Source organism: Salegentibacter sp. Hel_I_6, assembly GCF_000745315.1.
GTDB lineage: Bacteria > Bacteroidota > Bacteroidia > Flavobacteriales > Flavobacteriaceae > Salegentibacter.
In genome coordinates, this window is the sequence record NZ_JQNQ01000001.1 from 57,672 (window position 1) to 115,342 (window position 57,671).

The window sequence follows — 57,671 nt, forward strand, 5'->3', positions numbered from 1 at the left end:
CGAATGGAGAACTTAATTCTTTTTTTCCGTAACCCGCAATTGCTCCTTCTACCCATTGTGCATAGTGCCCTTCTTCTCCTCCTGAAACCCGGTCATACTTTTCAGCAACATTCACTTCATCGGTTTTTGAAGTTGGTAATAAACGTGGGTTTCTACCATAAGTGCCACACATCATTTTTCCTTTATCGCCAATAAATAATACTCCGTTACCACCATCGCCAAAAGTTTCATTTGGTCCAAGTTCTTCCGGTCTTTTTGGTTTTATTCCACCGTCCATCCAATACAAGGTTACATCTTCACTGGTTTTATCAGTCTTGGGAAAAGTCATTACTGCGTGACTTGAAGGTGGGCAACTCTCAGGAAAGTATCCTCTCTTAAATTCATCTACATAAACACTTCCAACGCTGCACTGAACATCTTTTGGATGACCAAGGCCAAGAACACGATAAGGTGCTTCTATTAAATGACAGCCCATATCTCCAAGTGCTCCCGTTCCATAATCCCACCAGCCTCGCCAGTTAAACGGAACCAAACCTTCAATATATTCTCTTTTAGGAGCGGTATTTAACCATAAATCCCAATCTAAACTTTCAGGAACAGCAGTTGTTTTACCTTCCGGCCAGGGAATTCCCTGCGGCCAAACCGGACGATCTGTCCACACATAAACGGTATGTACTTTCCCTATAAGATCGGCATCATACCATTCGCGCATTTTTCTAACCCCATCACCAGAAGCTCCCTGGTTTCCCATTTGGGTAACCACTTTGTATTTTTCTGCAGCTTCAGTTAATTGTCTGGCTTCATAAATATCGTGAGTAAGTGGTTTTTGCACATACACCGGTTTCCCTAGCTCCATAGCAGCAAGTGCCTGCACAGCGTGACCGTGATCTGGGGTTGAAATAGAAACTGCATCTATATTTTTAGCTTCCTTTTCTAACATTGCGCGGTAATCGGTATAAAACTTTGCCTTTGGAAATCTCGCTACCGAGTTTGCAGCTCTTTTCTTATCTACATCACATAAAAAGCCAATATCAGCTTTTCCTGATTGGTAAAAACTATTGAGATCGCTTTCGCCCTTTCCTCCTACGCCAATTCCTGCAATCACCAATTTATCACTAGGTGCTAAAAACCCGGGACCACCCATAACATGCCTGGGAATAATACTGATTCCGGCCGTGGCTAAAGCGGTAGTCTTTAAAAAATTTCTTCTGGAATTTGATTTTGAGGCTTCATTTTTCTTCATTTTTTCAGAATTTATTTTTAGTTTGTTAAGCTTAGTTGATCTTTTCTAAAATTTGAGTTAATAAATGTATTTACTTATTCCCGGAATTCCAATTTAAATATCAAGCTATTGTCTTTCATAATCTTACATGTAAATGTTTTTAAATTTAAATAATGTTAAGATTTTATAAAGGTTTGGGTATTAATGCCCCTATTATTTGGAAGCGCATTTTATAACTGTACCTTTGCACTCTTTAACGGGCAATATGTTAATAAAGCCCATTATAATTTTTGAAAAACAACATTATGAGTCAAGTAAAAGCAAATGACACGGTAAAGGTACATTACACAGGTAAACTAGCTGACGGGCAGGTTTTTGACAGCTCCGTAGAAAGAGGTGAGCCTATAGAATTTACTATGGGACAGGGACAGCTAATTCCTGGTTTTGAGAAAGGCCTTATCGATATGAAAGTGAACGAAAAGAAAACTATAAATATTCCAAAAGAAGAAGCTTACGGAGAGCCAAGAGAAGAACTTGTGCAAGAAGTACAAAAAAGCCAGCTTCCAGAAGAAATTAAGCCGGAAGTAGGAATGGGACTTGTTTCTAAAAGCCCTGACGGTCAGGAAATGAATCTTGTAGTTAAAGATGTAAAAGAAGAAACTATTGTGGTAGATGGAAATCACCCACTTGCAGGTAAAGATCTGGTATTTGATCTTGAAGTAGTAGAGATTAAGTAATTTCTTTTAACTTATATTAAAAGGCCCGAAGCTTCCTAGTTTCGGGCTTTTTTGTTTTATAATTGGAAAAACTTGATATAAGTAAACTACTTCAGAGCAAGCTCTCGAAGCATTATTACCCAAAAATATAATTTGATTTCGAGGCGTCCCTACTCGTTGGGACGGAGCATTTAATCTCGATTATCGAGTTAGGTTGGGTTAAGGTTTTGATAATAATTTTAGTTTGCCTTTAATGATTCCTATCTTAGAGATAAATCAAAAAATTAGTATTATGAAAAGAAATGGAACCGCAATTTGGAAAGGTAATCTTAAAGAAGGTAAAGGAACAATTAGCACCCAAAGTGGTGTTTTAGATAAAACGCAATATTCGTTTAAAACAAGGTTTGAGGATGGAATTGGCACTAATCCTGAAGAACTAATAGGCGCCGCACATTCCGGATGTTTTACGATGCAGCTTTCGGCGAACCTTACTGAAGAAGGTTTTGAGCCTGATGAGTTAGAAACCAAATCTGAAATCACTTTTGAAGATGGTGCCGTCAAAAAATCGCACTTAATTTTAAAAGCAAAAGTAAAAGGAATTGAGAAAGAGCAGTTTGAAAAAATAGCCAATGATGCTAAAGAGAATTGCCCAATTTCCAAATTACTGGATACCGAAATCACTTTAGAATCTCAATTGATTCAATAAGTTTTTGAGGATATTTTTATTCTAAAAAAATTAAGCCACCAATTCACTAATTAATGTTCATGAATTCGTGGCTTAATTTATTTTAATGAAGCTTTTAAAGCTGAAAATACTTGCTCTTTAAGAGCTGAGTTCATTCTGTTATTACTCACAAATTTCTGGGTCACTTCCAGTTCAACTCCCATATAATTTTCAGGAAACCTCTTCCGTAAATAAGTAGTAAATCCATCTGCTTTTCCCAAATAAGGATAATTAAACCTGATTTTTAAATCGGGATCTTGATCTTTTAAATTTCGTTTAAAATTTTTACAGAATTCTTTTTCTGCTATTCTTGATGGATCATAAAGCAATCCAATATCTGTATTTCTAATCTCTTCGTTTAAATTTGGAGTAAAAGTGTGCACCGAAAAATGTAGCACCTTCTCCCCTTTTCCTATTAAGCTAGAAATTTGCTTTTCTACCGAATCTCGATATGGAAAATAGTATTCGTTTAAAAGCCTGGTTTTCGAAGTTTCAGAAAGCTTTTTAGTGAATTCAGAAAATAGATTAGAATGACTTTTAGATCTATTTACTTCTACCAACAAACGCCCCGTTTCCTGAAAAAATGAAAAATCGGCTAAGACTTTCAGCTCATTAAACAGATCTAAGGCACCGGGATCATACCCGCGATGAGATTCCAGAATTTCCTTAGCATTAATAAATAAATCCTGATATTCCTGCGGAATAGTATTGAAAGCATGCTCGCAGGTTAGAATCAGTTTCACGGATTAAAGAATTTATTTTCTTCCAGGCAATCTGCTAACTCAAAATAGGTTTTTTTGATATTTTCTACTGAAAAATCATTCCCCACAGCTTTTAAAATTCGGGTAGAAAGGCTCCCATTATTCAATAAAAACCTGATACTCTCCTGGTGTTTTTCTGCAATATTCCTTTTTACTTTAGAAAATAAAATGCGCCAAATTTCCTTCACTTCAATCGTTTGTGAAAGTCCGAAAATCTTGAGGTAGTCCTTATTACTGATTTTAGTATTTTCAGCATCTTTAATTACCGCATCAAAAATCTCAAAAAGCTCATTTTCGTGCCATTTTTTCTGATCCTCTATAGAAATCAATTCTTCACTAACGAGCAGCTTTAAACATTCAATGATAAAAATAGCAATCGCTAAATCTGCTTTAGGACATTCCTGAACATCTATAACGCGAATTTCTATAGCATTCCTATCAAAACGAGCAATGGCACCACGGGAATTCAAAAAGTGATGATCCAGGATATTTTCAGTATCGTGAGGTTTTATTGCTTTATTGATCGGTTCAAAAATAGTTTTGTGATAATCGTCTTTAGAAAAAACCTGCTCCGGAATTACCTTTCCCGTCATTTGCGGAATTTCCTTTTGGTTGGTCTTATAAACCTGCATCCTGGCATCTTTAAAACCGGAATCTTTTCCTTCAAAAATAGGAGAACTGGCACTTAATGCCGGGATTATAGGTAAAAGTAAACGCACTGCGGCATGTAATTTTCCAAATTCTGCATCATCAAAAAACGGAAGGTTAATATGCATACTTTGCACATTGCTCCAACCGTGGCCGCTGCAATCAAAAATTCGGTTATAAAGTGCGTAAATCTTACTCGAACTGTGTTTCCATAATTGAGTTTCAGTTTCTGGATGCATTAAAGGATGTGCTGCCGAAGGTAAAAGCCTTGTATTTTTTCTTTTCAGCAAAAGGTTTACTTCCTTTATATTTTCAGCAAAAAGCAGATCTAAATTTTCTATATCTCCGGTTGGGCCATTCGTTTTAAGTTCTACTACATGCGCTACCAGCTCGTTGCTCCATTCAATTTCACCGTTTTCAATATCTGAAGTGATTTCACCATTTTTACTAATCAAAAGCTGATCTACGATAGGATTCACTTTGAAGCTGGAGGCATTGATAAGCATATATTCCAGTTCAATTCCAAAAACTTCAAAAAGATGATATGTCATAATTACTTCTTTTCTAATCTTTCTTTTAATGCCGAAATAATGTCGATATAAACCTGATCGCCATAGTACCCGTCTTCAACACCAAAATCGATGTTTGGATTATCATTTATTTCAATCACAAGCGGCTTTCCTCCTACTTCTTTGATATCTATACCGTAAAGTCCTTTTCCCATTAGTTTGGCCGATTTCAATGCGGCTTCCAATATTTTCTTCGGAACCTTTTCGATAGGTAAACAATCTGCATTTCCGTCCTGATCATCTTTTTCTTTAGCGTCCCAGTTATAGATTTGCCAATGCCCTTTGGCCATATAATATCTACAGGCATAGAAAGGTTTATTATCTAAAATCCCTATTCTCCAGTCATATTCAGAAGGAGAAAATTCCTGGGCAATCACAAGTTCAGATTTTTTAAGCATCATCGTTACTAACTCCTGATACTCAGCCGGCGTGGTTGCTTTCTTAACTCCAAAAGAAAAAGTAGAGTCCGGAGATTTTAGAACTACCGGAAGCCCGGTGATCTCCAAAACTTTGTCCTTATTTTCTTTATGGATAATTACTGTTTTTGGTGTTGGAATGTTCGCATTTTCAAGAGCCTCAGCCATATAAACCTTATTGCAACATTTTAAAATCGCATCGGGATAATCAATTATAGCAATACCTTCCTGCTGGGCTTTTCTGGCAAATGCATAAGCCTCATTATTTACCTCGGTACTTTGGCGAATAAATAAAGCATCAAAAGCAGATAATCTTGAGAGATCTTTAGGAGAAACCATTTCTACATAAAAGTTCATCTTTTCAGCGATCTCCACAAATTTCTTTAATGCCTTAGCATTACTCGGTGGCGCAGGATCATCGGCTTGTACTAAAATTGCCAAATCATATTCTGAAATATTAGCACGAGGGGTATCATAACGCTTTTTCGCAAAATATTGCGTGGCAAAATCGTGCATGCTGTCTTTATGATCTTCAGGAATTTCAGCTTCAGAAATTGCTTTAATACTCTTAATGTTCCACTTTGTGGAATAATTAAATTTCACCCTTAAAAAAGGAATTTGAAAATGCCTGTGAAACATGGCACTTAACTCTTTATACTTCTGCGCTACATTTTGCCCAAAATAGATGCTAAGTGTAAATTCCTGTGATTTGATGCCTTTTAAGCTGGTTTGTATGACATCATCAAATTCTTCGGAAACTATTTTTACCAGCTTTGGCTCTCTAAGATCTACAATATTTTTTACCGTAGGAATCGCTAAATGCCCACGGGCTTCTGCTAAGAGTGAAACGTAATAACCTTTAGATTGATAAGAATAATCTTTACAAAGATTGAAGATTCTGGCATTTTTGACCTTCGCAAATTCAGGATTGGTTAGATAGGATTGCGCCGACATAATCTCTACGTGATCCAGTTTTAACTTCCACTTTTCAGGGTGGTTTACTATAATGTATTTGTTCATTTAACTTTTGAAAATTCTACCAAATGTAGGAGAAAATTAAATATGTTTTTCTGAATTTAATTAAAATAATTCATTCAATTTATTTCTTAAAATTTAATTAGTAATTTGAGGGCTTAATTAAAATCCAAATTCAATTAATATGAAATTAAACCTTCTTAGCCTGGCGCTGGTTTTTACCGGAAACCTGGCTTTCGCTCAACAAAGTAGCGATGATGCTTTGCTTGAAAAAGCTAAAGAAATTCACGAAAATGTGATTACCATAGATACCCACGCCGATATTAATATTAATAATTTTACGGAAGACAGAAATTACACTATGGATCTGGACAACCAGGTTACCCTTCCAAAAATGGAAGCCGGCGGACTTGATGTTGCGTGGTTTATTGTTTATACCGGGCAGGATGAATTAAATGAAGAAGGTTTTAAAAACGCCTATGAAAATGCGATGAGTAAATTTGATGCCATTCATAAACTGGTAAAAGGTTTTGCTCCTGAAGAAATAGGTCTCGCTACAAACTCTGAAGAGGTACAAAAATTAACTTCCGAAGGAAAAAAGGTCGCGATGATTGGGGTTGAAAATGGCTATTCAATCGGAAAAGATATTGAAAACGTTGAAAAATTCTACGATCTGGGCGCTAGATATATGTCGCTTGCTCACCAGGGTCATAGCCAATTGAGCGACTCCAACACCGGTGAGGAAGACGACGAATGGTTACACAACGGACTTAGCAATTTAGGAAAGGAAGTAATCGCAGAAATGAATCGATTAGGAATGATGATAGATGTTTCGCATCCTTCAAAAGAGGCAATCAAACAAATGTTTGAGTTATCTAAAGCTCCGCTTATCGCTTCCCACTCTTCGGCTCGTGAATTATGTAATCACAGCCGAAATTTAGATGATGAACTTTTATTGTTATTTAAAGAACATGGCGGGGTTGTGCAAACCGTTGCCTTTAGCGCTTATGTGAATACTGAGAAAAATAAAGCTTTTGCAGAAGCTAGTTCTAAAGTTTATGAGAAAAAAGCCAGTGAAATGAATTTTGAAGAATTAGATAGGGATGCATTAGGCTTATTGAGTAATGAAAAAAGAAATGCCTATTATGCAGAAGTTCAAAAAATAAAAACAGCAGCAGCGCCTGAAATTGAAGCACTAAAAAAGGAAATTGAACCCGTAGGAGTTTCAGATTTTGTAGACCATATAGATTATATGGTAAATTTGATTGGAATTGAGCACGTAGGAATCAGTTCAGATTTTGACGGTGGTGGCGGTATCGATGGCTGGCAGGATGCCTCGGAAACCTTAAATATTACCAAAGAGTTAGTAAAACGCGGTTATACCGAAGAGGAAATAGCTAAACTTTGGGGAGAAAATTTGCTCAGGGTCATGGATGAAGTTGATGCCGTTGCCCAAGAGCTTCAGAAAGCATAATTGAATACTTGAAGATTTAAAAAAGCCTGTCCGGGAAATTCCGGACAGGCTTTTTAAATTCTAATATCTCTTAGGCTTATGCGTGTTGTAGGTCATGCTTGCCTTCTTTGATCTCCTCGATCATCTTGGCGTTAAAAGCCGGTAGATCGTCTGGATTTCTAGAAGTTACGAAGGCCTCATCAACAACTACTTCTTTATCTACCCAAAGTGCACCTGCATTTTCAAGGTCCTTTCTGATAGAGTTAAAAGACGTCATTGTTCGTCCTTCTACCACTTCAGCATTAATAAGTGTCCAGGCTGCATGGCAAATTGCACCTACAGGTTTTTTCTGTTTAAAGAAATCGCGGACAAATATCAGCGCATCTTCATCCCTTCTTAGTTGATCGGGGTTGATAACACCTCCAGGAAGTACCAAAGCATTGTAATCTTTTGCACTTACATCCTTTACCGTATAATCAACATTAATTTCTCCAGACCAGTCAGTTCCTTCCCAACCTTTAATCTTTCCTTTTTCCAGGCTTACAACATCAACTTTAAAACCTTCATTTTCCAGAGCCTCTTTCGGTGAAAATAATTCACTTTTTTCAAATCCGTTTGTGGCTAAAATTGCTATTCTCTTTTCCATAATTTTATCTTCATTTTTGGTTTATTCAAAGATAAAATATGCGCAGCCTATAGTGTGTTAGGGACTTTATAAAAGCAAACCCACTTAAAGTTAAACTTTATTAATTCTCTTAAAACTAATTAAAATTCAAGTTATTTCTTTTTCTTGGGCTTTTGATTCTTTCCGCGATTTTGCTCCCAATCCATGTTATTTTTAAGGGTATCAATAATTTCCTTTTCTTCTTCTAGCTGAGTACGTTTCTGCTGCAATTTTTCCAATTCCTGATAAATTGCAGGCTCACCATATTTGTTGGGCACTACTCTCTCGTTTTTCAAAAGAGCGTATTGCACGGTAAATTCGGCGCCAAAAAATAGGATAAGACAGGTATAATATACCCAAAGTAAAATAAGCACTACCGATGAAGCTCCTCCGTAGACCGAGGCAGGTTCACTTTTTCCAAAGTAAAAACTAATTAATGCTTCTCCGATAAGGAATAAAACAGTGGTAACGGCGGCTCCCAAATATGTTATTCTCCAACGCAATTTTATATCAGGTAGCAACTTAAAGATAGCGGCAAATAATGTAGTAATCACAAGAAATGAAATTCCCGAATTGGCAACTTCTACCATAAATTCAGTTACGTTGGGAGCATAATCACCGATTTTCTCTTTTAGAATCCTTATTAAGGCAGAAATAACCAGGGAGAGTAGTAATAAAAGACCTATAACCATCACCATCCCAAATGATATAAGCCGATCAAACAACATTCTAACGAAGTTGGTTTTTTTGGCAGCTACGTTCCAAATATTGTTCATAGCCATTTTAAGTTGGAAGAACACCCCGGTAGCACCAAATAGCAACATTCCTATACCAAAAATAATCGCCCAGGTAGATTCTGATGCCAAGGCTGCGCTGGCTATCATTTTTTCTATCGCTTCAGCAGGCTCCTGACCTATAAAATCACTAATTTCTGAAGTAAGCCTTCCCTGAACAGCTTTCTGTTCGAAGAAATATCCGGCAATTGTAACCACAATTATCAATAAAGAAGGTAAAGAAAACAATGCATAATAAGCTATAGTAGCACTTCGGGCATAGGGTTCATTCCTATTCCAGCTTATATACGCCTCTTTAAAGAGCGACCATGTGCTTTTAAAGAATTTCATGATATGTGATAATTCTCTTTAAAAAGTTCAATATGGTGTTTGGTATGCCCGGCGGTAATAAAACCTAAAGATCTGCAACTGGTTGAACTTCCACTAACAAAGCCTTTACTCATAAGCATTTCTTCTGAAAAGCTCTGATAAAGTGAAATACCAGCGCTTCTGACCGCTTTAAATTCCCTTTTAAAATCTTTAAGATTCCTGTTCTTTGCAGAACTGGAAGGAACATAAGCATTGTGATCAAAACCCGGTAATTTAATTCCGGGCTCTCTGGCCAGAGTAAGCGATCTATATTGGAAAATACGCTCAACATCGATAAGGTGCTGAATTACTTCCGCTATGGTCCATTTACCTTCCGCGTAACTATATGTTAGGTCTTCCGGTTTTATTTTATCCAGTAAACCAAGGAATTCTTCCTTGTTTTCCAGAAGTAAAATCCCCAGCTCTAAATTGCCGGGGATTTTTTGTAAATATCTGTCGTAGTAAGCATTGTACTCATCAGAATTTAAAATACTTGCTATCATATTATGCTGAATTTCTACTTGCATTAATATTACCATAAAGAGAACGAGTCACCATCTTTTCATAAACCTCCAGCAATTCTTCAGCGCTTTTCCCCTGTTGTTGCAATTCCTGAACTTTTCTAAGGGCGTGCTGCTGAATGGTCAACAGGGGTAGAACTATTCGTTCACGTGCCTGAATTGAAGCTCTTCCAGCTGGCTGATTTTCCATAAGTTCACTATAACCGGTTATTTTTAAAAGCATCGCATGGCTACGCTTATATTCAGCGTGAATTATTTTCCAAAATTCGCCAAATTCCTTATCCTGTTCCATATATGCGGTTAAGGCAAAGAAAGATTTAGTAAGGCTCATCATGGAATTCTCCAACAAGGTTTTAAAGAAAACCGAATTGTTGTAAAGCTGTTTAACTTTATCAAATTCACCCGCCTGTTCATATTTCTCCAGTGCCGTTCCCACACCAAAAAATCCAGGAACATTTTGTTTTAACTGGCTCCAACTTCCCACAAATGGAATTGCCCTAAGATCGTCTAAATTAAGCTCGGCCGATTTATTCCTTTTAGATGGGCGGCTACCAATATTGGTTTTAGCGTAATATTTTAGCGTACTCATCTTTTCTAAATACGGAATAAACTTTTCGTGCTGCTTAAAGTTTGTATATGTTTGGTAACTTATTTCGGCAAGTTTGGTCATAGTCTCACGATCTTGATCGGTCAGCTTATTTTTATCATCACTAAATATTTCGTTAGAAACCCCGGAACTAAGCAACTGCTCCAGGTTATATCTACAGGAGTCCTGAGTACCGAAATTGGAACTAATAGTTTGCCCCTGGACCGTTAATTGAATCTCTTCATTTTCAATACCGGAACCTAAGGATGCATAAAACTGATGTGTCTTTCCACCACCACGAGCTGGTGGTCCACCCCTACCATCAAAGAATATGACTTTAATGCCATATCTTCTGGAAACCTCCGTCAGCATTTCCTTTGCTTTATAAATACTCCAGTTGGCCATTAGATATCCTCCATCTTTAGTACCATCACTAAAACCTAGCATAATGGTTTGTTTATCCCCTCTGCTTTTTAAATGTTCCCGGTAGACAGGATTTTTATACAAAGTCTCCATAACATCCGGTGAAACTTTTAAATCGGGTACGGTTTCAAAAAGAGGAATTATATCCGCCGTTGGTTTTTTCCACCCGCATAACCTTAAAAATGCGAAAGGCTCTAAAATACTTTGCGGTACTTCACTGTGACTTATTATATATCTATTTGCTCCATTTTCTCCATTTTTCTCCTGAATTTCCTTCATAGCGTAGATGGAGGAAAGTGTTGATTTAACGATTCCATCTTCAAAACTTTCAGGATCTATATTCCCCTGAACTTTTGTGAGTGCTTCTATTTGTTGCTTATCGGAAAGCGAAGCATAATTCTCTGGGAATAAATCCGGATGTTTTTTAATGATCTCTTTAAGGACCTCATCGTGTTTTCCTGAATCCTGACGGATATCAAGAGTAGCGAAATGGTAACCAAAAATATTGACTTTATTGATTAGATCATCAATATCTTCTACATAAAGGCCCTGGTGCTTTGCTTCAACTATATCTTTGATCTTATGCAGCTTGGACTTAAATTCTTCAAGTGTCATTTTAATCTTGCCAGACCTAGAAATTGCACTTTGATACAGCGCTGTTTCCATTTCAGCGATAATTGAATCCACTTCGCTAAAGGTCACCCTTCTTTTAAGCCTTCTAATATCCCGATAATAATTCATCAAAATGGTACTACGAAGCCTTTGGGCTACCTTTAGGGTAATTTCAGTAGTCACAAATGGATTCCCATCACGGTCACCACCCGGCCAAAAGCCTAAATTTATAACCTGATTACCGATATCTTCCCCATCAAAGATATTCTGCTGTATATAATTATAGATTTTACTTACACTTTGGTAAAATACATTCTCAAAATACCATATTAGGCTAACAGCCTCATCATAAGGTGTGGGTTTTTCTTTTTTGAAAAACGGTGTTTTTCCAAGTTGGGCCAGTAATTTTTTAATAAGACTAATATCATTCTTTTGAATGGCCTTATCTAAATCGGTGATAATTCCTAAAACGGCTCCTGGATAGAATTGTGTTGGGTGAGCGGTTAAGGTTGGTCTGACATTAAAGCGTTTGAGGTATTCCCTTAACTGGGGTGTTTTATCTTTAGCTTCAGCTTCCTCCTTCACATTTCTAAGGGTTCCGCGGCCATCCATATTATTCACTATTGGAAAAGAGGCATCTTCGATAGCATCAAAAAGTACCACCTGTCTTTCTATGTACTGGATAAACCGGAATAAAAGACTGATCTGGTCTTGTTCAGAAGGACTTTCGTGGTATTTACTGAAGAAATTCTCTATAATTTCTGAAGGGTTTTTGTTTTCCTTAAAGCCCGCTTCACATAGTTCCTGAAAAAGAGGCAGCAGGGATCCTGTTTTACTAATATCGTCAAAAGGCAGCGTTAAAAATATACTATTATATACCTGATATTTTGAAAGTACGCTTTCATTAAAACGCTCTAGTTTTGGTTCTCTGTGCATAATAAATTTTAGTTGATTAAGATTTGATTTAAAGTTATAAAAAAACCCTTTAAACACATTAGCCTAAAGGGTTTTTATAATAAGTTTAGGCTTGCCTACATGTCCTGAAAAATAGAGTGCATTAAACGTTTTTTATCATTTAAGCTCTCCTCAAGAGAAATCATAGTTTCAGTTCTGTAAACTCCCTCAATGTCATCCAATTGAAAGATAACTTCCTTGGCATGTTGTGTATTACGTGCTCTAATTTTACAAAACACGTTAAATTTACCCGTAGTTACGTGCGCGACAGTTACAAAAGGAATTTCGTTAATACGCTCTAAAACAAATTTGGTTTGCGAAGTATTCTTTAAGAAAACGCCCACATAGGCTATAAAAGCATAACCTAATTTCTTATAATCAAGCGTTAACGAAGAACCTTTAATAATTCCAGCTTCTTCCATCTTCTTAACCCGAACGTGAACGGTACCTGCCGATATTAAAAGTTTCTTAGCGATATCGGTAAATGGTGTCCTTGTATTCTCGATTAACATATCGAGAATTTGGTGATCTGTTTCGTCTAATTTAAACTTGGCCATTTTTAAATTTCTTTATTTATATGAAATTCAAAATTAGTACAAAATCCTTGAATAATTGCTAAGGTTTTTGAGAATTATTCACATTTAAGGAGCAATTCTACCTCATTTAAGACTATTTTATTAACTATAACGTTTTCGGCAAGCTTGTTTTGCTGATTAATTTCGATTTTTTTATTCTCACAAAAGATTTCCTTATGCGAGAACTTGCTAATTTTCGGGGCAATTTTTTCTATTAACGGTAATAGAACAAAATTTCCATCTCTTATCTCTTCCTTATATTGAATACCGATATCAACAACGCCATCTTCCGTTTTAGCTTCCCTTAGTATGACATCATTAAATAGTTTTTGATTTTCAGGAATTTCCTGGTATTTGGTATGGTTGAGCTTTTCGAAAGTCTCTTCAGTAATAGCCTTTAAAACTGAGATCAAAGCTAAAAAAACATATTTTCTAGTTTCTTCCCGTTCGTAGTCCCCTGGAAAATGGCCGGCTTCAAAAAGAATGGTGGGCGTTTGGGTCCTTTGAAAGGCATCACCCGTGCAATTGATATTAAAACTATCGTCATACCTTCCTATTCTTTCGGGAAGTAAGCCTGAAAGATCCTCAACTATTTTTGCGATAAGCTGCATACTCTTAATTCGGGAAGTGAAAATTTGCCTGTCTTTATCCATCGAAGGGGTTAGAAAAGATAAAACGGCAGGTTCGGGCGTCCCGCCCGCACTGAAGATAGTACGTTGGTCATGTAGATTCAGGCAAAAATCCGGTTTAAAAACATCAAAAGCCTTCCGTAAAATCCTGCTTTCTGGCTGGCTTAGATCCTGAGCGTCCCGATTCAGATCAATATCATTAGCATTTACACGCGTATAGGCCTGGGCCCCGTCAGGATTTAGCATGGGAATAATACAGAAGCTGCAATGCTGCATAATAGACCTTACCAAGGCCTCATTCCTATATTTACCTATATAACAAAAAAGATCAAAAAGAGCTTTTGTGGTGGTGGATTCATTGCCGTGCATTTGGGACCAGGCCAGAATTTTCACTGAGCCAGTACCAAATTCAATGCTATGAATAGGTCTTCCAAGAACCGATTCTCCAATCTTTTCCACGATGAATTCTTCTTCCAGATCATCCAGCAAAATCTGAATATCTCTTTGCCTGATATACCTTCCAGAAATTCTATTTTCTTTAAAAGAATTATAGCCTTTAAAAAGCTGTTTAAATAACATTGTTTCTTCCATGTTTACAAAAGTAAACATTCCTAATTTCACAAATGTAAACAGGCAAATTTACCATTGTTAATTACAAGTGTAAACAATGATATAACCCAATGAACAAGATACATGGAATTAATCCTAAAGAATTATTATTAATTGATAAAACTTTATATTTTAGGTATTTAAAGATGTTTAAATAAAGTTATTGTTTACCTAATTCTACTTATTTACATCTGTAATTTGCAGGCTACCGAAGGTTTGATTACATTTGTAAATAGCAATTTTGCAGATTATAATTTACAATGGTAAACACTGAAGATTTCTCTAAACGCTTACATAAAATACTGGAGTTTTATGAATTGTCGGCCGCTGGGTTTGCCGATCAAATCGAAGTCGGTCGCTCTTCTATTTCTCATATTCTCTCAGGTAGAAATAAGCCTAGTTTAGATTTTGTGATGAAGGTTGTAAAGTCTTTTCCAGAAGTAGAATTATACTGGCTATTAAATGGAAAAGGAAGTTTCCCTCCTTCCGAAAAATCTTCTCCAGAAACTGAAATAAAAAAAGAGATTTCAACGCCTTCCCCTGTACAAAAAGGAAACAGTTCTCAGAAAAATGAGATACCATTCCCTTTTCCTCAACAGGGAAAAAGCAAGCCGATTAAAAAAATTGTTATTTTTTATGAAGATGGCACTTTTGATGCCTTTGAAAATTGACTGTCCGGTTAAAATAGGTTTATTTTGCATTTCAAAAGAAATTGCCATGATAAAGAAGCTTTTAGCTGTTATTAGCCTACTTTTTATTTTTACAAGCTGTTTCGAACCGGATAGAGATTGCAGCGATTTTAAAACTGGTACCTTCGAGTATGAAACCTATTTAAACGGCGAATTAGCCACTTCCACCTTTAAAAGGAATGATTCTATAGAAATTGATGAATTCCAGGGGAAATCTGATACCTCATCGGTTAGATGGATCAATGACTGCGAGTATATTCTTAAAAATTTAAATCCGAAGAGTATGGCTGAAGAAAAGCCAATTCACATCAAGATCCTTACTACCCATAAGGACGGCTATATATTTGAATATGGAATTGTCGGCCAGGATAAAAAGCAACGCGGTCAGGTAGACCGCGTTAAATAGGATTATTTTCTACGTGAGAAGTTATTTTTAAGCAACTGGTTCTGCTCTTCCATCAGATTGTTCATCTTAGATAAAAGTTCGATATCCTTTGGGGTAACCTCCCGTTTATCATCTGGATTTTCAGCCTTATTCCTAAAACGGTTCATAAATTTTATCACCAGGAAAATCGTCATCCCGATTATAAGGAAATCCAGGAAGGATTCAATTAAAGCTCCGTAACCTACGACAACCTCTTCTACGAGCGCTACCCCATCTGCCTCTGCAACACCTTCCCGAAGCACCCATTTTTTATTGGCGAACTCAATACCGTCGGTCATTAGACTTAATGGTGGCATTACCACTTCCTTAACCAAAGTATTGACCACCGAATTAAAAGCCGTCCCAATGATGATCCCCACGGCCATATCTACCATATTTCCTTTTATGGCAAATTCCTTGAATTCTTTTAAAATACTCATTTACTCATCAAATAATTTAGTCTGACTCTGGGAAGACTCACCGGAATCCTCCTTTTTTCCAATAATATTCAGCTTGTTTTTTTCATCTGAAACAGATTCTTCCTCCACCACTTCTATATCCTCAGCAGGAACATCTTCCTCCTCCCGGTATGGCAAAGGTTCCAACGGGTTTATCTGTTTTACTTTTTCGGTAGTCAGCTGGTTTCCAAGAGCCTTAATCCCCTTTACCGAAATGAACTCTTCAATATTGACTTCTTCATTAGGGCGCTGTTCTTTTCCACGTTGTTTAGAGAAAACTATTTCCGCCTGCGGATAATAATCGGTAGAAACAAGTTCCAAATAAGAGTTTTCAGCTTCGCTGATAAACTTTTCTTCTCTATCCGGATTTTCAATTAGAAAACGTTTTACATAGAAACGTTCCTTTTCAGGCTCCCAGTAAATTGCGGAAATTGGTTTATTGGGCATCCATTTTTCCAGCACTACCATTTCTTCATCAAAACGTGTGGTAAGTTCAGGAATTATAGTTTTTGCAATTCCATCCTGAGTAATAATTAAAATCCGATCTTCTCCTTTAAATTCTCCAAGAAGCTCCCCCCGTTCATCTACATTCAATCTTTTTACGGTTTCATCGAACCAAATTCTCCTTGGCTTTAAAGTAGAAACACCTTCTTCTTTTAATTCTACGCGCTTTATGGCGTATTTAGTAACAATATTTCCTTTTACGTTTCTGCCTTTAATAAGCATATCGGCAAAGTCTACGTCAAATTTTAATTTTTTGATGCTTCCAACCTGTCGCAGGAAAATCGTCACCACTTCAGCTTCTCCATTAGGATTTGCTGAAAAGTAATGCACCTTTGAATCCTTTTTTCCTTGGGATAAGTCATATTCCTTATCTCTTGTTACTGAGGTAACCGAGAAACGTTTAATATATGATGCACCACCCTTTCCATCGCGGTAGATCATATTATAAATTGTACGCTTGTCTTTTTTCTTAAAGATGGCCACGTGAATAATGTCTTTTCCGACAAAGGTTTTGGTATCTACCTTGGTCACCATCATTTTCCCGTCGGCAGTGAAGCAAATGATATCATCTATATCACTACAATCGGTTACATATTCATCTTTCTTAAGCGCCGTTCCAATAAATCCTTCTTTACGATTTACATAGAGTTTAGAATTTCTAATAACCACCTTGGTGGCTTCAATGTCATCAAAAATGCGAAGTTCTGTTTTTCGATCTTTATCCTGACCGTAATCTTTCTTAAGTTTAGTAAAGTAGGCAATAGCATAATCTACCAAATGATCTAAATGGTGTTTTACCTTTGCGATCTCATCTTCCAGGGCTTCAATTTTCTGCTGCGCTTTATCTAAATCGAATTTCGAAATTCTTTTAATCCTAATTTCGGTAAGCCTGGTGATATCCTCCCGGGTTACGGCGCGTTTAAGGTGCTTTATATGTGGTTTTAAACCTTCATCTATAGCGTTGATCACGCCATCCCAGGTTTCCTCCTCTTCAATTTCACGATAGATTCGTTTTTCAATAAAAATTCGCTCTAATGATGAAAAATGCCACTGTTCTTCCAGTTCCTCTAGGGTAATCTCTAATTCCCGCTTCAGCAAATGAAGCGTATGATCGGTTGAGCTTCGTAATATTTCAGAAACTCCAAGGAAAATTGGCTTATTGTCTATAATCACACACCCCAGGGGTGCGATAGAATTCTCGCAGGAGGTAAAGGCGTAAAGCGCATCTATAGTCCTGTCCGGGGAAATGTTATTTGGTAAATGAATAAGGATTTCCACCTCTGCTGCGGTGTTATCCTCAATCTTTTTAACCTTTATTTTTCCCTTATCGTTGGCCTTTAAAATTGAATCAATTAAAGTAGTGGTTGTGGTTCCGTAGGGAATTTCAGTAATAGCCAGGGTATTTTTATCATACTGGCTAATCTTTGCCCGCACCCTAACCCGGCCACCGCGTTTTCCGTCATTGTAATTGGAGATATCGGCAATACCACCGGTTGGAAAATCAGGAAATATTGTGAACTTTTTTCCTTTTAAATGTTTTATTGAAGCATCTATCAGTTCATTAAAATTATGCGGAAGTACGCGAGTACTTAAACCTACGGCAATCCCTTCTGCACCCTGGGCGAGTAACATGGGGAATTTTACCGGCAGATTCACCGGCTCTTTTTTTCTGCCATCATAAGAAAGTTGCCATTCGGTCAACTTCGGATTAAAAAGAACTTCCAGCGCAAATTTAGACAAACGTGCTTCAATATACCTGGGTGCCGCAGAACGGTCTCCGGTTAAAATATTCCCCCAGTTTCCCTGGGTATCTATAAGAATATCTTTTTGGCCTATTTGCACCATGGCATCTCCAATACTGGCATCCCCGTGTGGGTGATACTGCATTGTATGCCCAACGATATTGGCGACCTTGTTGTAGCGGCCATCGTCCAGGTCTTTCATAGAATGCATGATACGGCGCTGGACCGGTTTAAAACCATCTTCCATGGCAGGGACCGCACGTTCGAGAATCACATAAGAGGCATAATCCAGAAACCAGTCTTTGTACATCCCGGTTACCTTAATAAGCTCTTCTTTTGGTTGTTCTAAATGTTCATCTTTAGCTTCTTCCTGGTTTTCTTCCATTAAGCTGTAGTTTTTTGATTGTCCACTATTTTCTGCATAGAAGCTATCATGCCACGCTTCTTTTTACGGCTGAGAAAAGTAGTGTTAAAAGTGTATTTTTTGAAACCACGTCTTCTACGTGAACTTATATAAATTGTTACTGCGGAATATAAAAAGTAATCGCTTACCCTAAATTTCCCCAGTTTTCTTTTTGGAAATTCAGCTTTTTGCACCCGATATTCCATAAATTTTGAGAAAAAAACACCATTATTTTTTAGATTTAAAGTTTCACCGTCGCTATCAAATTCGAAACTCTGGCCTATTTTATGTACATAAAAACTAAGTAGAAGCACCACAATATTCGGCACATAATGGCTAAACCTTACTGGCTCATCGCTGCTCATTAGCTCAATATTTACAAAAATATTGGTCACAAAAATTGCCACTAAAACAATGTAAATTGAGGGCACCACTTTTACTTCATTCTTATTGGTGAATCTCATAAGCCTAACTCTTCAACAAGATCAAGTTCAACTTTAAGATTATCAATAATAAATTCCTGCCGGTCTGGTGTATTTTTTCCCATATAGAAATTTAGCATTTCGTCTATAGACTTTTCTTTATCCAGCATCACAGGATCTAATCGAATATTTTCTCCAATAAAATGCTGAAATTCGTCTGGAGAGATTTCACCTAAACCTTTAAATCGTGTGATTTCTGCTTTTCCGGTTAATTTTTCTACCGCATTTCTTCTTTCGGTTTCACTGTAGCAATAAATAGTTTCTTTTTTATTACGAACCCTGAATAAAGGCGTTTGCAGAATATATAAATGATTTTCCTTGATCAATTCAGGAAAAAACTGAAGAAAAAAGGTAATAAGTAATAATCTAATGTGCATTCCATCTACATCAGCATCAGTTGCAATTACAATATTATTGTATCTAAGATCTTCTAAAGATTCTTCAATATTTAATGCGGCTTGCAATAAATTGAATTCTTCATTTTCGTAAACAATCTTTTTACTTAAACCGTAACTGTTTAAAGGTTTCCCTTTTAAACTGAAAACCGCTTGCGTATTTACATCACGGGATTTGGTAATAGAACCACTCGCCGAATCTCCCTCGGTAATAAACAAAGTAGTTTCTAAATAGCGTTCTTTCTTACTATCTCCAAGATGAATACGGCAATCGCGTAATTTTTTATTATGAAGGCTGGCTTTTTTAGCTCTATCCTTTGCAAGTTTTCTAATTCCAGAAAGATCTTTACGTTCTCTTTCGGCCTGTAAAATTTTACGCTGAAGCCTATCCGCAGTTTCCTGGTTTTTATGCAGGTAATTATCCAGCTGTGTTTTTAGAAAATCGTTAATGTAAGTCCTTACGGTAGGCATCTTCCCACCCATATCTGTGGAACCCAATTTTGTTTTGGTCTGGCTTTCAAAAACCGGTTCCATAACTTTAATACTAATGGCTGAAACTATGGATTTCCGTATATCGCTAGCGTCGTAATTTTTTCCGTAGAACTCGCGTATAGTTTTTACAATTGCCTCTCTAAAGGCGGCAAGGTGTGTCCCTCCCTGAGAAGTGTTTTGACCGTTTACAAAAGAGTGATATTCCTCACTGTACTGGGCTTTACTATGTGTTAATGCAACTTCAATATCTTCGCCGCGCATATGGATAATTTCATATAAACGCTCATCTTCGTGAATACTATCTTTTAGAAGATCTTTAAGTCCATTTTCTGAATAGAATTTTTCACCGTTAAAAATTATGGTTAACCCGGGATTCAGGTACACATAATTTTTTAGCATTTTTTCTATATACTCATTTCTGAATTTAAAATTTTTGAAAATAACCTCATCCGGAACAAAGGTCACTTTGGTTCCGCGACGGCGGGAAGTTTCATCAAGATGTTCCTCTTCCTGCAATTCCCCCTGGGCAAATTCGGCCGCGTGAGATTTCCCATCTCTTGAAGATTCAACCCGAAAGTAAGATGAAAGTGCATTTACAGCTTTAGTACCAACTCCATTAAGTCCTACCGACTTCTTAAAGGCGCGGGTATCGTATTTCCCGCCCGTATTCATTTTTGAAACCACGTCTACAACTTTTCCTAAAGGAATTCCACGACCGTAATCCCGAACAATAACACGCTGATTTTGCACAGAGATCTCAATGGTTTTGCCAGATCCCATTACAAACTCATCAATACTGTTATCCAGCACTTCTTTTAGGAGAATATAAATCCCATCATCGGCACTGGAGCCGTCCCCCAGCTTACCGATGTACATTCCGGGACGCATTCTAATATGTTCTTTCCAGTCTAAAGACCGTATATTATCTTCGGTATACTTTGTTTCCTGGCTCATAAGTGGTTCATGGAGTTGTGGCGCTAATATAAGGCATAGCCTAAAAAGTTAAAACAATGCACTGGTATTTTAATTAACAAAAAATTAAAATTTCCTGTTAATTATATTTTCAAGATAAATAATTATTTGGAAGGTAGTTTTACCAATTTCACCCAAAACTCTTCAATTTGGTTAACAGCTTTCATAAAATCATCAACTTCTATCGGTTTGGTGATATAACAATTTGCATAATTACGGTAAGAACTATTAATGTCTTCCATAGAAGAAGAGGTAGTAAGCATAATTACCGGAATCTTTTTTAGTTCTTTATGCTGCTTCACATACTTTAATACTTCGTGACCATTCATTTTAGGAAGGTTTACGTCAAGTAAAATAAGATCTGGAGTTACCGCTTTTTTATACTTACCGGTTTTATTCAAAAATTGCATTGCCTCTTTCCCGTCCCTAACCACACTTAATTTGTTAAGGATTTTACCATCCTCAAGCGCTTCCGAAGTTAACAGGATATCACCTTCATTATCTTCAACTAACAAAATTTGGATAGATTCCATAGGTATAAGATGAATTTCAAAATTTGAATTTTTAAAATATAATGATTTTTAAATGAAAAACTTAAATTTTATGCCCTTTTAAATAAAAATAAACCATAAAATGTAAGATAATTATTACAATTTCGAAGCCTCTTTGGCAATTGTAAAATGAAATATACTTCCTTTTCCTTCTTCAGATTTCAGCCATATTTTACCGCCCAGGTTTTCTATAATTTTTTTAGTAACCGCTAATCCCATGCCCGTGCCCGAATATTCATCTCTACGGTGTAAACGTTGAAAAATCACAAAGATACGATCAAAATACTCTGCATCTATCCCTATCCCGTTATCTTCAATACTAAATTTCCAAAAATCTTCATTTTCTTCGAAGTTGATTGTAATATTAGTATTTTCCTGCTCTTTTCCGTATTTAATGGCGTTGCTAATAAGGTTTTGAAAAACCTGCCTAATTGGGCTTTTTGGTGCTTTTATTACAGGTAGGCACTTGTTTTTTATGATTACCTTTTGATCAGCTATTCTTTTTCGATAAAGGTGCTTTATTTCATCTAAGATTTCATTTAAATCTACGTCCTCCAATTTATCTTCTGTTCTTCCTACTCTTGAAAATTCTAAAAGATCAAGAATTATTTGTCGCATTCTTTTTGCCCCATCTACTGCAAAATCAATATAAATGAGCCCCTTTTCATCCAGTACATCTCCATATTTCTTTTCTAATTGCGTTAAGAAGCTTGTTACCATTCTAAGTGGCTCCTGGAGGTCATGTGAAGCAACATACGCAAACTGCTCTAACTCGGCATTAGAAATTGCCAGCTCTTTGGCTCTTTCGTTTAAATCTAAATTTAATTTTTTAAGAGAGGTCTCATACTGTTTTTTTCGAGTAATGTCTTGCATTGCGCCAACCATTCTTATGGCTTTCTTATGCTCATCCCTAACCACAAAGCCTCTATCAAAAACATCTAAATACTCTCCCTGTATATTTCTATACCTGTACTCTGCTTCCCAGATAGTAAGATCGCCATTAATAACAAGTTCAAAACTGTCTAAAGTTCTTTTTAAATCATCAGGATGAATATTTTCATACCATGGCGATAAATCTGGTGTTATTGTATTTAGTTGATAACCAAATAAACTTTCAAAACCTGCACCCCAATAAACCCGGCCGGTTATAACATCATAATCCCAAATAGCATCAGAAGTGGCTTTGGTAACATAACGATATCTTTCGTTAGCATTTTCAAGTTCTTTCTCGTAAGCTTTAATATCTGAAAAATCCCTTAAAACCCCAATCATCCTTATCGGTTCTCCCTCATCATTTCTAATAATATATCCATTTTCTATAATATCGAGATAAGTACCGTTTGATTTTCTGAAGGAGTATTCAGCATTCCATTTGCTTTTACTTTTATCCTTTAAACTGCGCTCTAAACTTTTATTAACTTCAGAAATGTCATTGGGATGAATGCCCTCGGCCCAATTTTCAAGTGAAAAATTGCCGTGTTCCCTATCAGTGTCTATCATTTTATAGAAACCATCTCCCCAGGTCAATTCATCTTTTACAACATCCCAATCATAAATTGCATCTTCAGTTGCTTTATTCACAAATTCATATCGCTGGTTACTGCGTTTTAGAGCTAGTTCATTTAATTGGAATTCTATAATTAGCTGTAATATTCCTACCGATCTTTTGATGCTTCTTTGCTCCTGGTTTTCTTCAGGAAATGGATCGTGTTTATAGAATACGGTAAAAATTCCCAGGGTTTGATCTTTAGAATCTATAATGGGATAAGACCAACAGGTATCAATTTCATTCTGCAGGACCACCGACTTTAAATCTGAATTTTCAGCTTCGTCAATTTTTAAATTAATAGGTTTTTCCTCATCAAAAAATGAGCAAATACCGTCTTTTTGTTTAAGCTTTCTCCCCTCTAAAGTTTCCAAAAGCTTATTAGGAATAGCTCCTGAAGCCCATTTAAAAAGTTTCTCATTCTCAAGTTTTTGAATAACGAAATAGGCATTGGGATTAATTCGCTCCAGATCTTCTACATAAAAATTCAATATTTCTTTTAACCTCGTAGCTTTTTGAAAATTCATTTCTAAAACTCTACGCTCAAGGCTCTCCAAATCCTGAAAACGCCTTTTTTCGGTAATGTCTCGTGAATTAAACACTATACCTTTAACAGCCGGATCATCTAAAAGATTCGTTGCCGTGGTTTCCAGCCAGCGCCAACTACCGTTTTTATGTTTAAACCTGGCTGCATTAATCTGAACCCTTTTTTGAGTGAGAATCTTTTCAAATTTATGTTTAACTTCTTCCAGATCATTAGGATGAATAAATTCTAACACACTATGGTTTTGAAAATCTTTAGTAGAATATCCTGAAACCGAAATAAAATTAGGACTGGTATAGACATAATCGCCATTTTCATTTAATACCGCGATGAGATCACCACCTTCCTGTACTAAATTTTTAAAACGCTGTTCACTAAGCTGAAGTTGTTCTTCCGCCTTCTTTCTTTCCCTTGAATCTCTTGCAATCGCATACATAAGATTTTCTTTCTTATCCCAATATGCAGACCAGGTAAGAGGAATTATCTCTCCATTCCTTGAAACATAGCGATTTTCAAAATTAGTCATGGGAATCCCATTCATAATATCTATAGCAGCCTTTTCAGTTATTTCAACATCTTCTGGAAAAACCAAATTCATAAAGGCTTTTCCTATTAATTCTTTAACTGAGTAGCCTAAGATATTTTCTGCAGCTTTATTAATTTCAACAAAGTGACCTTCGGCATCAATTACGGAAATAATATCTAAAGACTCGTTCATAATTTTATTTAGACGAGTCTGTTTTTGCTCCAGATCTTTTTCAACTTTTTTTCTTCGGGAGATATCAGTCATCACGCCCCTTAAACATTTAGGCTTACCGTTCTCTTTTACAACAGAAACCACGTCACTTATCCAAACATAACTACCATCTCCCTTTTTCATTCTATATTCAAAGCTGTGGTTCTTTCCTTTATCAACCTGGCTCATGCAAAAGTTAATGGCATAACTTCTATCTTCGGGATGAATATGGTCTTCCCAAAACTTAGGGTCTCCATACCATTCTGAAGGTGGTATCCCCACCAGTTTTATAGCCTGATCACTAACAAAAGTAAATTGGAAGGTTTCTATATCTAACTCCCAAAAAATACCATCTATACTTTTAATTAGATCTTCATATTGCACTTTAGCTTCAATTAGCGCAATCTCAGCTTCTTTTTTCTCAGATATATCGATTCCTATACATTGTATTTCTGCCGGATTGCCTTTAGCATCAGTTAAAGCAATGAAGTCCCAAACTGTAGTTCGCACATTTCCATCCCGTCTTGGTTTTCTTATTTCTAATTGAAAAGTTGTATCTGGATTTTCCAAACATCTTATAACAGTTTCTTCCACTTTAGAACGGTCTTTCTCAATTACCGCCATCATACAATTTTCACCAATTAAACCAGTCTCCCCATGTATCCAACCAAAATCTTCCTGAAATTTATTGTTGTAATAGGTATATTTCCCCTCAATATCGGTTCTTATTACATAATTTGTTTGCGAATCCAGTAAACTACGTTGCCGGGATTCGTTTAACTCGAGTAATTCGTATGCAAGTTTTTCCTGAGTGACATCTAAAACTATTGAATCCCAGACTATACTACCATCAGAAAGTTTTTGAGGAGAACCAAATCCTCTGTTCCATCTTATTCCTTTTTCAGGATGCAGGATTCGCCATTCGTGAGACCACAAACTCAAATTTCTTGCAGAATCCTTAATAGTTTCCATATGGGTTTTATAATCTTCTTGATGATATAAATTCCAAACCTTTTTATTATCCCGAGCTGCTTCACAGGGCGGAATTCCCCAAACTTCCCTTGAGCCATTACTTATATACATTAGTGCATCCTGGCCATCGGGCTTTAACTGGTACCTAAAAACTACGCCAGGTACATTATCATTTATATTTTCGAGCCTTATTTCTGTTAGTTTACGAGAGGTGATATCCTGGGTTCCGCCAAAAACTCTACAACACTTTCCATTTTTAAATTCAGCTTTCCCGGTTGCTCTTATCCATTTATCAGTTTTTTGAGCAGTGATAATTTCAAGCTCAAGATCAAAACCATCTCCCGATTCAATTGCTCTTTCAACCGCATTTTTAATAGTAGCCCGATCCTTATCGGTTTTATAAAAATTTATAGCCGTTTCTAAAGTAGGACTAAAATCCTGGGGAACACCGTGTATCTTTTTAAGCATTGAAGACCAAAGAAGCTTGTTCTCTTCTAAATCTAACTCCCAGCTTCCTATTTGAGCAACTTCCTGGGTTTCCTTTAACAGCCTCTCATTTTCCTGTAGGTTTTTTATAGAAACTCCCTCCTTATCTCGGGCAACCATATCGGTAATATCCCGAACTCGATGTAGAATAAATTTGGTTCTACCTTTACTATTATTAATTGGAATATTATCGCACTGAAAAATTTTTTTGATCAAAACCCCGGTCTCCGGATCTGGAAGGTCATACCTAATCTCTGGAATATGATCTGGTTCTCCAGAATTTAATGCATTTTCTAAAGACGCTGAAAGTATATCAATAGACTCCTCTCCTAAAGACTCACCTCCAAATGCTTCAAATATTCCTTTTCCTAAAAGTTGCTCTTTCCCAACACCAGAAGCCTTTTCAAAAGAACGATTCACCTCAATTATGGTGAATTTTGGAGAATCTGTTTCTAACAACAGGCAATTATCTGGAAAAGACTGAAAAATTTCAATTAACAGCTTGGGATTAATCATTATGGTTTTTAATTAGGAGCCTTTTTTTAAATAGATGATAAACAAAGCATTATTTCAGGTTGAAAATACTTAAAATCTATGAAAAATACCGGTATCAAGGTATAAAAAACTAAAGCTTCCAGGGGTGATTTAGGTTTTATAAAAAGTAAAGAGATACTTCTAAATTTATTCTGCAAAAAAATCATACCCTTATAAAATTTTCAATTTTCAAATAAATTTCCCTGAAAATTGGGCATAAAAAAACAGGGATTTAAAGCCTAAATCCCTGTTTTAAATTGATTCAATTAGCTTAATTAAATAGACAATTTTTCAGTAAAAATCTCACCAGAAACACTTAATCTAAAAGTGTATTCACCTTTTGGCATTTTTGAAAAGTCAAGTGTTTTATTCACGGTATATTTTTTTTCCTGAACCTCTCCTACTAACTCACCGCTTGGATCATAAACCTTCAAAGTAGCATTTCTTTTTGAGGGATTAGTTAGGAAAAACTTCACCATATTGCTCTCTACTTTATAAATTGGTTTAAAAACAACTGCTGCGGTTTTATCTGCGATGTTTATTCCCGTAGAAGATTTTTTGATAACCGTGGTATAAACTCCATTAAGATCTTCTGTGTTCAAAAAATAAGTTCCAGTTGGAATTCGGCTAAAATCTATTTGTTTACTGTAATGACCATCTAAAGCAGGACTATCCTTAAATAAGATAAATCCAGATGCATCTTTTAAACTAATAGTTCTTATTTCATCTAACTCCACTATAAGAGTTTGCGTTTCATCTACACTAACTTCCACGCGGTCAGCAGCATAAGTATTAATTCCTGTGATTAAAGCTACTAGCAATAACGAATTTTTCAATATTTTTTTCATAATTCTGTTTTTTAATTGTTAATACTCCTTGTTTACATTTACAAAGATAGGTCACTTTATAGCTTCTGAATAGTAGTGAATAAACAAGAAAATGTTCAATATTAACCTTTACAATTATTTAATATTAGTTTATTGTATAAATAGCATACTTTTGAGTTAATTTTGTATAATCAGATGATATTAAACCTATATTACCTAAAAGTTAATTTATTGATGATATGATAAAATCGAGCAAACCCTCTTTTGAAAAAGTAGATCCAAGCTTCGGAAGCTCGTTTTCCTTTAAAAGTTTTAACTATCAGCATCAGAATAAAAACCATACTTTTTGGCATTACCACCCAGAAATAGAACTGGTTTATGTAAATGGTGGTTCTGGAAAAAGACAAATAGGAAGCCACGTCTCCTACTACCAGCACGGAGACCTAATTCTTATTGGTGCTAACTTGCCGCATTGTGGTTTTACCGATAGCTTAACCGACAACGACCGGGAAACCGTAATTCAGTTTAGCTCAGATTTCCTCGGAAAGAATTTCTGGGAGATCCCCGAAATGAGAAATGTTAGAGTTTTATTGGAAAGAGCCAAAAATGGGATTGTTTTTCACGGGGAAGACAAAGATCTAATTGGCGAGAAAATTGAAGCGCTTAATTCGCTTACTAATTATAAACGCCTACTTGGATTATTAGAAATTCTTAATATGCTGGAAAACGCTAAAGATTTTACCTTATTAAATGCCGAAGGTTTTGTACTGGACACCGAGCTGGAAGATAATAACCGCATAAATGTGATCTTCAACTTTGTGAAAAATGAATTTAAAAGAAATATCACCTTAGAAGAAATTGCCAATATAGTTAGTATGACGGTACCGGCCTTTTGTAGATATTTTAAAAAAACAACGGGGAAAACTTTTGTTCAATTTGTAAATGAATACCGACTGGTGCACGCTGCTAAGTTATTGCACGAAAAGCAAATAAGCATCACCGATGTTTGCTTTGAAAGTGGCTTCAACAATTTTAGTCATTTCAATAAGCAATTCAAGAAATTCACCGGGAAGTCTCCTTCTATATACAGAAACGAAATAAAATTTGCGGTTTCGTAAACGCCTAACTCCTAAAAAAAGAGGCCGAAAACCAAAAACTTATTAAATTTCACTAGTCATTAATAGGAGCAATATTTTAACTTAAAGGAAAGCTTCAGAAAATTTTAATCTCGATTATCGAGTAAAACAAAAGATCCCGTTTCAATAGAAACAGGATCTTTATAGATTTAATTCAGAAAAATAAATTTTACTCGTCTTCGTGCATAAATTTCTGCTTACCGAGTAGTTCTTCTTCAGTTTCTACGTGCTCATCATCTGGTACGCAACAATCTACTGGACAAACCGCAGCGCACTGTGGTTCTTCGTGAAACCCTTTACATTCTGTGCATTTATCAGGAACTATATAATAGATTTCATCACTAATAGGTTCTTGTGCCTCGTTTGCATCGGCTTCTTTTCCATTTGGCAGGACAACATTGCCTTCCAAATCGGTTCCATCGGCATAACGCCAATCATCTGCACCTTCGTAAATCGCTGTATTTGGGCACTCGGGCTCGCAGGCTCCGCAGTTTATACATTCATCGGTTATAACAATTGCCATAGCTTTTCTCTTTGTAATTTAATTTAGTTAAAACTTAACGGGTATTTCCAATGCTTTTTTAGGAGTTTGCCGGCTTAAGTTTTAATTTCGCATTACAAATTTAAAGCCATTGGCTATCATAACCAAATAAGGAAATGACAATCGAAGAAAGAAAATCACATTTTATACAACTGGGAAAATTCCTTGGGCAATTTGGGGTAAACAATAATAATTTAATAAAAGAATCGCCCCAAAATGAAGTATTTTTTAATGAATTAAATCATAAAATTGACTATTCAATACATTATAATGGTTGGTTTACGCGTGAAAACGTAATTTTTTCGCTTCAGCAATGGAGTAAAGCGCTAACTAAAGAGAATTTAGATAAGTGGTTAAATGCATATTCCTTAGAAAATAATTCTCCGAAAACGGTCGCTATAATAATGGCAGGAAATATCCCGCTGGTAGGTTTTCACGATTTTCTTTCGGTTCTAATTTCAGGTCATAAAGTATTAGTAAAGCAATCTACAAACGATAAACAGTTATTACCCGTAATTGCAGGGTTTTTAATGGATATAGCTCCAGATTTTGAAAACCGAATTAAATTTACTGAAGACAGACTTAAGGATTTTGATGCCGTAATTGCCACAGGAAGCAACAACACAGCCCGCTATTTTGAATATTATTTTAAAGGAAAACCGAATATTATAAGAAAAAACCGAAACTCTGTCGCCATTCTAACTGGCGAAGAAAATACCGAACAATTAAAAGCTTTAGGCGAAGATATTTTTAGGTACTTTGGTTTGGGTTGCCGTAATGTTTCAAAACTTTACGTTCCTAAGGATTATGATTTTGATAATTTTTTCAAAGCGATATTTCCGTGGAATACTTTAATGAATTCAGCTAAATATGCTAATAATTACGATTATAACAAAGCGGTGTATTTAATGAGCGAATTCAAATTATTAGAAAACGGATTCCTTATTCTGAAAAATGACGAAAGTTTCGGCTCCCCTATCGCTACGTTATTTTACGAGGAATATGAAGATGAAAAATCATTAAATGAGACACTTCAGCAAAATAAAAAAAACCTGCAATGCGTTGTAGGAATTGATGCTGAAGTTGATTTCGGAAAAACCCAACAACCAGAATTATGGGACTATGCCGATGGTGTAGATACTTTAAAATTTTTAGAAGAAATTTATATAAGGAACCTCTAGTAGCCTAAGCATTGAATGGGTTATTTTTTATGATTACGAGAAATTGATTTACAAGTTTTATATAATAGATTAACCACAGTTATAAACCAACTATGAAAAAACATAATTTTAGTGCCGGCCCCTGTATTTTACCACAGGAAGTCTTTAAAGAGGCCGCCCAGGGTATTTTAGATTACCAGGATTCAGGATTATCTATCATGGAAATTTCGCATCGTAGCGCTGCCTTTGTAGAGGTGATGGAAGAAGCCAGAAACCTGTCTCTTGAGCTTTTAGGACTTCAAAATAAAGGCTATAAAGCCCTGTTTTTGCAAGGAGGTGCAAGTATGCAATTTTTAATGACCGCTTATAATTTATTAAATAATAAAGCGGCTTATCTCAATACAGGAACCTGGTCGTCTAAAGCAATCAAAGAAGCTAAACTTTTTGGAGAGGTAAGTGAAGTAGCTTCTTCTAAAGATAAAAACTTCAATTATATCCCGAAGAATTATAAAATTCCTTCTGATATAGATTATTTCCACTGCACCAGCAATAACACGATTTTCGGAACTCAAATTAAAGATTTCCCTGAAGTTGATGCGCCGCTTGTTTGCGATATGAGCAGCGATATTTTCTCCCGGGAATTAGATTTTTCAAAATTTGACCTTATTTATGCGGGTGCACAGAAAAATATGGGGCCTGCAGGTACTACTCTGGTGGTAATCAAAGAGGATATCTTAGGAAAAGTTGAGCGTGAAATACCTTCCATGCTAAGTTATAAAGTGCACTTGGAAAAAGACAGCATGTTTAACACTCCAGCAGTTTACGCTGTTTTCGTTTCATTATTAACCCTGAGATGGATTAAAAACAACGGCGGAATAAAGGCGATGGAAAAACGAAACAATGAAAAGGCCGACTTACTTTATAATGAAATAGATAGAAATCCGATTTTTGAAGGTTTCGCTGAAGTTGAAGATCGTTCAGCTATGAATGCCACTTTCAACCTTACCGATGAAAGCAAAAAAGATGCTTTTGACAAACTTTGGAAAGAAGCCGGCATAAACGGACTTAATGGTCACAGAAGCGTTGGTGGTTATCGTGCCTCTATGTATAATGCACTTGGCCTGGAAAGTGTAAAAGTTCTGGTTAAGGCAATGCAGCAATTGGAGCAACAATCTTAATTAAGATCGCATAAATAATTTCAGCATAAAGCTGAACGGAAAAATTAGCAACAGACAGGAATAAGTAAACTCCTGTCTCAAATTCCCTACCCAGGGATAAAATTATAAACAAATGAAGCCTGAAGATTTTTTTAATAAACCCACATCCTCAACCCAACCTGAAAAAATAAAAATTCTTGCTAACGACGGACTTGCAAAAGCCGGAGTAGAAGAATTGGAGCAGGCAGGTTTTGAAGTAAATAGCACTAAAGTAGCCCAGGAACAACTGGCAGATTTTATAAATTCTAAAGGAATTCAGGTTTTACTGGTTAGAAGTGCAACTAAAGTGGACAAGGCGATAATTGATGCCTGCAAAGACCTGAAATTAATTGGTCGTGGCGGAGTTGGTTTAGACAATATTGCAGTGGAATATGCCGAAAATAAAGGAATTAAGGTAATTAATACACCCCAGGCTGCTTCAAGCTCTGTTGCCGAATTGGTGTTTGCACATCTTTTCAGCGGAGTTAGAAAATTATTCGATGCAAATAGAAACATGCCTTTAGAAGGAGAATCCCGATTTAAAGAACTGAAAAAATCCTATTCCGCAGGAACTGAACTTCGGGGCAAAACTTTAGGAATTATTGGTTTTGGACGCATAGGCCGTGAAGTCGCTAAAATTGCTTTGGGTCTTGGGATGAAGGTAATTGCCAGCGATAAGGAAGAAGGAGAAGTGAAAATTACGCTGGAATTTTATAATCATCAAAGTATAGAAATACCTATAAAAACCGAACCGGTAGAAGAGCTAATAAAACATTCAGATTTTATCACCTTACACGTGCCTGCGCAAACTAAATCTCTAATAGGAAAAAAAGAATTAGCTGCAATGAAGCCTGGTGTGGGAATCATTAATGCCGCCCGTGGAGGGGTAATAGATGAAGTTGCACTTCTGGAAGCCATTGAAGATGGCAAAGTTGCTTTTGCCGGCTTAGATACTTTTGAAGCCGAGCCAAGACCGGCTATCAAATTATTGATGAACGAGAAGCTTTCTCTAAGTCCGCATATTGGTGCTTCAACTTTAGAGGCCCAGGAACGCATAGGTTTGGAACTCTCAAAACAAATTATTTCGCATTTTAAAAAGTAATCTACCGCAAAGTAAGCTCAATTGAGCAATGTTTAATTTTCGAGGTAACCCGGAAGGTTAAGGAGTGAATATTCAATCTAATCTAGATTAACGAGTAGATTATAATAAAGCTTTAACGCCCGTTAATGATTAAAAGCCGTAAATTCATTTTTCAAAAAATATTACCCATGGCTTCTATATTAGATTTACTAAACACACAAACCGGAGAGCAACTGGTAGATAAAGCAAGTGCTAAAACTTCTGAAGATAAAAGCAAAGTAACTTCTGTGCTGGGAATGGCCTTACCGCTAATTCTTGGGGCGATGAAGCGAAATGCAAACGATCCCAAGGGTGCAGAAAATTTGGATAAAGCACTGCAAAGCGATAAACATAATGGAGAAATTTTAAATAAACTAGGGGATAAAAATCCTGAGGAACTTTCTGACGAAGGCAGTAAGATTTTAAATCACGTTTTGGGAGCGAAACAAAGCGGAGTAAGCAAAACCATAGCTGGAGCTCTAAATATAGATGAAGCTTCAGTTAACAATATTCTCGAAATGGCAGCACCCGTTATAATGGGGTTATTAGGTCAACAAAAAAGAAAGGATAATGTGGATGCCTCAGGTTTATCTAGTCTTTTAGGTTCTGTATTGGGGTCTAATGCTTCTCACGATCAATCTCTAATCGAAAGTTTGCTTGATGCCGATGGTGATGGAAATGTTATAGATGATGTTGCAGGAATGGTTTTTGGTAATAAAAAAGGAAAAAAAGGCGGAAGTCTTCTTGGCGGTATGCTTGGGGGAAAATAATACTGGCGTCAAAATTAGGTTTTAAAAACTTATTCTATATTGAAAACGAGACAATTCCAGGTTAAATTCTGGAGTATTCAACTCTCAAATATTGAGGAAAAATTAAGATGAAGAATTTCATTTATATAATACTACTGGGGCTATTTATATACAGTTGCGGAAGTTCAAAAGACAGAAGGCTTAGAGATTCTCAAATTAACGAGGATACCGTTCGTATTGCAAACGATAGCCTGGAATACGAGATTATTATCATAGAACCGGGGTTCAACCTTTTTATTAATTCTATTGCGAGACCAGAAGGTTATTACTCCCAGCAATACTTAGAAAATAAAAATCGCATGTTGGTTACAGAATACAATCAACGAGTAACCCAACCCCAGGTTTATAATCCTGATCTTTATTTACAACAAATAAATTACGAACCTAATATAGATTATGGGTACGAGGTAAATTACTTATTATACAATTATTTCGTCTTTTTCAGTAGGCACTATAATCAGCGATTCTCCGTGCCCACGCGCATTTAACACTCATTATTTTAATTCTCCAACGCTTTTAGTATTTTTGCAGCATGAATAAATTAAAAGCACGTTGGGGTATTGATTCTAATTGGCAGGTTTTTATAATTCTTATCGTATTCGCCATTACGGGATCCACTTCAGCCAAATTGGCTGTCCCACTATGTAATTTTCTGGGAATTTACGAAGCTTCTTCGCACTGGGCAGTTTACTGGAGCGCAAGGATCTTCCTCATTTTTCCTATTTACCAGGTTTTATTAGTAAGCTTTGGTTGGATTTTTGGCCAGTTTCAGTTTTTCTGGGCATTTGAAAAAAAGATGCTAAGTAGAATAGGCTTTGCTAAATTATTTCAGTAAACAACCTCACAGCTTTAAATTCCGCTTATTTAGTAAACTACCTGGAAATAAGCCTACGAGAGCATCCTAATATTTTCAGGCGCGATTATTGAACAAACTTCCTTGAAGAATGTCGAATCTTCGGGAAAGAGCATTTAAATCTCGATTATCGAGTAAAATATTTGAATGAAGATCTTTAAACACATTTTCACTTTACTTTTGGGAGTTCTACTTCTGCTTCCAGCGGTAATAAGTTTCTCGCATATTTTTAGCGGGCACGGGCATGAATTATGTGTTAATTATTCCGATAAGCATTTTCACTCCACCAGCCTTGACTGTGAATTACACTCTTATCAACAAGGTCCAGCCCTTGCAAAGGACTTTATTAATTTTGAACCGCTTGTAGAAAAACAAGTCAAAAAACAATTCTTCGATTTTTATCAATTTTTAAATGATTATCACAAACTTCCTTTTGAGCTTCGCGGTCCACCTATAGCCGCCTAATATTTCGTTGTTTGTTAGAAGTATAATTATTTAAAAGAATTCCTATGAAAAGCTTACTTTTCTCATTGCTCTTTATAGCTTTGAGCCCAATTATATCGGCCCAGAACAGTTTCTCTGGCCAAATTACCAATGCTGATACTGGCGAACCAGTATTTAGCGCCAATGTCTACTTTCCAGAACTTGGAAAAGGAGATATGAGCGATATGGATGGAAATTTCACGATTAAAAATATTCCCAATGGAAAATTTAAAGTCCTTATTTCATCAGTAGGTTTTACTACTTATTCCAACGAACTCGATTTTCCAGAAACTTCAACCTTGAACATCACTTTAGAGAAATCGGCCATAGAAATGGAAGAAGTGATTGTCTCTACTCCTTTTCATCAATTGCAAAGTGAGAATGTGATGCGTGTAGAACGTGAAAATGTAGCAGATTTAAACCGTAAAGGGGCCCTAACTTTAAGCGATGGAATTACTCAAATTGCCGGAGTAGAAAGTTTAACTACCGGGGTAGGAATTGGAAAACCTGTAATTCGTGGTTTGAGTTCTAACCGGGTTTTAGTTTACACCCAGGGAGTTCGATTGGAGAACCAGCAGTATGGTGACGAGCATGGGCTGGGAATAAGCTCAAAAGGAATTGAAAGTGTTGAGGTTATAAAAGGCCCTGCTTCCCTACTCTATGGAAGCGATGCTATTGGCGGCGTTCTTTATCTAAATCCTGAACGCTATGCTTCAGAAAATACAACTAATGCTGAAGCTGATGTAAATTATTTCAGTAATACCCAGGGTTACCAGGGAAGCGTAATGGCTAAAACTTCTGGCGAAAAACTAAAATTTCTAGCTCGAGGAAGTTACGCGGCGCATAGTGATTACGAAACCGGCGACGGGGAAAGAGTGACCAATACCCGATTTAATGAAACCGATTTTAAAGCAGGAATAGGTTATCAGGATGCGAAATTCAAAACCGATTTAAGGTATAATTTCAATAAATCTAATATTGGAATTCCGGAAGAAATAGGCGAACAATCTACAGATAAAGAGCCAATGTTACCGTTCCAGGAGATAGATAACCATATTTTAAGTTTAGAAAATAAGCTATACCTCAACAATTCCAGCCTTGACTTTAAAGTGGGGTATCAATATAATAACCGGAAAGAGTTTGAAGAGCATCATCATGAAGAGGAACATGGCGAGGAAGAACACGAAGGTGAAGAAGAGCATCATGAAGAGGATGGAGAGGGTGCAGATCATCCAGCATTAGAAATGCATTTAGAGACTTTAAATTATAACCTTAAATATAACCTGCCAAGAACAGGAAGGTTTGAGACAATTTTAGGGGTTCAGGGTATGCACCAAACCAATACTAATTACGGCGAAGAAATTTTAATTCCAGATGCCACCACAACAGATTTTGGAGTATTTGCTACTACTCACGTTCATTTTGATAGATGGGATTTCCAGGGTGGTTTACGATTTGACTCCCGCAAAATTGATAGTGAAGCTGTAGAACCTCACGAGGGGGAACACGGCGAAGAAGAACGCGAAGGTGAAGAACACGCCGAAGAAGAGCACGGTCACGAGCACGAAGGAGGAGAAATAGCCGCAGTAAACAACTCATATAAAAGTATTAATGGTGCTTTGGGGGCAAAATACAATATCACAGAAAACCTGAGTGCCAGGTTAAATCTTGCTACCGGTTTTAGAGCACCAAATTTATCTGAATTAACTTCTAACGGTTCTCACCACGGCACAAACCGTTATGAAATTGGAGATCAAACGCTGGAAAATGAACAAAATTTCCAGGTAGATCTATCTTTAGAATGGCGAAATAAACATTTTGAAGCTTTTGTAAACGGATTTCATAATACTGTAAATAATTATATTTATCTCGAACCTACTGGGGAATTAATAGATCAAAATCCTGTTTTTGAATATACTCAAAACAATGCTGAACTATATGGTGGTGAAATTGGCGTTCATATTCATCCACATCCATTAGATTGGCTACATATAGAAAGCAGTTTTGAAACGGTAACAGGGAAAAGAAATAATGGCGAATATCTACCTTTAATTCCGGCGAATTCTTTGACCAATACTTTTAGATTAGAATTTGATAATCCCGAAAATAAAATCTACAGCAAATATGCATTTGTGAGATTAAAGAATGTATTTGACCAAAATAATGTGAGTGCTTTTGAAACGCGCACCGGCGGCTACGGACTTTTAGGCGCTGGATTTGGAGGTCAATTTGCAGTAAGATCTTCCGAAATGCGAATTGGGGTAAGTGCAAACAACATTTTAAATAAAAATTATATATCCCACCTTTCTCGACTAAAACCTGATGGTATTGCTAATATTGGCAGGAATATTTCGGTTTCTATGAGATGGTTATTTTAACTAGAGATTTAAAAAAAAAGACCTCACAGGTTTTTGAAACCTGTGAGGTCTAAATATTTAGTACTTCAAGAAATTAGTTAGATCACAATCTTCTTTTCTCCTTCAACATCGTGATTATTATCTTCAATATTATCTATTTGGGTAAGATCGTTCTTTTTTCTTTTTTTTATAAAACTATATGCGGCATAGCCGGCTCCTGCAGCAACGGCACCGACTCCTATGGCCTGTGCAGGTTTTTTAAGGATAGCTTTTCCAAGCTTTAAAATAACGGCTCTTTTTATCCATTTTATTCCCTTTTCAACTGTTTGATTATCCATAATTCTATTTTTATTGGTTATAATCTGAATTTTCAGATAATTAAATATCGTAGTATTTCTATTTATGTTACGTTAAAGAGATTTCAAATAACACAGTTTTAACGGTCTTGCAAAAATGATTAATTGAAATTATTTAAAGGAATTTATCTTCTTTGCATATCTTTCTGAAGCTGAATTAACTTGGGCGCCCAAAAGAACGGTAAAACAAGTGATAGAAAGCCATAGCATCATAATAACCACTGCTGCTATAGAACCATAAACTTCACCATAACTTCCAAAATTACTCACATAAAAGGAAAAACACCAGGAAGCAATAAGCCATAATATGGTAGCCAGGAGGGCTCCGGGAATCACCCATCTTAATTTAGGATTGGTGCGTTCTGGTGCAAATTTATAAACCAGGCAAAGAAAAAAACCAACAATTATGGCTAAAATTGGCCAACGCAGCCAGCTTATTAAGTTTTCTATATCTTGAGGCAAACCCAATTCTCCTACCACAGCAGGAAAGGCAACGATTAAACCCATACTCAAAATCACCTGGATGATGGAGCCAAAAGTGAATAATAAGGTAAGTGCGTTCTGTTTGATAAATCCGCGGTTACTTCGTGTGCCGTAGGAAATATCGATACCGGTAAATAGAGATTTCATTCCTTTATTGGCACTCCAAATACTAAATAATATACCTATAGCCATTCCCCAGCCAAGAGTATTTCCTGAGGTAGAAATAAACGCTTCTAAGCGCTCCTGTACAATACCAAAAGCTTCATCTGGAATCATTGAACCCAGCTGGGTTAATTGACTTTCAATTTGAGCCGGACTAACAGCCAACCCGTAAATAGAAACAAGCGCCATAACCGCGGGAAAAATCGCTAAAAAAGCGTAAAAGGCAACTCCGGCAGAAACAATACCTAAATTGTTTTCATCTATTTTGTCTTTAACGATAAATATGATCTTCTTCCAACCGGAAAAAGGAATTTTGGTAGGTTTAGAAAATTCTGACCTATCTGTATCAAACTCTGACATCTTGTAAATTTTACATTCAAGTTAAATTACATAAAACAATTAAAAGGAAAGAAAGCTGGCTGTTAAAGAGTTTCTAAATGATTTGAAACAAAAAAACGGGACTATAAATAAAGTCCCGTTTCAAATATTTTAAGTTATACCGGTTTTTATTCAATAATCTCAACCTCAATAACCTGACCTTGCTCTTGTTCTTTCTTACTCCAAACGAAAGTGTAAAAATACATAAGGGTAAAGGTTGGAATAATATCGGTTCCTGGAAGTATCTCTTCTAGAAATACTAAAACCGAAGCCACTTTCCCTTTCTTACCGGGATACATTTCACTCATTTTCTTAGCTGCGTATGGTGCCCAAATAATATCAAGAAATGGCCCAATAACGGGAATAGCCATAGTAGCCATACCCAGGGCATCATACACGAGGCCTTTTATAAATAATCTATCTTTTAAAAGTTTCATCTTAGTTGATTTTAGTAATAAAAGAGCAAATAAAGTGCCAAACGATTATCTAAGATCTGAGCTAATTAATTTTAGAAATTCATTTCGGGTTTCTATTTTTTGAAATTGACCACGAAATCCTGAAGTTGTGGTTGCACTATTTTGTTTTTGTACTCCCCTCATCATCATACACATATGCACAGCTTCAATAACTACGGCAACTCCTTTTGGTTTAAGAGTATTGTTAATGCACTCCAGAATATCATGTGTTAATCGCTCCTGTACCTGCAACCTGCGTGCGAAAACATCTACCACTCTTGGCAGTTTGCTTAAACCAACTATATGTCCGTTGGGAATATATGCAATGTGGGCTTTTCCAAAAAATGGTAACATATGGTGTTCGCAAAGAGAATACAACTCGATATCTTTTACCACCACCATTTCATCATAGCTTTCTTTAAACATGGCTTTGTTTAGAATGGTTTCAGCATCCATTTTATAGCCTTGCGTTAGGAACTGCATTGCTTTCGCCGCGCGTTCCGGTGTATTCACTATGCCCTCACGGCTCACATCCTCTCCAATACCGCCAAGGATATCTTTATAATTTTGCTGAAGCCCATCAGTAACTTCAATATTATATTCTTCTTTAAATTTATAAGCCATTTTTTTCTTGTTTCAGTTTATCTGAAAAAACTTCAGTTAGTTTTTTTATTTTTGGATCTATTATAAACTGGCAATAAGGCTGTTGCCGGTGCTGGTTATAGAAATCCTGATGTTCTTTTTCTGCAGTATAAAAATCTTTAACCGCACTTATCTCGGTTACTATTTTATTGTCAAAAATCCCTTTTTCTTCCAACTCACCTATCACTTTTTCGGCACTTTGTTTTTGAGCGTCTGAATGATAAAAAACCGCACTGCGATATTGCGTACCCACATCATTTTGCTGGCGATTTAAAGTAGTTGGATCGTGGGTTGCAAAAAACACATATAACAGATCTTTAAAGCTTATAACTTCAGAATTAAACCTAATTTGTATAGCTTCAGCGTGACCAGTTCTCCCTGTTATTATTTCTCTATAGGCAGGGTTTTTTATATTTCCGCCGGTAAATCCTGATAGCACCTGCTCTACTCCATTTAAACGTTGAAATACAGCTTCGGTACACCAAAAACAACCTCCTGCTAAAGTTGCCAATTCTAAATTTTCTGAATTCATAGATTAATTTTGTTTAGCAAATCTAAGGTATTAGTAAACAAAATAAATAAAGTTTAACGTGAATTTAAATCAAAGCTTTGACTGCATTGAGAACTATGATATATTTGGGCTATTTTTATCCAAATCATCAATTAATGCTCCCTAAAACCTGGTTATTTTACTTATTCTGCATTTTCTCTCATCAGATGATTGCACAAGTAGATAGTCTTTCACGAAAAAACTATACAGCAACAAAAACTGAATTCGCTCCTACTATAGATGGATTTTTAGACGAAGAAATATGGAAAAACCTTCCTGAAGCCAACGAGTTCGTTATGTATTATCCCGGTGATGGAGATCCAATTCCTTCAAGTCATAAAACTACGGTGAAATTAGCTTACGATAACGAGGCACTTTATATCGCAGCTTTTTTAATAGACGAGACACCAGAGAATATTGTAAGGCAGTTTACGCAACGTGATAATTTAGAACAAAGTGATTATTTTCAGATAGATATTAATACCTATGACGATGGGGAAAATCAAATTAGGTTTGCCGTAACTGCCGCAGGAACCCGGGCAGATGCAAAAATAACCGGTAATAATGAAGATTTTGGTTTTAATATTGTTTGGGAAGCTGCAGTTTCTCAGGACGAAAATGGATGGTATGCCGAAATTCGTATTCCCTACGCGGCACTTCGTTTTCCGGAAAAAAAGGAACAGGAATGGGGAATTCAATTTTTAAGGCAAATTTCCCATAGAAATGAAAGCTATACCTGGAATTATGTAAACAAAGCTATTGGCCAAATGAGTCAGCAAACTGGTTTACTTACCGGGATTAAAAATATAGACCCTCCTACCCGACTTAGTTTTTATCCCTACACATCGGCAGAAACAGATAGATTTAATGGCCAAACCGAAAGTAATTTTAATGCCGGTTTGGATGTGAAATATGGAATAAGCAAAGCTTTCACTTTAGACATGACCTTAGTTCCAGATTTTGGACAGGCAGATTTTGATAATGTAGAACTTAACTTAGGCCCTTTCGAACAGATTTTTGGGGAAAACCGTGCGTTTTTTACTGAAGGAACTGAACTTTTTACCAAAGGCGATCTCTTTTATTCTCGAAGAGTGGGAAATGCTCCCATTGGATTTAATGACGCGCAACGGGAAAAACTTGATTCTGAAGAAATCCTGGAAAATCCAGAAAGAACCGATCTTTTAAATGCTTTAAAAATATCTGGCAGAACTGAGCGCGGACTGGGTGTTGGCTTTTTTAATGCAATTACCGCAGAAACCAAGGCAATTTTTAGAGATACAATTACCGGAAGAAGCCGGGAGAAAATTACCGAACCCCTGGCCAATTATAACATCCTTGTACTAGACCAGCGTTTTAATAAGAATTCTTCTATTAGTTTAATTAATACCAATGTGACAAGAGAAGGCAACTTTAGAGATGGAAATGTAACAGGGTTTCTATTTGACGTTTTTAATAAATCTAACTCCTTTAATATAGTTGGAGAAGCAAAAATGAGCAATGTAAATTTACAGGGACAAAATGAAACCGGCTTTGCTTCTTTATTTTCTTTAAGACGAACTAAAGGAAATTTTAGATATGGTGTGTCTCATGAACTCGCAAATGAAACTTATGACATTAATGATCTTGGAATAAGTTTCATCAATAACTATAACAATTTTTTCCTGAATACTTCTTATCAAACCTTTGAACCTACCGGGATTTTTAACCAGTATAATATTGAGTTATATGGAAATCATCAGCGGCGTTATCGGCCTGATATGAATGTTGCCAGTGGTGCGGGTTTGAGCATTTTTGCCATGACTCGTGACCGATTTGCATTTGGAGGTTTCGCCGAGGTAAATTCAGCTTTTAAAGATTTTTTTGAACCACGCCGGGAAAACACTTTTGTAACTTACGAACCAAATATTACCGGAAATGCCTGGATTTCTTCAGATTACCGAAAAAAATTAGCTATAGATATACGCTCTACTTACCAGGTTTTTGGTGAAAATTCCCGAGAAAGTTTTAATTTCAGTTTTAAACCCAGAGTTAGATTCAATGATAGGTTTTTAGTGATCTATGGTTTTGAATATAGTAATGAAGTTAACCGGCCAAGTTTCGTAACACTGCAGCCCCGTAATGTTATCTTCGGAAATAGAGCTATGAAAAGCTTTGAAAACTCGCTTCAGGCGAATTATAATTTTACCACAAAACAGGCGCTAAATTTAAGTTTTAGAAATTTTTGGTCTGTTGCTGAATTTGAAGAAGGAAAATTTTCAAAATTAAATTCTGATGGAAGCTTAAGTTCGGTAGATTATGATAGAGAAGAAAATTATAATCCTGATGCCAATTTTAATATCTGGAATTTAGACTTAAGCTACCGCTGGCAGTTTGCGCCCGGCAGTGAGGCCATTTTACTCTACCGAAATTCCATATTTAATCAGGATGAATTAAGTTATCTCGATTTTCAACAAAGTTTGGATAATTTATTTGATAGACCGGCTAGGCACAATTTAAGCCTACGTATTGTGTATTATGTGGACTATAACCATATTAAAAACATATTCAATTCTTAACTTGGGGGTTTTCCTTAATTTGGCTAATTTTCAAAAGTCTTAAAAATTATCTCAGCGCAAGCGCACGAGGTGTTTTAAGGAAATATTATTTTAATTTCGAGAAAAGCCCGGGTGCTTTTAAATCTCGATTATTGATCCAGATAATGATTACAGCTAAAAATATTCATAAATACTACGGAGACCTCCACGTCCTTAAAGGTCTCGATCTTCATATTCAAAAAAGCGAAATTGTTTCTATTGTAGGAGCTTCAGGCGCTGGTAAAACCACCTTGCTTCAAATTTTAGGGACTTTAGATAAGCCTGAGAAAAACAAAGATTCTACACTACAAATAAACGATACCGATATTTATAAGCTTTCTTCGCGGGAATTATCCAAATTCAGAAATAAAAATATTGGGTTTATTTTTCAGTTTCACCAGCTACTCCCCGAGTTTACGGCTTTAGAAAACATCTGTATTCCTGCTTTTATTCACAATACCCCCAAGGAAAAGGCTGAAAAACGCGCCAAAGAGCTTCTGGGCTTCCTTGGTCTTGAAAACAGGGCAAATCATAAACCCGGTGAACTTAGTGGTGGTGAGCAGCAGCGTATTGCAGTAGCCCGATCACTAATTAATAATCCTGCAGTAATTTTTGCTGATGAACCTTCAGGAAATTTGGATACCGAATCTGCCGAAAACCTGCACCGTTTATTCTTTCAATTAAGAGACGAATTTCAGCAAACTTTTGTAATTGTGACTCATAATGAGGAACTCGCCGATATGGCCGACAGGAAAATCACCATGCAGGATGGGAAAATAATTGATAAGCACGAAATTCAGTAAAATTGACAAAGAGCGAACTCAAATCTTTTCTCGACTTTAAAGCCGAACAATACAATACACCTGAATTTATAGACTCAGATCCTATCCAAATTCCGCATCAATTCAGTAAAAAAGAAGATATAGAAATTGCTGGTTTTCTCACCGCCACAATCGCCTGGGGAAACCGAAAGAGCATTCTTAAAAATGCAAATCGGTTAATGCAAATGCTGGATCAAAGTCCGTATGATTTCATTTTAAATCATTCAGAAAGTGATCTTGAAACCTTAAGCGGCTTTGTTCACCGAACTTTTAATGAAATAGACCTGGTTTATTTTATTTCAGCTTTAAAGAATATTTATAAAAATCATGGAGGCATTGAAACTATTTTTACTGCAAATGCCGAAGAAAAATCGCTTCAACCGGCAATTCATGAATTTAAAAAAGTATTTTTTGAAATTCCGCATCCACCTCGCACGCAAAAACACGTTAGTGATCCTCTAAAGAATTCGGCTGCCAAAAGAATAAATATGTACTTACGTTGGATGGTAAGAAAAGACAATACCGGCGTAGATTTTGGAATTTGGAGGAATCTTGATGCCTCGCAATTAAGTTGTCCTCTAGATGTGCACTCCGGCAATGTAGCCAGGAAATTAAAACTCTTAAAGCGAAAGGCCAACGATGCTAAAGCTTTAACAGAATTAGATAAAGCTCTAAGAAGGCTTGATGCCGCTGATCCTGTGAAATATGACTTCGCTCTATTTGGTTTAGGCGTATTTGAAAAATATTAGGATAAATTTAACAAGGTTACGAAAATTTTGTTAAATTTGATTTAATTAAAATTTGCTCCTATGTTACGTCCTGCAATTCCAGAAAATGAGATACAACGACTAAAAGCGCTTCAGGAAGCAAATATTTTATACTCTCCTACCGAAGAGGAATTTGATAATATTACCCAGCTTGCCTCTTTTATCTGTAAAACACCGGTTTCATTAATTTCCCTGGTTGGAGAGCACGAACAATGGTTTAAATCTAAATACGGCACCGATTTATGCACTTCAGATAGGGATATTTCTTTTTGCAGTCACGCGATTTTAGAGCCTGATGAGTTAATGGAAATTAAAGATACAAGGTTAGACAATCGTTTTGAAGACAATCCATTTGTAATTGCTGAGAAAGACCCCATAATATATTATGCGGGAATGCCTTTAAAGGATTACAATAATATGGTGTTAGGCACACTTTGCGTGATAGACACCAAACCAAATCAATTAGACAGCGATCAAAAAAATGCACTAAAATCACTGGCTAAACAGGTAGAAATTCTTCTAGAGTTAAAACGTAAAAACGATTATCTGGAGAGTATTAAAAAGCAACTTAACGAGCATAATGTCATGCTTAAAAATTTTGCCGGTGTGGTTTCTCACGATATGAAAATGCCGCTTGCAAATATGATTATTACTGCCGATATCCTTAAGGCTAAATTTGGAGAAAAAATTGGAGAAGAAGGATTAAGTTATCTAAAAAACCTGAAACAAGCCGGATTAAGACTTAGCGGTTACATTAATGGTATTTTAGATCATTACGAAAGCGATACTATTGCCGCTTCTAATAACGAAGAGTTTGATGTGCATCACCTACTGGAAGAAATTATAGATCTTTTAAATATTACCGAAGATTGCGTGATCAACCTACCTGAAGATAATACTATTATTAGCTCTAACCGTGCTGCCCTGGAACAGATATTTTTAAATTTATTAGGCAATAGTTTAAAATATAACGATAAGCCTAAAATTCTTATTGATATTGAATTTTCCCAGAATCCAGATTTTTATTATTTCAGTATAAAAGATAATGGTATTGGTATTCCTAAAGAAAAAGAGGACGATATTTTTAAACTTTTTACTACAGTCGCCAAAAGTGACCGGGCGGGTAATAAAGGAAATGGAATTGGCCTTTCTACCGTAAAGAGATTGGTGAGTAATTTGGGGGGTAACCTAAAGGTTAAATCTGAATTGGGAAAAGGCACTCGTTTCAATTTTTCTATAAAGCGCAAACCTTAATCTGCACTTCATTTCCATAAAAATTAGAAAAAAATATTTATATTAAAGTATAAATTGGAAGAAGGTATGCACGATAAATATGTTTCTTCAAACGAAAAATTACGCAGGGCAGCACTCGCTGAATATGCGATTTTTAAATCGGGAGAAGACAAAGATTATGATCAACTCACTTTCTTAGCAGCAAAAATTTGCCAGGTTCCTGTGGCAAAGATCAGTATAATTGGAAAAAACAAAATTTGGTATAAATCTGTTTATGGAACAGAACAGGCTGAAATTCCACGAAAAAACTCTTTTTGCGAGCATAGTATTTATGCCGGGGAAGAAATTTTTATCATTAACAGCGATCATCATCCAGAATTTTTTGAATATTCCAGGGAAATTTATGGTCAGGAATTTCATTTTTATGCCGGCGTGCCTTTGGTTAACGCCCATGGCCACGCGATAGCGGTTTTTTGCATTTTTGATACGAAAGTTAGAAAACTGGATGAAGCCCAGAAGAAAGCTTTAATGGCTTTAGCCAATCAAAGTATGAATCTTTTTGAATCGCGAAAACAGAAAACAAAACTTCAGCACGTACAGCGTAAATTAAAGCAGAAATATAAAGATCTCGAAAAATTCGCCAGCCTGGTTTCGCACGATATTAAATCGCCATTGGCAAATATCATTTCTTTAACCGAATTGCTTAAAGATGAAAACAAAAAAAATCTAGATGAGCAAAGTAGGCAGTATCTTGATTTCCTGGTAGAATCTTCTTATTCTCTTCGTAATTATGTAGATGGAATTTTAAGTTTTTACCGCAGTGATCATATTTTAGAAAAAGATTTTGAAGATGTGCATTTGCCAAGTTTGCTTAAAAAAATCACCGATTTATATAGCTTAGAGGAGAATGTAAAAATTTCTTATCCAGAGAAAGGCCAATTAAAGAACATAAATAAAGCTGCATTAAGCCAGGTTTTTATGAATCTTATAAGCAATGCCTTAAAGTATAATTCCAGGGAAGTTAGAAAAGTAGATATCAATTTTAATACTACAGATACTTACTACTGTTTTGCCGTGAGCGATAATGGAAATGGCATAAGTAAAAACGATACTGAAAAAATTTTTCAGCTTTTCACCACTTTAGATGCACAGGATAGAGATGGAAACCCTGGTAGCGGTATTGGTCTTGCCACAGTCAAAAAGCATATTGACCACATGCAGGGTTCTATTGAAGTTATTTCGGAAAAAGGTAAAGGCAGTACTTTTAAATTCAAAATTAAACGACCCTAGCTTAAATTCCATTTCATATATTTGAAAAACTTTTTAAAGCTTTATGGAATTTAAACAGCCGGAATTACTTTATGCCCTGTTTTTACTACTCATACCGCTGGCTGTTCATTTATTTCAACTTCGCCGATTCCAAAAAGAAGATTTTACGAATGTAAAGTTTCTAAAAAAAGTTATTCGCCAAACCCGTAAAAGCTCACAATTAAAGAAATGGTTGGTTCTTGCCACGAGAATGCTCATGCTAACAGCCCTTATTCTTGCTTTTGCCCAACCTTATTTCCCCGCAGAAAATCCTGAAGCTACCACCAGCAAAAAAGTGATTTTTTTAGATAATTCTTTTAGCATGCAGGCTACAGGGAAAAATGGTGAACTTTTAGAAAGCGCCATCCAGGATTTGATTAAAAATTTCCCTGAAAATGAAGAGATAACTCTTTTCACTCATAATGCTGAATTTCGGGATTTAACTTCTAATGAACTCACTACAGAACTCCAAAACCTAAATTTTGCAGAAAATTCTTTAAATTTCAATACGATAAAATTAAAAGCAGAACAACTTTTTAAAAATACCGGCGAAGAAAAAGAGCTTATTTTTATTTCAGATTTTCAGCGAAACCTTAACCTGGGAAACTTAAGTGATTCTAATGAAATAACTTATCATATTATCCCGGCAGTCCCAGAAAACATTCAAAACATAAGTTTAGATTCGGTTTTTATAAGCGATCGTGAAGCTGAACAAATTAGTTTACAGGTTTTACTGAGCAGTAAAACAGAAATTTCAGAGCCTGTTAGTGTCTCGGTTTTTAATGGAGAAGAGCTATTAGCAAAATCTGCAGTGAGTTTTAAAGATAAATATGAGGCGCAAACCACATTTAAAATTAATGCAGAAGAGATCGCCGATGGGAATATAAGAATTGAAGATTCTTCCTTAGATTATGATAATACCATATTTTTCAGTTTAAATAAACTTCAACCCGCTGAAGTTATTATTGTAAGTCAAAATGCAGGTGCTAATTTCCTAAGTCGAATACTTACCCCTCCTGAATTTAATACTGAAATCTTTCGATTAGATCAGCTGGATTTTAATAAGCTAAATACTGCAGATCTGGTTATTCTTAATGAAGTTGAATCGCTTTCCGGTGCGTTGCAGTCTAATTTAACTAACCTTCAAAAAAATGCGGTGAATTTGGTAATTATCCCCTCAGAAAATATTGATCTAAATTCTTACAATAACTTGCTTGGCCAAATGAATGCGCCAATATTTTCAGCATTAAAAACTCGGGAAAGCCTCATCACCGAACTCGAATTTGATCATCCTTTACTTACAGGAGTTTTTGAGGAACGTGTCCAAAATTTCGATTATCCAAAAGTACAGTCGTATTATCCAGTAAATAATGGGGTCAACATAATTTCATTTCAGGATAATGCCGGGTTTTTGCTGGAGAGAAATGGAGTTTATTTATTTTCAGCTGCCTTAAATGCTGAAAATTCAAATTTCAGAAATTCACCTTTAATAGTTCCTGTTTTCTATAATATGGGTATTTCAGCCTTAAAAACGCCAAATTTATACTATGAAAATGGAAAGGAAGATCTGATTAAAATTACGCTCAATTCACAACAAGACGAGGTGATACATATAATTTCAGAAAATGAAGATTTTATTCCGCAACAACGGGTATTAGGAGATAATATAGAAATCTCTACTGCCGGCTTAAATATAGTTTCAGGAAATTATTCCCTGGAATATAATGGGAAAAACCAGGGCTATATAAGTTTTAATTCGCCGAGAAGCGAAAGTGAGTTGGAGTACGAAATTCCGGAAGAAAATGAAAATATAAAAATACATCCCAATATAGGAGCCTATTTTAATGAAATAAAAGCATCTGGGCAAAATAGCGAGCTTTGGAAATCCTTTGTTATTTTTGCTCTTATATTTTTAACTGCTGAAATGCTTCTTTTAAAATATCTTAAATAACCGGCTTGAGCCGGAACAAAAAAATGGCAATAAACAAATGAAACTACTTCTAAAATCGGTTACTATCATTGATAAACATTCAGCCTACAATAATAAAAAGCTGGATATTTTAATTGAAAACGGAATTATTAAAAAGATAGCAAAAGATATCACCGCAAAAGCCGAAAAAGTGATTTCTAGAGAAGATCTTCATGTTTCCAGGGGTTGGTTTGATAGTAGCGTAAGTTTTGGCGAACCTGGTTTTGAAGAACGGGAAACCATCACTAACGGACTCGATACTGCGGGAAAAAGCGGATTTACCAGTATCGCCCTAAACTCTAACACTTTTCCTATAATTGATAATAATGGGGGAATAACTTCGGTAAAGTCTAAAGCTGCTCACCATCCCGTTCAACTTTATCCTACAGGTGCTTTAACGATTAAAAGCGAAGGCGTCGATCTTGCCGAACTTTACGATATGAAGCAAGCTGGAGCTATTGCATTTGGAGATTATAAACGCGCGATTAAAAATCCGAATTTGTTGAAAATCGCACTTCAGTATGCACAAAATTTTAATGCTTTGGTACAATCATTTCCGCAGGAAGATCGCATTGCTGGAAAAGGAATGGTGAACGAGGAGCAAAATAGTACTTCCCTGGGATTAAAGGGAATTCCTAACCTGGCAGAAGAATTACAAATCACCCGCGATTTATACCTTTTGGAATATACCGGCGGGAAATTACATATTCCAACTATTTCAACTAAGAAATCGGTTGCCCTAATTAGAGAAGCAAAAAAGAAAGGCCTGGATGTAAGCTGTAGTGTAGCTATTCATAATTTAATTTTTACTGACGCTCTTCTCCAGGATTTTGATACGAACGCTAAAGTTTTGCCTCCGCTAAGAATCAAAGAAGATATAAAAGCGCTCGTTAAAGGTTTAAAAGACGGCGTTATAGATATGATTACTAGTGATCATACTCCAATTGATACAGAACATAAAAAAGTGGAATTTGATAACGCGTTATACGGAAGCATTGGGTTAGAATCTGCATTTGGAGCTCTAAACACAATATTTTCTACCGAAGAAACTGTTGAAATCTTAAGTAAAGGAAAACAAAGATTTGGCCTGGTAGATTCTAAAATAGAAGAAGGAAATCCCGCAGATCTAAGTTTATTTATTCCTGATGAAAATTATGAATTCACTGAAAATCATATTTTTTCCACCTCAAAAAACAGTATTTTCAAAGGATATAAGTTAAAAGGAAAAGCGCTGGGAATAATTACTAAAGCGGGGGATTTTGGCTTATAATTCCGCACTTAATTTGATACCTTTGCATAATAATTAACTACTATGAAAACTGTTGCCGAAGAAGGAAAAACTCCAGCTATTGTTGCTTACCTTACCATTATTGGTACTATAATAGCCTATTTTATGAATAATGAGCATAAGAATACTTTTGCTTCGTTTCATATTCGGCAGGCACTTGGCATCCATGTAACATTTTATGTTCTGGGAGTTTTAGTAGGTATGTTTGACAGTTGGTTAATTTCATCGGCCTTTTATATATTTATCGCGGTTTTAGGCATTTATGGCCTGGTAACCGCCATACAGGGCGAACAAAAAGAAGTACCAATTCTTGGTGCATATTTTCAAAAATGGTTTAGCACAATACAATAAATGAATACCAAAGAACTTTCTCTACACCACCTTATAAGAAGACCAAAAATTCAAACTGAAAAGTCACCATTGCTTATTATGCTTCACGGCTATGGAAGCGATGAGAAGGATCTTTTCTCTTTTGCTGAGGAATTACCGGACGAGTTATTCGTAATTTCAGTAAAAGCACCTTATGCCATGCAACCCTACGGAAATGCCTGGTATGCGATTCATTTTGATAACGAGAATGGGAAATTTAGCGACGACGAGCAGGCTAAAGAATCCAGGGAACTTATTGCAGGGTTTATTGATGAAGCAGTTGAAGCTTATGATTTAGATGCCGATAAGGTTACGCTTTTAGGTTTTAGCCAGGGAAGTATTTTGAGTTACGCAGTGGCGCTCTCCTACCCTGAGAAAGTGAAAAATATTATCGCACTAAGTGGTTATATAAATGAGGCAATTTTAAAACCAGGTTTTGAAAAGAATGATTTATCTAAATTATCATTTTATTGCTCTCACGGTTCTGTAGACCAGGTGATCCCTGTAGAATGGGCTCGCAAAAGCAAACCAATTTTAAACCAGCTAAATATTGAAAATACTTATTCCGAATTTCCGGTAGGTCACGGTGTTGCTCCCCAAAACTTCTTTGAATTACGGGAATGGCTTAAAAAACGAATCTAATTAGCCGGATAAAGAAAAGACTTTTCAGCCGTAAGATCGATTTTTCCATTATCATCTATAAAATAAGTAAAAAACACCTCGCCCCAGTAAGTACCATCGGTAAAATCGGCAATTACCCATTTATGGTTTAGGATTTTGATCTTATTAATACGCATTTTTCCTTCCATCCCATCAAAAGGAACATAAGAATTATCTGAACCTACCTTGTTCTGACTCATCAACTCGTTTTCAATATTTTCAGAAACATAGCTAGCTTCAATTCCCATTTCTTCAAAATAGGTGATCGCTTCTTCATTTTCAAGAAAAGAGAAATAAGTGCCATTATCTTCTTCAGCTAAAGAATCATTTTCAAGCTCAAGTCGTTCAACTTCTGCTTTCAAGCTCTGGATATCGGCATCTCTGGAATCAAGGATCTTTTTATCATTTACATAAATGAAAATCGTAAAAAGCAGGGAAAATATAAAAAGGTATAGTAATAAATTCTTACTCATCTTAAACGGTTATTTTTAGGTTATCGTAGGCTACAAACACGTTTTCTGGTAATTGTTCCTGTACTTTATCGTGAAATCCGAGCAAATGACTAATATGTGTTAAATAAGCTTTTTCAGGTTTTACCCGATCAATAAATTCTAAAGCTTCTTCAAGATTTAAATGAGAATGATGCGGTTCAATTCTTAAAGCCGTTACTACTAAAACCTTAACCCCATCTAATTTCTGAATTTCTTCTTCTTCTATAGATTTAAGATCTGTAAGATAGGCGAAATCTTTAAGCCTAAATCCAAATACCTGCAGGCGGTTATGTTTATAATCTATTGGAATAATTTTAAGTTCTTTAAAATTAAAAGGCTTATTTATTATCTCGTTTTCAATTACACCGGGAGCCCCGGGATATTTATTAGTTGAAGTAAAAATATATTCAAAGCGTTTTCTTAAAGATTCTAATACACGTTGATGTGCAAAAACCGGGATATCTCCCTGGCGGAAGAAAAAAGGGCGAATATCGTCCAAACCCGCGGTATGGTCGTTATGCTCGTGAGTATATAAAATCGCGTCCAGTTGCTCTACAGGATTAGCAAGCATTTGCATTCTGAAATCGGGGCCACAATCAATCAATATATTATACCCCTCCCATTTTACTAAAACCGATACGCGTAAACGCTTGTCTTTAGGGTTATCACTAAGGCAAACCGGGTGCTTACTTCCTATAATAGGTATGCCTTGAGATGTTCCTGTACCTAAAAAAATTACTTCCAAGAATTGTTTATTTTACTGCAAAAGTAAAGATAATTTTTTTCTATACCTTACCGTTTTTAGTACCTTTGATATACGCAAAAAAGAAATCACACTTAAAAGAGAAATTATGCCAATTACAATAATGGGCGATAAGGAATTTGAAAATGTTCCTTCTATAAAAAGCAAAGCACTTCGCATTAATTTAAACGAAAATATCTACGGAACATTTTCAGAAATTGGTGCCGGCCAGGAAACAGTTAGAAATTTCTTTAGAGCTGGTGGTGCCTCTGGAACTATTGCAAAAGCAATGAGCGCCTACGATAAAGATTTTAGTGATGCTATTTATGGCGTTGAAGATGATAGAAGATATGTGACTGAAGCACGCCTAAAGAAAATGCTTTCCCACGAAATCGGCTTAATTGAGCAAAGAATTTCCCGAGAAAAGCACCCTAATAAACTTTTCTTTAGTTATGCCAACACCGTAGCTACCATAGATTTTGCAAAAAAATATAAAGGTCACGGTTGGATAGGAATTAAATACCAGGTAAGACCAGAAGAAGCTTATAACGAAATTAGTTTGCACGTTAGGTTTCATGAAAATGATGCCCGCCACCAACAAAATACCTTGGGAATTCTTGGTGTAAACTTAATTTATGGAGCCTATTATAAATACGATAATCCAAAGAAACTTTTACGTTACCTCTACGATCATATAGACAAAGATCAAATAGAGATTGATACGATAAACTTTAGCGGACCAAGATTTGAAGGTGTAGATAATCGTTTGATGAGTCTTCAATTAGTGAAGAACGGAATGACAGATGCCGTGATGTTCGCGCCAGATGGAAACAACGTACTTCCTGCTAAAATTCTATATAAGAAGAATATTCTTGCGCTTCGCGGAAGTTTTAGACCCGTGACTAAAGTTAATATGGATATGTATGAGCGTTCGCTCGAACTATTCCTGAAAGAAAGCAAAGTCGAAAAAGAAAATACCGAAGTGATTTTTGAAATCACTCTTTCTAACCTTCGCGCAGAAGGCGAAATAGATGAACGTGATTTTATGGACCGGGCAAAACTTTTATGTTCTCTTGGCCAAACAGTAATGATCTCAAATTTCCAGGAGTATTACCGTGTAGTTGAGTATTTCTCAAGATATTCAAAACAGCGAATGGGCTTAACTATGGGTGTAAATAACCTTATTGATGTTTTTGATGAGAAATATTACAGGCATCTAAGCGGTGGTATTTTGGAAGCTTTTGGTAAGCTTTTCTTTAAAGACCTTAAAGTTTACCTCTACCCGCTTAAAGATTCTGAAACCGGTGAAATTACTACCAGTGACAACCTAAAAGTTCACCCTAGAATGAAAGAATTGTATAAATTCTTTAAGTATAACGGACGAGTTGAAGATATTGAAAACTACAATCCTGAAATTCTTGATGTTTACTCCAGGGAAGTTCTTCAAATGATTAGCGAAGGAAAAGAAGGTTGGGAAGATATGCTCCCTGAAAAAACCACGAAAATGATTAAAGAGCATAATCTTTTCCATTATAAAGAATACAAGAAAAAAGCAGAAACTGAAGTCTAGTTTCTAAAGTTTTTCAGCATAAAAAAATCCGGATGAATTAATCATCCGGATTTTTTATGCTTATTTGTAGCGTCATCCTGAATTTATTTCAGGATCTAAGTTATTTGTGATTCTAATTATGTTAGAAGCTGAAACAAGCTCAGCTTGACAAAAGCCTGTCTTTTAGAGAGCCTCTTTTATATGTTTTTAATTGATTACTTAAGCCACTCGCTCAATTCTGGCGCCAAGGGCTTTAAGGCGTTCATCTATATTTTCGTAACCCCTGTCTATTTGTTCTATATTGTGAATAGTAGAAGTTCCTTTAGCTGAAAGCGCTGCAATAAGCAAAGAAATCCCTGCCCTAATATCAGGAGAAGTCATGGTGGTAGCTTTTAGCTGCGATTGGAAATCGTGTCCAATAACGGTAGCACGATGCGGATCACATAAAATGATCTTCGCACCCATATCTATCAGTTTATCCACGAAAAATAACCTGCTCTCAAACATTTTTTGATGAATAAGCACACTGCCGCGAGCCTGTGTGGCCACAACTAAAAGTATACTCAATAAATCTGGAGTGAATCCCGGCCAGGGTGCATCGCTAATATTCATTATAGAACCGTCTATAAAGCTTTGCACTTCATAACCATGAGTATGCGCCGGTATAAAAATATCGTCGCCTCTTCGCTCAATGGTAATTCCTAATTTTCTAAAAGTGGTAGGAATAATCCCAAGCATATCCCAACGCACATTTTTGATGGTAATTTCGCTTCTTGTCATTGCTGCAAGACCTATCCACGAACCAATTTCTACCATATCCGGCAAAATTCTGTGTTCGCAACCTTTTAAAGCTTTAACGCCTTCTATGGTAAGAAGATTAGAACCTACCCCGCTAATTTTCGCACCCATTGAATTCAACATATTGCAAAGTTGTTGCAGATATGGTTCACAAGCGGCATTATAGATTGTAGTAGTTCCTTCAGCAAGAACAGCTGCCATCACAATATTGGCAGTACCGGTAACAGATGCTTCTTCCAAAAGCATAAAATCACCTTTTAGTCCGTTTGGAGCTTCAACGCCATAAAAGCGTTCTTCTTTATTATATCTAAATTTTGCACCAAGTTTAATAAAACCTTCAAAATGGGTATCCAGTCTTCTTCTACCAATTTTATCGCCTCCCGGCTTTGGAATAAAGCCTTTCCCAAACCTTGCTAATAAAGGTCCTACGATCATAATAGACCCTCTTAGGCCGCTACCGTCTTTTTTAAATTGATCGCTGCTTAGGTAATCCAGATCAAGATCATCACTTTTAAAAGAATAGCTTCCTTTTCCAAGCTTCTTGATCTTAACGCCAAGATTTTCTAAAAGCTGAATAAGCTTATTAACATCTAAAATATCTGGAATGTTATTGATAACTACCTCCTCTGGAGTTAATAATACGGCACAAAGAATTTGCAGGGCTTCGTTTTTGGCTCCTTGTGGCTGAATTTCACCACTAAGTTGCTGCCCGCCTTCAATTTGGAAAGTTCCCATGAAAGTAAAATATTATTTAGTAGCGTTTACGGCCACCTCCACCTTTGCGGTTGGATTTTTTTGGATTATTGTTTTTATTGCTGTGCTTCTTCTTATTTCTTATAAGACTTGAAGCATCGCTAAGATCTTCATCGGCATTCTTTAAGTTAATCTTTCCGCCGCTTAGTTCACGAAGATGTTCAAAGATAATGGTATCTTCAACGGTATCCCTATTCCAGTTTAGGTAAGACTTTTTCATATGGTTAGCAATAGTCAAAACCAAACCTTCTTTTAAGGGTCCTTCTTCCCAATCTTTAACCTCATTGATCATTCGGTTAATATTGTTTCCGTAAAAACGATATTTAGGAAAATTCTGCGGGTAGCCCAACATTTCAGGACGCTCTTCCAGCATTTCCCTGGTTGGTTTTGGGAAAGGAGATTCCACATCAAGTTTAAAATCGCTAATAATAAATAATTGATCCCATAATTTATGTTGAAAATCGGGAACATCACGAAGATGCGGTTGCATATTACCCATTACGGCAATAATAGATTTCGCAACCTGGTTACGTTCTTTATCATCTTCAATCTCAATGGCTTCTTCTACCATTTTTTGAAGATGTCTCCCATATTCTGGAATGATTAAATGTCTCCTTTCAGAGTTATATTCTAATGCGTGTGTCAAAATTGAATTTTATAAGGTGATTCTTTAAACTGTAGAAGTTAATCGCTGCAAAATACTAAATATTATCGGGATAGCTGAAATTTTAAGATTTTAAAACCAGGAATTTCATGCTAACCCAAAGTATATTAAAGTTTAGAAGACCTAAAGAGAAATTACGCCTTCTACTTTAGCAGCCACTTCTTTATATTTTTCAATCACTGCGTCAGGATTTTGCATTCTTACATTAACCGAAGTACTTACGTAAGTTCCTTTTTTTGATTTTTTAGTGGTAATTACCGCTCCCATATTATCAAAAATACCTTCAATCACTTTTACCTGGTTTGACTTTGTAGGTACTATAAATTTATAGAGGTATTCAGATGGCCATAGGGATGTATCCTGTAATTGTGTCTTTAATTTGTTATAAAACTCTTCCTGATCTCGGGCTTCACTCATAATTTTCTAACTTAAATTTAGGATGCAAAGATACATGGAATGGATACATTTTTATAATCAATTTCAAATGTCGAAATTTGCAGCGTGAAAAAACAAAAAATAGTAATTACCGGTGGTCCCGGTACAGGCAAATCCTCTATAATTCGTCAGTTGGAAAAAAACGGGCATGAATGCCTGCACGAGATTTCACGGCAGGTGACTTTAGAAGCGCAAAAACAGGGAATAGATCAATTATTTCTTGAAAAACCCTTACTTTTTAGCGAAAAACTGCTGGAAGGTCGAAAAGTTCAGCATCGCGAAGCCGATATGATTTCTGCTTCAACAATATTTATAGATCGCGGGATTCCAGATGTGCTGGCCTATATGGACTATTTTAATACCGAATATTCTACTTATTTTACTGATGCCTGCAATGAATACAGTTATGATAAGGTTTTTTTCTTACCTCCATGGGAGGAAATTTACCAAAGTGATAACGAACGTTACGAATCTTTTAATGAAGCCAGGCTCATCTCAAAGCATCTTTTTGAAACCTATAAATCTTACGGCTACACCCCAATAGAAGTTCCCAAAACAACCATTAGTGAGAGAACCAATTTCATTTTAGATCAAATTTGATAAAAGTTATTTGCAGGACGCGCAGCACATATTAAAAAAATACTGGGGACATGAGTCCTTCAGGCCTCTACAGGAGCCGGTTATAAATAAGCTCCTGGAGCAACAACACGTGCTGGCATTAATGCCTACCGGTGGCGGTAAATCTATTTGTTTTCAAATTCCTGCTTTAATGCAGGAAGGTATTTGTATTGTAATTTCACCGCTTGTCGCTTTAATGGAAGACCAGGTAAACGCTCTCCAACAAAAAGGCATAAAAGCGATGGCTTTAACCGGAGGAATGGCCTACCGCGATCTTGATGCCGCGCTTGACAATTGTATCTACGGAAATTATAAATTCCTCTATCTTTCTCCTGAGAGACTGCAACAAGACCTGGTACAGGAACGTATTAAGTTGATGAATGTAAACCTAATCGCAGTAGATGAAGCACACTGCATCTCACAATGGGGCCACGACTTTAGACCGGCTTACCGCAATATTTCATTATTAAAAAATTTAAAACCAGAAACACCTTTTATTGCACTAACCGCTACAGCAACGCCGGCCGTAGTCAAAGACATCGTAAAAGAACTGGAACTGGAAAACATCCAGGTTTTTAAAGATTCTTTTTACCGGCCTAATATCGCTTACAATGTTTTAACAACAGAAGATAAATATTACAGCCTTCACCAACTACTTAATAACAAAAATGAAGCAGCGATAATTTATGTTCGAAATCGAAAAGCAAGCCTGGAGATTGCTGAATTATTAAATAAAAAAGGCTACAAAGCAAATGCCTTTCACGGGGGCTTACAACCTAAAGAAAAAACCAAAAGACTTAGCGACTGGCTGGAAAATAAACACCAGATTATGGTTGCAACTACAGCTTTTGGAATGGGGATAGATAAACCCGATGTAAGACAGGTAATTCATTTAAACCTTCCGGAATCTTTGGAAAGTTATTTTCAGGAAGCAGGGCGTGCGGGAAGAAACGGCGAAAAAGCAATTGCGACAATCTTAACAAATAAGAGCGATAT

General features: G+C 36.1%; 54 protein-coding genes (2 of these 54 cut by a window edge). 26 read left to right on the top strand and 28 right to left on the bottom strand.

From position 1 onward, the window contains the following. Positions 1–1,243: the 5' portion of a Gfo/Idh/MocA family protein gene (locus FG27_RS00215; RefSeq protein WP_037314023.1), read on the bottom strand. The gene continues 224 nt to the left of window position 1, outside the view; the window shows 1,243 of its 1,467 coding nt (coding positions 1–1,243); its start codon is at positions 1,241–1,243; the stop codon falls past the left edge of the window. 284 nt (positions 1,244–1,527) lie between these two features. Between FG27_RS00215 and FG27_RS00220 the strand changes: the two genes are divergently transcribed. Together FG27_RS00220 and FG27_RS00225 are read left to right on the top strand one after the other, a co-directional pair. Next, on the top strand, positions 1,528–1,959 hold the full coding sequence (locus FG27_RS00220; RefSeq protein WP_037314024.1) for a peptidylprolyl isomerase: 432 nt from the start codon (positions 1,528–1,530) through the stop codon (positions 1,957–1,959). 271 nt (positions 1,960–2,230) lie between these two features. Further along, positions 2,231–2,644 (top strand): OsmC family protein, encoded by a 414-nt coding sequence (locus FG27_RS00225; protein ID WP_037321843.1) that lies wholly within the window; start codon positions 2,231–2,233, stop codon positions 2,642–2,644. A gap of 77 nt (positions 2,645–2,721) precedes the next feature. Here the strand turns inward: FG27_RS00225 and FG27_RS00230 are convergent, their stop codons facing one another. Genes FG27_RS00230 through FG27_RS00240 form a run of 3 tightly spaced genes read right to left on the bottom strand, consistent with a single transcriptional unit; the run spans position 2,722 to position 6,076 of the window. Further along, positions 2,722–3,405, bottom strand: a complete 684-nt coding sequence (locus FG27_RS00230) for an N-formylglutamate amidohydrolase (protein ID WP_037314030.1) — start codon at positions 3,403–3,405, stop codon at positions 2,722–2,724. Further along, positions 3,402–4,622 carry a glutamate-cysteine ligase family protein gene (locus FG27_RS00235; RefSeq protein WP_037314032.1) on the bottom strand — a complete coding sequence of 407 codons (1,221 nt, stop codon included), beginning with the start codon at positions 4,620–4,622 and terminating at the stop codon, positions 3,402–3,404. The genes FG27_RS00230 and FG27_RS00235 overlap by 4 nt, the downstream gene beginning before the upstream one ends. A 2-nt stretch (positions 4,623–4,624) precedes the next feature. Further along, positions 4,625–6,076 carry a RimK family protein gene (locus FG27_RS00240; protein ID WP_037314034.1) on the bottom strand — a complete coding sequence of 484 codons (1,452 nt, stop codon included), beginning with the start codon at positions 6,074–6,076 and terminating at the stop codon, positions 4,625–4,627. 139 nt (positions 6,077–6,215) lie between these two features. Here FG27_RS00240 and FG27_RS00245 point away from each other — a divergent pair, with 139 nt between their 5' ends. Next, complete coding sequence (locus tag FG27_RS00245) at positions 6,216–7,505, top strand: membrane dipeptidase (protein ID WP_037314036.1); 1,290 nt, start codon at positions 6,216–6,218, stop codon at positions 7,503–7,505. Between the two features lie 76 nt (positions 7,506–7,581). Here FG27_RS00245 and FG27_RS00250 read toward each other — a convergent pair whose 3' ends face one another. The 6 genes from FG27_RS00250 to FG27_RS00275 form a co-directional block, all read right to left on the bottom strand. Further along, positions 7,582–8,130, bottom strand: coding sequence for a type 1 glutamine amidotransferase domain-containing protein (locus FG27_RS00250; RefSeq protein WP_037314037.1), 549 nt, complete (start codon positions 8,128–8,130; stop codon positions 7,582–7,584). A 131-nt stretch (positions 8,131–8,261) separates the two neighbouring features. After that, on the bottom strand, positions 8,262–9,272 hold the full coding sequence (locus FG27_RS00255) for a YihY/virulence factor BrkB family protein (RefSeq protein WP_037314040.1): 1,011 nt from the start codon (positions 9,270–9,272) through the stop codon (positions 8,262–8,264). Beyond that, positions 9,269–9,793 carry a DinB family protein gene (locus FG27_RS00260; RefSeq protein WP_037321844.1) on the bottom strand — a complete coding sequence of 175 codons (525 nt, stop codon included), beginning with the start codon at positions 9,791–9,793 and terminating at the stop codon, positions 9,269–9,271. The genes FG27_RS00255 and FG27_RS00260 overlap by 4 nt, the downstream gene beginning before the upstream one ends. A 1-nt stretch (position 9,794) precedes the next feature. Next, a complete protein-coding gene (locus FG27_RS00265) occupies positions 9,795–12,368 on the bottom strand; it encodes a phosphoenolpyruvate carboxylase (RefSeq protein ID WP_037314042.1) in 2,574 nt (857 codons plus the stop codon). Between the two features lie 95 nt (positions 12,369–12,463). Beyond that, positions 12,464–12,943, bottom strand: a complete 480-nt coding sequence (locus tag FG27_RS00270) for an Lrp/AsnC family transcriptional regulator (RefSeq protein ID WP_037314044.1) — start codon at positions 12,941–12,943, stop codon at positions 12,464–12,466. Between the two features lie 74 nt (positions 12,944–13,017). Further along, the gene (locus FG27_RS00275; protein WP_231563208.1) at positions 13,018–14,199 is read right to left on the bottom strand and encodes a M14 metallopeptidase family protein; all 1,182 of its coding nucleotides are present in this window, start codon (positions 14,197–14,199) and stop codon (positions 13,018–13,020) included. A gap of 260 nt (positions 14,200–14,459) precedes the next feature. Here FG27_RS00275 and FG27_RS00280 point away from each other — a divergent pair, with 260 nt between their 5' ends. Beyond that, on the top strand, positions 14,460–14,870 hold the full coding sequence (locus tag FG27_RS00280; protein ID WP_037314047.1) for a helix-turn-helix domain-containing protein: 411 nt from the start codon (positions 14,460–14,462) through the stop codon (positions 14,868–14,870). A gap of 46 nt (positions 14,871–14,916) precedes the next feature. Then, on the top strand, positions 14,917–15,294 hold the full coding sequence (locus FG27_RS00285; protein ID WP_037321847.1) for a hypothetical protein: 378 nt from the start codon (positions 14,917–14,919) through the stop codon (positions 15,292–15,294). Positions 15,295–15,296: 2 nt separating this feature from the next. Here the strand turns inward: FG27_RS00285 and mscL are convergent, their stop codons facing one another. The 7 genes from mscL to FG27_RS00320 all read right to left on the bottom strand — a co-directional run bounded on the left by mscL (position 15,297) and on the right by FG27_RS00320 (position 26,977). Further along, positions 15,297–15,752: a large conductance mechanosensitive channel protein MscL gene (gene mscL / locus FG27_RS00290; protein WP_037314048.1), complete on the bottom strand. Its 456-nt coding sequence runs from the start codon at positions 15,750–15,752 to the stop codon at positions 15,297–15,299. After that, on the bottom strand, positions 15,753–18,401 hold the full coding sequence (locus FG27_RS00295; RefSeq protein WP_037314050.1) for a DNA gyrase/topoisomerase IV subunit A: 2,649 nt from the start codon (positions 18,399–18,401) through the stop codon (positions 15,753–15,755). It abuts the gene before it with no gap. Next, positions 18,401–18,883, bottom strand: coding sequence for a hypothetical protein (locus FG27_RS00300; RefSeq protein WP_037314052.1), 483 nt, complete (start codon positions 18,881–18,883; stop codon positions 18,401–18,403). Before FG27_RS00300 ends, FG27_RS00295 begins: the two co-directional genes overlap by 1 nt. Then, positions 18,880–20,742: a DNA topoisomerase IV subunit B gene (locus FG27_RS00305; RefSeq protein WP_037314054.1), complete on the bottom strand. Its 1,863-nt coding sequence runs from the start codon at positions 20,740–20,742 to the stop codon at positions 18,880–18,882. The genes FG27_RS00300 and FG27_RS00305 overlap by 4 nt, the downstream gene beginning before the upstream one ends. A gap of 122 nt (positions 20,743–20,864) precedes the next feature. Beyond that, positions 20,865–21,293 (bottom strand): response regulator, encoded by a 429-nt coding sequence (locus FG27_RS00310; RefSeq protein ID WP_037314057.1) that lies wholly within the window; start codon positions 21,291–21,293, stop codon positions 20,865–20,867. 114 nt (positions 21,294–21,407) lie between these two features. Next, positions 21,408–26,111, bottom strand: coding sequence for a PAS domain-containing protein (locus tag FG27_RS18555; protein WP_051935712.1), 4,704 nt, complete (start codon positions 26,109–26,111; stop codon positions 21,408–21,410). Positions 26,112–26,404: 293 nt separating this feature from the next. Then, positions 26,405–26,977, bottom strand: a complete 573-nt coding sequence (locus FG27_RS00320) for a T9SS type A sorting domain-containing protein (protein ID WP_037314059.1) — start codon at positions 26,975–26,977, stop codon at positions 26,405–26,407. 218 nt (positions 26,978–27,195) lie between these two features. Between FG27_RS00320 and FG27_RS00325 the strand changes: the two genes are divergently transcribed. After that, complete coding sequence (locus tag FG27_RS00325; protein WP_037314060.1) at positions 27,196–28,074, top strand: AraC family transcriptional regulator; 879 nt, start codon at positions 27,196–27,198, stop codon at positions 28,072–28,074. A gap of 187 nt (positions 28,075–28,261) precedes the next feature. Here the strand turns inward: FG27_RS00325 and FG27_RS00330 are convergent, their stop codons facing one another. Beyond that, positions 28,262–28,615: a 4Fe-4S dicluster domain-containing protein gene (locus FG27_RS00330; protein ID WP_037314062.1), complete on the bottom strand. Its 354-nt coding sequence runs from the start codon at positions 28,613–28,615 to the stop codon at positions 28,262–28,264. Between the two features lie 134 nt (positions 28,616–28,749). Here FG27_RS00330 and FG27_RS00335 point away from each other — a divergent pair, with 134 nt between their 5' ends. The 8 genes from FG27_RS00335 (at position 28,750) to FG27_RS00370 (ending at position 36,632) form a co-directional block, all read left to right on the top strand. Further along, positions 28,750–29,814 (top strand): acyl-CoA reductase, encoded by a 1,065-nt coding sequence (locus tag FG27_RS00335; protein ID WP_037314064.1) that lies wholly within the window; start codon positions 28,750–28,752, stop codon positions 29,812–29,814. A 92-nt stretch (positions 29,815–29,906) separates the two neighbouring features. Beyond that, complete coding sequence (gene serC, locus FG27_RS00340) at positions 29,907–30,971, top strand: 3-phosphoserine/phosphohydroxythreonine transaminase (protein WP_037314067.1); 1,065 nt, start codon at positions 29,907–29,909, stop codon at positions 30,969–30,971. Positions 30,972–31,137: 166 nt separating this feature from the next. Continuing rightward, positions 31,138–32,091, top strand: a complete 954-nt coding sequence (locus FG27_RS00345) for a D-2-hydroxyacid dehydrogenase (RefSeq protein WP_037321850.1) — start codon at positions 31,138–31,140, stop codon at positions 32,089–32,091. Positions 32,092–32,258: 167 nt separating this feature from the next. After that, the gene (locus FG27_RS00350; protein WP_037321851.1) at positions 32,259–32,879 is read left to right on the top strand and encodes a DUF937 domain-containing protein; all 621 of its coding nucleotides are present in this window, start codon (positions 32,259–32,261) and stop codon (positions 32,877–32,879) included. A gap of 107 nt (positions 32,880–32,986) precedes the next feature. Then, positions 32,987–33,406 (top strand): DUF6146 family protein, encoded by a 420-nt coding sequence (locus tag FG27_RS00355; RefSeq protein WP_037314070.1) that lies wholly within the window; start codon positions 32,987–32,989, stop codon positions 33,404–33,406. Between the two features lie 44 nt (positions 33,407–33,450). Beyond that, a complete protein-coding gene (locus FG27_RS00360) occupies positions 33,451–33,753 on the top strand; it encodes a DUF6787 family protein (protein ID WP_037314075.1) in 303 nt (100 codons plus the stop codon). Positions 33,754–33,918: 165 nt separating this feature from the next. Beyond that, positions 33,919–34,236: a hypothetical protein gene (locus tag FG27_RS00365; protein ID WP_051935713.1), complete on the top strand. Its 318-nt coding sequence runs from the start codon at positions 33,919–33,921 to the stop codon at positions 34,234–34,236. 44 nt (positions 34,237–34,280) lie between these two features. Continuing rightward, positions 34,281–36,632 carry a TonB-dependent receptor gene (locus FG27_RS00370; protein ID WP_037314078.1) on the top strand — a complete coding sequence of 784 codons (2,352 nt, stop codon included), beginning with the start codon at positions 34,281–34,283 and terminating at the stop codon, positions 36,630–36,632. Between the two features lie 77 nt (positions 36,633–36,709). Here the strand turns inward: FG27_RS00370 and FG27_RS00375 are convergent, their stop codons facing one another. From FG27_RS00375 to msrA, 5 genes are all read right to left on the bottom strand, one after another. Continuing rightward, the gene (locus tag FG27_RS00375; RefSeq protein ID WP_037314084.1) at positions 36,710–36,949 is read right to left on the bottom strand and encodes a hypothetical protein; all 240 of its coding nucleotides are present in this window, start codon (positions 36,947–36,949) and stop codon (positions 36,710–36,712) included. A 129-nt stretch (positions 36,950–37,078) separates the two neighbouring features. After that, positions 37,079–37,972, bottom strand: a complete 894-nt coding sequence (locus FG27_RS00380) for a YihY/virulence factor BrkB family protein (RefSeq protein WP_037314087.1) — start codon at positions 37,970–37,972, stop codon at positions 37,079–37,081. Positions 37,973–38,118: 146 nt separating this feature from the next. Further along, on the bottom strand, positions 38,119–38,427 hold the full coding sequence (locus FG27_RS00385) for a hypothetical protein (protein WP_037314088.1): 309 nt from the start codon (positions 38,425–38,427) through the stop codon (positions 38,119–38,121). A gap of 45 nt (positions 38,428–38,472) precedes the next feature. Next, the gene (folE, locus tag FG27_RS00390; RefSeq protein ID WP_037314089.1) at positions 38,473–39,069 is read right to left on the bottom strand and encodes a GTP cyclohydrolase I FolE; all 597 of its coding nucleotides are present in this window, start codon (positions 39,067–39,069) and stop codon (positions 38,473–38,475) included. Further along, a complete protein-coding gene (gene msrA, locus FG27_RS00395) occupies positions 39,059–39,619 on the bottom strand; it encodes a peptide-methionine (S)-S-oxide reductase MsrA (RefSeq protein WP_037314092.1) in 561 nt (186 codons plus the stop codon). The genes folE and msrA overlap by 11 nt, the downstream gene beginning before the upstream one ends. Positions 39,620–39,753: 134 nt before the next feature. Here msrA and FG27_RS00400 point away from each other — a divergent pair, with 134 nt between their 5' ends. From FG27_RS00400 to FG27_RS00440, 9 genes are all read left to right on the top strand, one after another. Next, the gene (locus FG27_RS00400) at positions 39,754–42,192 is read left to right on the top strand and encodes a DUF5916 domain-containing protein (protein ID WP_037321854.1); all 2,439 of its coding nucleotides are present in this window, start codon (positions 39,754–39,756) and stop codon (positions 42,190–42,192) included. 143 nt (positions 42,193–42,335) lie between these two features. Next, positions 42,336–43,013, top strand: a complete 678-nt coding sequence (locus FG27_RS00405) for an ABC transporter ATP-binding protein (protein ID WP_037314095.1) — start codon at positions 42,336–42,338, stop codon at positions 43,011–43,013. 2 nt (positions 43,014–43,015) lie between these two features. Continuing rightward, complete coding sequence (locus tag FG27_RS00410) at positions 43,016–43,780, top strand: TIGR02757 family protein (RefSeq protein WP_037314097.1); 765 nt, start codon at positions 43,016–43,018, stop codon at positions 43,778–43,780. Between the two features lie 60 nt (positions 43,781–43,840). Next, positions 43,841–45,052: an ATP-binding protein gene (locus FG27_RS00415; protein ID WP_037314099.1), complete on the top strand. Its 1,212-nt coding sequence runs from the start codon at positions 43,841–43,843 to the stop codon at positions 45,050–45,052. A gap of 66 nt (positions 45,053–45,118) precedes the next feature. Next, entirely contained in the window at positions 45,119–46,321 is a 1,203-nt protein-coding gene (locus FG27_RS00420) for an ATP-binding protein (RefSeq protein WP_037321855.1), read from the top strand. Positions 46,322–46,364: 43 nt separating this feature from the next. Next, the gene (locus tag FG27_RS00425; protein ID WP_037314102.1) at positions 46,365–48,290 is read left to right on the top strand and encodes a BatA domain-containing protein; all 1,926 of its coding nucleotides are present in this window, start codon (positions 46,365–46,367) and stop codon (positions 48,288–48,290) included. A 37-nt stretch (positions 48,291–48,327) separates the two neighbouring features. Further along, on the top strand, positions 48,328–49,578 hold the full coding sequence (locus FG27_RS00430) for a dihydroorotase family protein (RefSeq protein WP_037314106.1): 1,251 nt from the start codon (positions 48,328–48,330) through the stop codon (positions 49,576–49,578). A gap of 42 nt (positions 49,579–49,620) precedes the next feature. Beyond that, on the top strand, positions 49,621–49,947 hold the full coding sequence (locus tag FG27_RS00435) for a DUF4870 domain-containing protein (RefSeq protein WP_037314109.1): 327 nt from the start codon (positions 49,621–49,623) through the stop codon (positions 49,945–49,947). Beyond that, on the top strand, positions 49,948–50,607 hold the full coding sequence (locus FG27_RS00440) for an alpha/beta hydrolase (protein WP_037314111.1): 660 nt from the start codon (positions 49,948–49,950) through the stop codon (positions 50,605–50,607). Here FG27_RS00440 and FG27_RS00445 read toward each other — a convergent pair. Both FG27_RS00445 and FG27_RS00450 read right to left on the bottom strand, forming a co-directional pair. Then, a complete protein-coding gene (locus FG27_RS00445; RefSeq protein ID WP_037314114.1) occupies positions 50,604–51,098 on the bottom strand; it encodes a hypothetical protein in 495 nt (164 codons plus the stop codon). The genes FG27_RS00440 and FG27_RS00445 overlap by 4 nt on opposite strands. A 1-nt stretch (position 51,099) precedes the next feature. Then, entirely contained in the window at positions 51,100–51,861 is a 762-nt protein-coding gene (locus FG27_RS00450) for an MBL fold metallo-hydrolase (RefSeq protein ID WP_037314116.1), read from the bottom strand. A 106-nt stretch (positions 51,862–51,967) separates the two neighbouring features. On the opposite strand from FG27_RS00450, the gene FG27_RS00455 reads away from it, so the two are divergent. Next, positions 51,968–53,428 (top strand): hypothetical protein, encoded by a 1,461-nt coding sequence (locus tag FG27_RS00455; RefSeq protein WP_037314118.1) that lies wholly within the window; start codon positions 51,968–51,970, stop codon positions 53,426–53,428. A 198-nt stretch (positions 53,429–53,626) separates the two neighbouring features. Here the strand turns inward: FG27_RS00455 and murA are convergent, their stop codons facing one another. The 3 genes from murA to FG27_RS00470 form a co-directional block, all read right to left on the bottom strand. Continuing rightward, positions 53,627–54,940: a UDP-N-acetylglucosamine 1-carboxyvinyltransferase gene (murA, locus tag FG27_RS00460; RefSeq protein ID WP_037314119.1), complete on the bottom strand. Its 1,314-nt coding sequence runs from the start codon at positions 54,938–54,940 to the stop codon at positions 53,627–53,629. 16 nt (positions 54,941–54,956) lie between these two features. Continuing rightward, the gene (locus FG27_RS00465; RefSeq protein WP_037314121.1) at positions 54,957–55,604 is read right to left on the bottom strand and encodes a DUF4290 domain-containing protein; all 648 of its coding nucleotides are present in this window, start codon (positions 55,602–55,604) and stop codon (positions 54,957–54,959) included. 141 nt (positions 55,605–55,745) lie between these two features. Further along, positions 55,746–56,039, bottom strand: a complete 294-nt coding sequence (locus FG27_RS00470; protein ID WP_037314123.1) for a DUF493 family protein — start codon at positions 56,037–56,039, stop codon at positions 55,746–55,748. Between the two features lie 84 nt (positions 56,040–56,123). On the opposite strand from FG27_RS00470, the gene FG27_RS00475 reads away from it, so the two are divergent. Together FG27_RS00475 and FG27_RS00480 are read left to right on the top strand one after the other, a co-directional pair. Next, positions 56,124–56,657, top strand: a complete 534-nt coding sequence (locus tag FG27_RS00475; protein ID WP_037314126.1) for an AAA family ATPase — start codon at positions 56,124–56,126, stop codon at positions 56,655–56,657. A gap of 10 nt (positions 56,658–56,667) precedes the next feature. Further along, positions 56,668–57,671: the 5' portion of an ATP-dependent DNA helicase RecQ gene (locus FG27_RS00480; protein ID WP_037314130.1), read on the top strand. It continues 898 nt past the right edge of the window; the window shows 1,004 of its 1,902 coding nt (coding positions 1–1,004); its start codon is at positions 56,668–56,670; its stop codon lies beyond the right edge, outside the window.

Bases quoted from the DNA above. Each gene is read 5' to 3' on its own strand.
- FG27_RS00350 (WP_037321851.1), top strand. From the start codon at position 32,259: ATGGCTTCTATATTAGATTTACTAAACACACAAACCGGAGAGCAACTG.
- FG27_RS00425 (WP_037314102.1), top strand. From the start codon at position 46,365: ATGGAATTTAAACAGCCGGAATTACTTTATGCCCTGTTTTTACTACTC.
- FG27_RS00385 (WP_037314088.1), bottom strand. From the start codon at position 38,427: ATGAAACTTTTAAAAGATAGATTATTTATAAAAGGCCTCGTGTATGAT.
- FG27_RS00325 (WP_037314060.1), top strand. From the start codon at position 27,196: ATGATAAAATCGAGCAAACCCTCTTTTGAAAAAGTAGATCCAAGCTTC.
- FG27_RS00240 (WP_037314034.1), bottom strand. From the start codon at position 6,076: ATGAACAAATACATTATAGTAAACCACCCTGAAAAGTGGAAGTTAAAA.
- FG27_RS00330 (WP_037314062.1), bottom strand. From the start codon at position 28,615: ATGGCAATTGTTATAACCGATGAATGTATAAACTGCGGAGCCTGCGAG.
- FG27_RS00355 (WP_037314070.1), top strand. From the start codon at position 32,987: ATGAAGAATTTCATTTATATAATACTACTGGGGCTATTTATATACAGT.
- FG27_RS00380 (WP_037314087.1), bottom strand. From the start codon at position 37,972: ATGTCAGAGTTTGATACAGATAGGTCAGAATTTTCTAAACCTACCAAA.
- FG27_RS18555 (WP_051935712.1), bottom strand. From the start codon at position 26,111: ATGATTAATCCCAAGCTGTTAATTGAAATTTTTCAGTCTTTTCCAGAT.
- FG27_RS00300 (WP_037314052.1), bottom strand. From the start codon at position 18,883: ATGAGATTCACCAATAAGAATGAAGTAAAAGTGGTGCCCTCAATTTAC.
- folE (WP_037314089.1), bottom strand. From the start codon at position 39,069: ATGGCTTATAAATTTAAAGAAGAATATAATATTGAAGTTACTGATGGG.
- FG27_RS00280 (WP_037314047.1), top strand. From the start codon at position 14,460: ATGGTAAACACTGAAGATTTCTCTAAACGCTTACATAAAATACTGGAG.
- FG27_RS00235 (WP_037314032.1), bottom strand. From the start codon at position 4,622: ATGACATATCATCTTTTTGAAGTTTTTGGAATTGAACTGGAATATATG.
- FG27_RS00305 (WP_037314054.1), bottom strand. From the start codon at position 20,742: ATGAGCCAGGAAACAAAGTATACCGAAGATAATATACGGTCTTTAGAC.
- FG27_RS00370 (WP_037314078.1), top strand. From the start codon at position 34,281: ATGAAAAGCTTACTTTTCTCATTGCTCTTTATAGCTTTGAGCCCAATT.
- FG27_RS00405 (WP_037314095.1), top strand. From the start codon at position 42,336: ATGATTACAGCTAAAAATATTCATAAATACTACGGAGACCTCCACGTC.
- FG27_RS00455 (WP_037314118.1), top strand. From the start codon at position 51,968: ATGCCAATTACAATAATGGGCGATAAGGAATTTGAAAATGTTCCTTCT.
- FG27_RS00430 (WP_037314106.1), top strand. From the start codon at position 48,328: ATGAAACTACTTCTAAAATCGGTTACTATCATTGATAAACATTCAGCC.
- FG27_RS00365 (WP_051935713.1), top strand. From the start codon at position 33,919: ATGAAGATCTTTAAACACATTTTCACTTTACTTTTGGGAGTTCTACTT.
- FG27_RS00275 (WP_231563208.1), bottom strand. From the start codon at position 14,199: ATGTTTACTTTTGTAAACATGGAAGAAACAATGTTATTTAAACAGCTT.
- FG27_RS00265 (WP_037314042.1), bottom strand. From the start codon at position 12,368: ATGCACAGAGAACCAAAACTAGAGCGTTTTAATGAAAGCGTACTTTCA.
- murA (WP_037314119.1), bottom strand. From the start codon at position 54,940: ATGGGAACTTTCCAAATTGAAGGCGGGCAGCAACTTAGTGGTGAAATT.
- FG27_RS00320 (WP_037314059.1), bottom strand. From the start codon at position 26,977: ATGAAAAAAATATTGAAAAATTCGTTATTGCTAGTAGCTTTAATCACA.
- FG27_RS00420 (WP_037321855.1), top strand. From the start codon at position 45,119: ATGCACGATAAATATGTTTCTTCAAACGAAAAATTACGCAGGGCAGCA.
- FG27_RS00285 (WP_037321847.1), top strand. From the start codon at position 14,917: ATGATAAAGAAGCTTTTAGCTGTTATTAGCCTACTTTTTATTTTTACA.
- FG27_RS00270 (WP_037314044.1), bottom strand. From the start codon at position 12,943: ATGGCCAAGTTTAAATTAGACGAAACAGATCACCAAATTCTCGATATG.
- FG27_RS00245 (WP_037314036.1), top strand. From the start codon at position 6,216: ATGAAATTAAACCTTCTTAGCCTGGCGCTGGTTTTTACCGGAAACCTG.
- FG27_RS00295 (WP_037314050.1), bottom strand. From the start codon at position 18,401: ATGGAAGAAAACCAGGAAGAAGCTAAAGATGAACATTTAGAACAACCA.
- FG27_RS00255 (WP_037314040.1), bottom strand. From the start codon at position 9,272: ATGAAATTCTTTAAAAGCACATGGTCGCTCTTTAAAGAGGCGTATATA.
- FG27_RS00440 (WP_037314111.1), top strand. From the start codon at position 49,948: ATGAATACCAAAGAACTTTCTCTACACCACCTTATAAGAAGACCAAAA.
- FG27_RS00435 (WP_037314109.1), top strand. From the start codon at position 49,621: ATGAAAACTGTTGCCGAAGAAGGAAAAACTCCAGCTATTGTTGCTTAC.
- FG27_RS00225 (WP_037321843.1), top strand. From the start codon at position 2,231: ATGAAAAGAAATGGAACCGCAATTTGGAAAGGTAATCTTAAAGAAGGT.
- mscL (WP_037314048.1), bottom strand. From the start codon at position 15,752: ATGAGTATTTTAAAAGAATTCAAGGAATTTGCCATAAAAGGAAATATG.
- FG27_RS00250 (WP_037314037.1), bottom strand. From the start codon at position 8,130: ATGGAAAAGAGAATAGCAATTTTAGCCACAAACGGATTTGAAAAAAGT.
- FG27_RS00375 (WP_037314084.1), bottom strand. From the start codon at position 36,949: ATGGATAATCAAACAGTTGAAAAGGGAATAAAATGGATAAAAAGAGCC.
- FG27_RS00415 (WP_037314099.1), top strand. From the start codon at position 43,841: ATGTTACGTCCTGCAATTCCAGAAAATGAGATACAACGACTAAAAGCG.
- msrA (WP_037314092.1), bottom strand. From the start codon at position 39,619: ATGAATTCAGAAAATTTAGAATTGGCAACTTTAGCAGGAGGTTGTTTT.
- FG27_RS00220 (WP_037314024.1), top strand. From the start codon at position 1,528: ATGAGTCAAGTAAAAGCAAATGACACGGTAAAGGTACATTACACAGGT.
- FG27_RS00470 (WP_037314123.1), bottom strand. From the start codon at position 56,039: ATGAGTGAAGCCCGAGATCAGGAAGAGTTTTATAACAAATTAAAGACA.
- FG27_RS00260 (WP_037321844.1), bottom strand. From the start codon at position 9,793: ATGATAGCAAGTATTTTAAATTCTGATGAGTACAATGCTTACTACGAC.
- FG27_RS00400 (WP_037321854.1), top strand. From the start codon at position 39,754: ATGCTCCCTAAAACCTGGTTATTTTACTTATTCTGCATTTTCTCTCAT.
- FG27_RS00445 (WP_037314114.1), bottom strand. From the start codon at position 51,098: ATGAGTAAGAATTTATTACTATACCTTTTTATATTTTCCCTGCTTTTT.
- serC (WP_037314067.1), top strand. From the start codon at position 29,907: ATGAAAAAACATAATTTTAGTGCCGGCCCCTGTATTTTACCACAGGAA.
- FG27_RS00360 (WP_037314075.1), top strand. From the start codon at position 33,451: ATGAATAAATTAAAAGCACGTTGGGGTATTGATTCTAATTGGCAGGTT.
- FG27_RS00335 (WP_037314064.1), top strand. From the start codon at position 28,750: ATGACAATCGAAGAAAGAAAATCACATTTTATACAACTGGGAAAATTC.
- FG27_RS00310 (WP_037314057.1), bottom strand. From the start codon at position 21,293: ATGGAATCTATCCAAATTTTGTTAGTTGAAGATAATGAAGGTGATATC.